37 protein-coding genes and 3 pseudogenes are annotated in these 43,764 nt (G+C 37.6%); 21 read left to right on the forward strand and 19 right to left on the reverse strand.

The genetic code is table 11. The features are described from left to right. Window positions 1-105: 105 nt before the first annotated feature. Window positions 106-459, reverse strand: a pseudogene (locus tag H6F47_RS13265) (transposase); the annotation flags it as partial. Between the two features lie 72 nt (window positions 460-531). On the opposite strand from H6F47_RS13265, the pseudogene H6F47_RS13270 reads away from it, so the two are divergent. Both H6F47_RS13270 and H6F47_RS28540 read left to right on the forward strand, forming a co-directional pair. Beyond that, window positions 532-768 (forward strand): annotated as a pseudogene (locus H6F47_RS13270) (IS701 family transposase); the annotation flags it as partial. A 33-nt stretch (window positions 769-801) separates the two neighbouring features. Next, window positions 802-936: a hypothetical protein gene (locus H6F47_RS28540; RefSeq protein ID WP_255427055.1), complete on the forward strand. Its 135-nt coding sequence runs from the start codon at window positions 802-804 to the stop codon at window positions 934-936. Between the two features lie 58 nt (window positions 937-994). Here the strand turns inward: H6F47_RS28540 and H6F47_RS13280 are convergent, their stop codons facing one another. From H6F47_RS13280 to H6F47_RS13325, 10 genes are all read right to left on the reverse strand, one after another. Further along, window positions 995-3,268, reverse strand: coding sequence for an FAD/NAD(P)-binding protein (locus tag H6F47_RS13280; protein ID WP_190649552.1), 2,274 nt, complete (start codon window positions 3,266-3,268; stop codon window positions 995-997). Window positions 3,269-3,362: 94 nt separating this feature from the next. Next, window positions 3,363-3,929, reverse strand: a complete 567-nt coding sequence (gene ssuE / locus H6F47_RS13285) for an NADPH-dependent FMN reductase (protein ID WP_096572493.1) — start codon at window positions 3,927-3,929, stop codon at window positions 3,363-3,365. A gap of 34 nt (window positions 3,930-3,963) precedes the next feature. Continuing rightward, window positions 3,964-5,133 (reverse strand): FMNH2-dependent alkanesulfonate monooxygenase, encoded by a 1,170-nt coding sequence (ssuD, locus tag H6F47_RS13290; protein WP_190649542.1) that lies wholly within the window; start codon window positions 5,131-5,133, stop codon window positions 3,964-3,966. Window positions 5,134-5,298: 165 nt separating this feature from the next. Further along, window positions 5,299-6,138, reverse strand: a complete 840-nt coding sequence (gene ssuC / locus H6F47_RS13295; protein ID WP_096572905.1) for an aliphatic sulfonate ABC transporter permease SsuC — start codon at window positions 6,136-6,138, stop codon at window positions 5,299-5,301. A gap of 149 nt (window positions 6,139-6,287) precedes the next feature. Continuing rightward, window positions 6,288-7,331 carry a sulfonate ABC transporter substrate-binding protein gene (locus tag H6F47_RS13300; protein WP_190347357.1) on the reverse strand — a complete coding sequence of 348 codons (1,044 nt, stop codon included), beginning with the start codon at window positions 7,329-7,331 and terminating at the stop codon, window positions 6,288-6,290. A 61-nt stretch (window positions 7,332-7,392) separates the two neighbouring features. Beyond that, window positions 7,393-8,256: a TauD/TfdA family dioxygenase gene (locus tag H6F47_RS13305; RefSeq protein ID WP_137666496.1), complete on the reverse strand. Its 864-nt coding sequence runs from the start codon at window positions 8,254-8,256 to the stop codon at window positions 7,393-7,395. 34 nt (window positions 8,257-8,290) lie between these two features. Then, window positions 8,291-9,412: an aliphatic sulfonate ABC transporter substrate-binding protein gene (locus H6F47_RS13310; RefSeq protein ID WP_096572489.1), complete on the reverse strand. Its 1,122-nt coding sequence runs from the start codon at window positions 9,410-9,412 to the stop codon at window positions 8,291-8,293. Window positions 9,413-9,625: 213 nt separating this feature from the next. Continuing rightward, window positions 9,626-10,423: an ATP-binding cassette domain-containing protein gene (locus H6F47_RS13315; protein ID WP_096572488.1), complete on the reverse strand. Its 798-nt coding sequence runs from the start codon at window positions 10,421-10,423 to the stop codon at window positions 9,626-9,628. A 516-nt stretch (window positions 10,424-10,939) separates the two neighbouring features. Next, the gene (locus H6F47_RS13320; RefSeq protein ID WP_137666497.1) at window positions 10,940-11,761 is read right to left on the reverse strand and encodes an NADPH-dependent oxidoreductase; all 822 of its coding nucleotides are present in this window, start codon (window positions 11,759-11,761) and stop codon (window positions 10,940-10,942) included. A gap of 178 nt (window positions 11,762-11,939) precedes the next feature. Beyond that, complete coding sequence (locus tag H6F47_RS13325) at window positions 11,940-13,685, reverse strand: iron uptake porin (RefSeq protein ID WP_137666498.1); 1,746 nt, start codon at window positions 13,683-13,685, stop codon at window positions 11,940-11,942. A gap of 457 nt (window positions 13,686-14,142) precedes the next feature. Between H6F47_RS13325 and H6F47_RS13330 the strand changes: the two genes are divergently transcribed. The 10 genes from H6F47_RS13330 to H6F47_RS13375 all read left to right on the forward strand — a co-directional run bounded on the left by H6F47_RS13330 (window position 14,143) and on the right by H6F47_RS13375 (window position 24,404). Beyond that, window positions 14,143-15,183 carry an NADP(H)-dependent aldo-keto reductase gene (locus H6F47_RS13330; protein WP_137666499.1) on the forward strand — a complete coding sequence of 347 codons (1,041 nt, stop codon included), beginning with the start codon at window positions 14,143-14,145 and terminating at the stop codon, window positions 15,181-15,183. Window positions 15,184-15,364: 181 nt separating this feature from the next. Beyond that, window positions 15,365-16,336 carry a threo-3-hydroxy-L-aspartate ammonia-lyase gene (locus H6F47_RS13335; RefSeq protein WP_137666500.1) on the forward strand — a complete coding sequence of 324 codons (972 nt, stop codon included), beginning with the start codon at window positions 15,365-15,367 and terminating at the stop codon, window positions 16,334-16,336. Window positions 16,337-16,519: 183 nt separating this feature from the next. After that, window positions 16,520-17,176 (forward strand): class I SAM-dependent methyltransferase family protein, encoded by a 657-nt coding sequence (locus tag H6F47_RS13340; RefSeq protein WP_096572483.1) that lies wholly within the window; start codon window positions 16,520-16,522, stop codon window positions 17,174-17,176. 3 nt (window positions 17,177-17,179) lie between these two features. After that, a complete protein-coding gene (locus H6F47_RS13345) occupies window positions 17,180-18,391 on the forward strand; it encodes a glutathione S-transferase family protein (RefSeq protein ID WP_137666501.1) in 1,212 nt (403 codons plus the stop codon). Between the two features lie 22 nt (window positions 18,392-18,413). Further along, on the forward strand, window positions 18,414-18,854 hold the full coding sequence (locus tag H6F47_RS13350) for a sulfur transferase domain-containing protein (protein ID WP_096572481.1): 441 nt from the start codon (window positions 18,414-18,416) through the stop codon (window positions 18,852-18,854). 134 nt (window positions 18,855-18,988) lie between these two features. Beyond that, the gene (locus H6F47_RS13355) at window positions 18,989-19,789 is read left to right on the forward strand and encodes an SDR family oxidoreductase (RefSeq protein WP_190347356.1); all 801 of its coding nucleotides are present in this window, start codon (window positions 18,989-18,991) and stop codon (window positions 19,787-19,789) included. Window positions 19,790-19,959: 170 nt separating this feature from the next. Then, window positions 19,960-21,585: an FAD-binding protein gene (locus H6F47_RS13360; RefSeq protein WP_190347355.1), complete on the forward strand. Its 1,626-nt coding sequence runs from the start codon at window positions 19,960-19,962 to the stop codon at window positions 21,583-21,585. Window positions 21,586-21,806: 221 nt separating this feature from the next. Next, window positions 21,807-22,136: a 4Fe-4S binding protein gene (locus tag H6F47_RS13365; RefSeq protein ID WP_096572479.1), complete on the forward strand. Its 330-nt coding sequence runs from the start codon at window positions 21,807-21,809 to the stop codon at window positions 22,134-22,136. A 198-nt stretch (window positions 22,137-22,334) separates the two neighbouring features. Continuing rightward, complete coding sequence (locus H6F47_RS13370; RefSeq protein WP_137666505.1) at window positions 22,335-23,282, forward strand: D-2-hydroxyacid dehydrogenase; 948 nt, start codon at window positions 22,335-22,337, stop codon at window positions 23,280-23,282. A 345-nt stretch (window positions 23,283-23,627) separates the two neighbouring features. Beyond that, window positions 23,628-24,404 carry a PhnD/SsuA/transferrin family substrate-binding protein gene (locus H6F47_RS13375; protein ID WP_096572476.1) on the forward strand — a complete coding sequence of 259 codons (777 nt, stop codon included), beginning with the start codon at window positions 23,628-23,630 and terminating at the stop codon, window positions 24,402-24,404. Window positions 24,405-24,509: 105 nt separating this feature from the next. Here H6F47_RS13375 and H6F47_RS13380 read toward each other — a convergent pair whose 3' ends face one another. Beyond that, the gene (locus H6F47_RS13380) at window positions 24,510-25,760 is read right to left on the reverse strand and encodes a tetratricopeptide repeat protein (protein ID WP_190649554.1); all 1,251 of its coding nucleotides are present in this window, start codon (window positions 25,758-25,760) and stop codon (window positions 24,510-24,512) included. 356 nt (window positions 25,761-26,116) lie between these two features. Between H6F47_RS13380 and H6F47_RS13385 the strand changes: the two are divergent. Both H6F47_RS13385 and chrA read left to right on the forward strand, forming a co-directional pair. Then, a pseudogene (locus tag H6F47_RS13385) lies at window positions 26,117-26,431 on the forward strand (NAD(P)-dependent oxidoreductase); the annotation flags it as partial. A 74-nt stretch (window positions 26,432-26,505) separates the two neighbouring features. Further along, complete coding sequence (gene chrA, locus H6F47_RS13390) at window positions 26,506-27,711, forward strand: chromate efflux transporter (protein WP_096572474.1); 1,206 nt, start codon at window positions 26,506-26,508, stop codon at window positions 27,709-27,711. A 191-nt stretch (window positions 27,712-27,902) separates the two neighbouring features. Here the strand turns inward: chrA and H6F47_RS13395 are convergent, their stop codons facing one another. The 5 genes from H6F47_RS13395 to H6F47_RS13415 all read right to left on the reverse strand — a co-directional run bounded on the left by H6F47_RS13395 (window position 27,903) and on the right by H6F47_RS13415 (window position 33,577). Further along, the gene (locus tag H6F47_RS13395; protein WP_096572473.1) at window positions 27,903-28,433 is read right to left on the reverse strand and encodes an MgtC/SapB family protein; all 531 of its coding nucleotides are present in this window, start codon (window positions 28,431-28,433) and stop codon (window positions 27,903-27,905) included. Window positions 28,434-28,849: 416 nt separating this feature from the next. Continuing rightward, a complete protein-coding gene (locus H6F47_RS13400; protein ID WP_096572472.1) occupies window positions 28,850-29,881 on the reverse strand; it encodes an aliphatic sulfonate ABC transporter substrate-binding protein in 1,032 nt (343 codons plus the stop codon). Window positions 29,882-30,216: 335 nt separating this feature from the next. Then, the gene (locus tag H6F47_RS13405) at window positions 30,217-31,479 is read right to left on the reverse strand and encodes an MFS transporter (protein WP_190649544.1); all 1,263 of its coding nucleotides are present in this window, start codon (window positions 31,477-31,479) and stop codon (window positions 30,217-30,219) included. 223 nt (window positions 31,480-31,702) lie between these two features. Next, the gene (locus tag H6F47_RS13410) at window positions 31,703-32,452 is read right to left on the reverse strand and encodes an SDR family NAD(P)-dependent oxidoreductase (protein WP_190347352.1); all 750 of its coding nucleotides are present in this window, start codon (window positions 32,450-32,452) and stop codon (window positions 31,703-31,705) included. 72 nt (window positions 32,453-32,524) lie between these two features. Further along, a complete protein-coding gene (locus H6F47_RS13415; RefSeq protein ID WP_236103992.1) occupies window positions 32,525-33,577 on the reverse strand; it encodes an Mrp/NBP35 family ATP-binding protein in 1,053 nt (350 codons plus the stop codon). A 214-nt stretch (window positions 33,578-33,791) separates the two neighbouring features. Here H6F47_RS13415 and H6F47_RS13420 point away from each other — a divergent pair, with 214 nt between their 5' ends. The 7 genes from H6F47_RS13420 to H6F47_RS13450 all read left to right on the forward strand — a co-directional run bounded on the left by H6F47_RS13420 (window position 33,792) and on the right by H6F47_RS13450 (window position 41,124). Then, complete coding sequence (locus H6F47_RS13420) at window positions 33,792-34,865, forward strand: sulfonate ABC transporter substrate-binding protein (protein ID WP_096572468.1); 1,074 nt, start codon at window positions 33,792-33,794, stop codon at window positions 34,863-34,865. A gap of 120 nt (window positions 34,866-34,985) precedes the next feature. Beyond that, complete coding sequence (locus H6F47_RS13425; RefSeq protein ID WP_096572903.1) at window positions 34,986-36,701, forward strand: fumarate reductase/succinate dehydrogenase flavoprotein subunit; 1,716 nt, start codon at window positions 34,986-34,988, stop codon at window positions 36,699-36,701. Window positions 36,702-36,783: 82 nt separating this feature from the next. Next, window positions 36,784-38,094 carry an O-acetylhomoserine aminocarboxypropyltransferase/cysteine synthase gene (locus H6F47_RS13430; protein WP_190649546.1) on the forward strand — a complete coding sequence of 437 codons (1,311 nt, stop codon included), beginning with the start codon at window positions 36,784-36,786 and terminating at the stop codon, window positions 38,092-38,094. Between the two features lie 127 nt (window positions 38,095-38,221). Next, window positions 38,222-39,283 (forward strand): homoserine O-acetyltransferase, encoded by a 1,062-nt coding sequence (metX, locus tag H6F47_RS13435; protein ID WP_190649548.1) that lies wholly within the window; start codon window positions 38,222-38,224, stop codon window positions 39,281-39,283. Between the two features lie 39 nt (window positions 39,284-39,322). Then, window positions 39,323-39,550: a ferredoxin family protein gene (locus H6F47_RS13440; protein ID WP_027401230.1), complete on the forward strand. Its 228-nt coding sequence runs from the start codon at window positions 39,323-39,325 to the stop codon at window positions 39,548-39,550. Between the two features lie 10 nt (window positions 39,551-39,560). After that, a complete protein-coding gene (locus H6F47_RS13445) occupies window positions 39,561-40,535 on the forward strand; it encodes a HEAT repeat domain-containing protein (protein WP_096572465.1) in 975 nt (324 codons plus the stop codon). Window positions 40,536-40,593: 58 nt separating this feature from the next. Further along, entirely contained in the window at window positions 40,594-41,124 is a 531-nt protein-coding gene (locus H6F47_RS13450; RefSeq protein WP_137666515.1) for a dual specificity protein phosphatase family protein, read from the forward strand. A gap of 46 nt (window positions 41,125-41,170) precedes the next feature. Here the strand turns inward: H6F47_RS13450 and H6F47_RS13455 are convergent, their stop codons facing one another. Continuing rightward, complete coding sequence (locus H6F47_RS13455; RefSeq protein ID WP_190347349.1) at window positions 41,171-41,725, reverse strand: DUF2808 domain-containing protein; 555 nt, start codon at window positions 41,723-41,725, stop codon at window positions 41,171-41,173. Window positions 41,726-42,128: 403 nt separating this feature from the next. Beyond that, the coding region (locus H6F47_RS13460) for a tetratricopeptide repeat protein (RefSeq protein ID WP_190649550.1) at window positions 42,129-43,764 on the reverse strand (1,636 nt) is incomplete at its 5' end.

Consider the following 43,764-nt stretch of genomic DNA (forward strand, 5'->3'; position numbering starts at 1 on the left):
ATATAGTTACAAATTACATTATCAAAAATTGTTTGATGGTTAATTTGCCAATTGTTTATGCAGATACCTGTTAAAATAGCATTATTAAATTGAGCATCTATAGGACTAATATTTGATTTTTGAAAAAGCTCCGTACATCTGAAGGGTGGGAAAATCAAAAGTAGTGTGTCGGATAAACCATTCAAACATCCATTTTAGATGAGAAAATGTTGGTATCAACGCACAAAAACGTCGCACCCATGTTTTAGCTTGTAACCAAATATCCTCAATGGGATTTTGTATCGGACAATTAGGAGCAAAACGAACGCATTGTATTTTCCATTGATCGCTTGAAAGTCCCTGATTAATTTCGTCCAAAAAATCTCTAATTTCTTGAGAACGATGGTAACTAGCACCATCCCAAAGGATTAGTAATCGTTGTTCAGGAGACTGTTTGAGTAAATAAAGTAAATAATCTAGGACTTACGCATTGACAGAATAACAAAATAGTGCATTGATAAATAAGGGTCGTCTAGTAATGGGTATGAGAGAATGAGAGAAATTACTAAACCCTCGACAGCACAATGCAATCTAGACATCTACACCTTATTTTTACTGTCAGAGCCAAAGTATGGAGGGTGTAGTAGGTTAGCCGAGATATTGGGAGATGTTTCACATGATAGTGTCAATCGCTTTTGATTGAGAGAGAGATACGAACCAAAAGATTTATTCAGCATAATAGAGAAAATTATCAACCTGGTAGGGGGGATATTAAGTGTAGATGATACGGGTGTGTTAGCGACAGCATAACGCACCAAATCCTTGATAGAAGAATCTGTACCGGGTGTACAAGCAGGATGTGCAGCAGGAATGACCGTTTTTGGTTATGCTCAACTTGGCGATCGCACTGCTTTTACTGCTGCTGGATCGAAGATAGTTTTTAATGATATGCGGTAGCTTTTTCAACTACTTTAGCTATTGGAAAGCATTTCACCAATTCCATTTTCACCTGCCACTATATATACATAGCAAAGTAATCATTGTATATTTCTGTATTTGCCATAACGGTTAGTTCTATTTGTTCTTGTTCTTCTTTTGCTAAAGTTGTGGACTGATTTAAGCTATCTTGGAGAATGAAATCACCACAGTATTCATTTGCCGGTACTGCTGCATTCATCTTTTGGGGATAACTCAATTTGAGATTATTCATAATGGTGATGAATTGACTACGGGTACGGCCACTAAATCTGGGGTTGAGACGTTTTTCTTCCCCAATGGTGGAAACTGTACGCCCTTTGTAGTCATGGGCAGGATATACTAAGGTATCATCTGGTAAGGTAAATAGGCGTTGTGTCACCACATCATAGAGAGTTCCCGCATCACCACCCTGAAAATCTGTACGTCCACAACCACGAATAAATAAAGCATCACCGGTTAACAAGTGAGTTTTATTCACCAAATAGGTTATGTGACTGGCAGTATGTCCAGGTGTAGAAATTGCTTCAATAGTTACTGAACCCAGTTCTATAATTTCCCCACCTACAAAAGAGCGATCTGCTTTTGTTACCGCAGGATTTTCAGGAACGATGATCTGACAGCCTGTTTGTTGTCTGAGTTTTCCTGCTCCTGTAATATGGTCAGCGTGGAGATGGGTTTCCAAGCAATAGCGTAGTTTTAATCCTAGTTCTTCTAATGATTGCAAATCCCGGTCAACTTGTTCTAATACAGGATCAACTAAAATCCCATCTCCTAACTGTTGATCCGCAATAAGGTAGGTATAGCTACTGGTTTCAGGGTCGAAAAATTGGCGAAATAGAAAGGTTGGCTGTGGTATTCCTGTACTGGTATTGCTCAAAGCTATGGCAGGAAGAGGACGCACACGCAATGGTAGAGACTGCAACAACTCCTGGGATAATGCCTGTGCTTGTCCTCGTAGCTCTGGAACAGCTATAGTTTCCCACAGATCGCCTTTGCGGGGTGTTCCCAAGGTATAAAGTAGGGAAGAAATTGTACCATCTGCTTGATATAAAGCACCCTGGGAGTTAGTATCTAGTCCTAAACCCAGGACATTCGGACGAATTAATCCTTGGCTTCGCAAATTAGTAACCAGAGGATGATTTGAATGCCGATAATCTGCTGCTACTCCGGTACAATTCACTATTCGACGCACTGGCAAAATCTGATTAGTCTGGGTTTTGCGTTCAGATATGGTGACAGCTACACCACCAGGAACAGCTTGATATTCTCTAATTCTGCCAGCAGAAATAGTTAGTTGACCAGAATTGAGCATTTCTGTGATTACATCTCCCACTTGTGGGGCAATGCGGTGACGATGGATGTCCCAATAAGGTGTTAAATGACGTAGAAATCGCCGTTGTTCCTCTTTTGGTAGTTTTTGCCAAATTTTCTGAGTGTGGGGACGTAGAGAGTCAATGAGCGATCGCCAACCATAACCTTGAGATGTGGCAACTTCTACCTCAGTCCGCAACCAATGTAACCAACCCCGTACTGTTGTGGGGAAAGTATCTGGAGTTAAAGAATTAGCATAAGGTTGAGCCGGTTGATGTTTTTGGGGAGACAGTCCCCGACGAGACACAGCATAAATTTTACCCCGGTGTTGGCGACTGTGCAGAGATAACACCATATCTACCATTGTTAATCCCGTACCAATCAGTAGTATAGGGGCATCAGGATCAAGATCATCTAGGGCATCGGCTGACCAAGCATTGCGGAGATAATTACTATCTGTATTCTCAATTTCTGAAGGTGTAGAAAGGGAATTTCCCAAAGCCAAGACAACTTTATCGGCATTAAAATAGCGGCCACTACGGAGAGCAATAGCTGCCCTTTTTGCTTCCGGTTGTATCCCCACCACCTCATCAGTCACCCTTTCCAGACGCACATCACTGGGTGCTGTGGCTTCTGCTTCTGCTAAAACTGACTGAATGTACAAACCATAAACTTTGCGGGGAATGAAGGTACTAGCATTGACTTCTTCGGAAAAAAATGATTCTAACTCGCTGCGGTTGTACTGAAGCCAACGTAACAGATGTCCCGGGTCATGAGGAAACGCGCTCATGTTACCTGCTGAGACATTGAGTAAATGACAGTTAGTCTCCGTACTATAAGCAATTCCCTTGCCAATTTGACGACTGCGCTCAATCAACTTAATGATCAGGGGTTGACTAGCAGTTTTTAATAGATGGGTAGCCACTAGAGTACCACTAAAGCCTCCGCCAACTATAGTGATCGTAGTTGGAGTGTGAGTAGTCAAAAAACTAGAAGTCATGGCATTGTCAGTTAAAATCACTAGTAACGCTGATTTAATCAACAGAACTTACCCATAGGCTAGGAAAATTCAGAGTTTTGATTCATAGATGCCTTTAGTTGCTATATGCTAATTCTTTAACATCAGGGTGAAATTTATTAACAGCTTGCACAAATTCTATTAAAACTTCTTGCAGACGTTGATCAATTTCTTCATCCAACTGCAAACTTCCATCAGCTTGAATTTGAATTTGCTTATCTACTGCGTAAACTGTACTTAAAATATGCCTTGCACCTAATTCACCTAAAACTGGTTTTAAGGCATATTCTATTGATAATAAATGGGCAATTGTACCACCGGTGGCTAAAGGTAATATAACCTTATCTTTTAAGGCTTTTTGTGGTAATAAATCTAAGAAAGATTTGAGTACCCCAGTATAAGCGGCTTTGTAAATTGGAGTGGCAATAATTACGCCACTTGCTTTTTCTAACAATGCTTTTGGTTTTTCTAAAGCAGGGCTATTATAACGTCCAAAAACTAAATCTTCCGCAGGTAAATCTCGCACAGAAATAATATCTGTTTCTAAGCCTTGTTGGGAAACAATTTGAGTCGCATATTCTAAAATTCCGTAGGTTCTGGAAGGATGAGAAGGACTACCAGCGATCGCTAAAATATTAGTCATGTGATCTAAACCTCTTGATTTAATTAATTTTTAACTAATCTACAGTTGCTACTGTTGTTTCTCTAAGTTGTTCTTGAAGCTGCTGGGGAAATTCCCGGTTAGCAACAATCTCACCAAAAGGACTCAATAACTGCGGTTCTACTGTTGGTAAATTATTCAAAGGTAAACGAGGAAAAAGTAATTCTGCTACCCGATAAGCTTCTTCTAAATGGGGATAACCAGAGAAGATAAAAGTATCAATTCCTAAATCTGCATACTCTTGCATTCTTCGAGCAACAGTATCAGGATCGCCTACTAATGCAGTTCCAGCACCACCACGCACTAAACCAATTCCTGCCCATAAATTGGGGCTAATTTCTAATGCTTCCCGACTACCATTATGTAATTCCTTCATCAACTGTTGTCCAACTGAATCCATGCGAGAGTAGGCTTGTTGGGCTTTGTTAATAGCCTCATCATCTACATAACGAATCAAATCATTAGCCGCATCCCAAGCCTGACTTTCAGTTTCTCTAACAATGACATGAAGACGAATCCCAAACCGTAAGGTTCTACCTTGTGCTTCTGCTAAACGTTTTACAGAAGCGATTTTTTCTGCTACTTTTTCAGGTGGTTCACCCCAAGTTAAATATACATCAACGTGCTTGGCAGCAATTTCTTGGGCAATCGTAGAAGAACCACCAAACCACAAAGGTGGATAAGGTTTCTGCACATTAGGAAATAGTATTTTCCCTTCTTTAATATTGAGATAATCACCTTCAAAGTTAGAAGTTTCACCACCTGCTATTTGTCGCCAAACTGTTAAAAATTCATCTGTCAGTTTATAGCGATCATCATGACTAAGATGCAAACCATCACCAGCTAATTCAACAGGATCACCACCAGTAACGACATTAATTAATAGTCGTCCGCCAGAAATTCTATCAAAAGTTGCTGCCATTCTTGCCGCTACCCCTGGTGACATCAATCCTGGACGGATTGCTACTAAAAATCGCATTTTTTTAGTGTGACTTACCAAAGTTGAAGCTAAAATCCAGGCATCTTCACAGGAACGACCTGTAGGTAATAAAGCTCCTGTAAATCCTAATTGATCAACCGCTTGGGCAATTTGTCGCCAATAATCAAAGTTGACTGAACGACCACCTATAGCAGTTCCTAGATAGCGTCCATCGCCATGTGTGGGAATAAACCAAAGAACTTGCATGATGTTTAAGTGTAAAACTTTGTAATCAAAAACTCAATCAATAACTACGGTAATTCTATCGATTAACCGTACTATTGAGGTAATGTTTAAGAGTATTGCACAAATGAATCAAGAAAAGCAATACTTTTACAAAAAAACACTGTAACTTTATCGAGTATTAGTAGATTAACCCTTTAAATAACTGGGATTCCACTGCAACCAGTAGTTTTCCAAAGCTTTAGCAACTATATCAGCCAGCTTGCCGAACAAGGCATAGATTAGAATGCTTAACACAACAACATCCGTTTGCATAAATTCTCTAGCATTTGTTGCCATATATCCAATTCCAGAATCAGCAGCAATTGTTTCTGCCACAATAAGTGTTAACCACATAATCCCCAAAGAAAACCGCACACCAACTAAAATTGAAGACATTGCTCCTGGGAGAATAATTCGCCAAAATAAACCCCAAGTATTTAAACCATAAATTTTACCCATTTCAATCAATCCATGATCAACACTACGAATCCCATGAAAAGTGTTTAAATAAATGGGAAACATTACACCCAAAGATACTAGAAATAATCTCGCTTCATCACCAATGCCAAACCATAAAATTACTAGAGGAATTAATGCTAAATTAGGAATATTCCGCAACATTTGCAGTGATGTATCTAGTAATTTTTCCGCAATCCGAGAAACACCATTAAGTAAACCTAAACTAAATCCAATACTTCCCCCAATTAAAAACCCGGATATCGCTCGTAAGGCACTAATACCAATATTTCTGAAAAGTTCACCTGTCTGAGCTAATTTAATAGCAGCAATAAGAACTGCCAAAGGTGCGGGTAATATTCTTGTAGGAATAACACCAATAGAGGATAACAACTGCCACACTACAATTATTGTAATTGGTACAACCCAGGGTATAAATGATTGAAAATAGCGGTTTTTCAGAAATTTAAAATAGAACTTATTTTTTCTTGTTGAATACTTTGATGAAAAATCAGTAGAAGAAAGTTTCATGACCATTTATTTATTAAGTGATGATGAGAATGATTACAAGCAGAGTTTATTTGTTCCTAGACACAAATATTCACACAAATATTCTGACTCCTGAATTCTTACCAACCAATTATGATTTGTTCTCAGAAATCAGGAATCTCAATTAGTAGTTATTTTCTACTAATTCTTCGCGGTGTAATAGCTGCATACTGCTGAGAAGTGAGAACTGAATCTTTGATAGCAATTCGCCTAGGAATCACTTTTTCGTTGTAGAATAGATCCGCAATGCGTTGTTGCTCGGCAATCAGAGATGAGTTAATTGGACGTAAACGAAATGTACGTCTACGAACTACCACAGATAAAAGCGCTGGATCAAGTTTCAATTCAGGAGCAAGAATTTTCACAACTTCATTAGGATTAGATTCTGCCCATTCCCCTAACTTATCCACTTCTTCTAAAACTATACGCACAACTTCTGGATTTTCAACGGCAAAACTACGTCTAGCCATATAAAAACCACCTTGGTTAGCAATTCCTGAAGCATTTCTCAAAACACGAGCATTAGCATTTTTCTGGACAAAAGCAATAAAAGGATCCCAAGCTACCCAAGCATCAATCTTCTTTTGAATAAAGGCATCACGGGCTTCAGCAGGAGTTAAACTCACTGCTTGAATATCACTAATTTTTAACCCGACTTCACCTAATGCTCTAAGCAGTAAATAATGTGCAGCAGATCCTCTTTGAAAAACAACTTTTTTACCTTTAAGATCCTTAACTGTTTTAATAGGAGAATCTTGTTGAACAACAATAGCACTACCTTCACCCTTACTGGGTTTACGTCCAGCAATATAGGCAAGTTGAGCGCCAGCAGCTTGAGCAAATATAGGTGGTGTTTCTCCCACAGAACCAATATCAACTCTGTTAGCATTCATCGCTTCCATAAGTTGGGGTCCAGCAGGAAATGGAGACCATTCTACTTTGATACCCAAAGGTTCAAGACGTTTATCTACTACTCCTTTGATCTTTACAATATCGCCAGAAGTTTGATAAGCCAGTCGGACTACTTTGGTGTTAATGCCTGTTTTATTAGTTGTATTTTGGGCTTCGACTATTTTACTGGAAATTGGTACAGAAAGAGTAACTAAAGCTAATGCTGATATTGAGTATTGAAGGAATTTCTGTAAAAATATGCGTCGTGGTAAGTTAAGCTTCATGCTTCTGTCTCCTCAATAAATTTCAATTCAAATTGTTTTATGACTGTTTTTATTACAAAACCTAAAATGGGCGACTACCCGCTAAACTAATCCGTTTCAAAACTCGACGTTCATTAGGATCAAAAGCTTGACGGTAATGTAATGTAGATTGATTATCCCAATAAACAATATCGCCCACAGACCATTTATGTTGATAATAAAATTGACGTTGATGCAGATGATATCGCAACTGTGCAATTAATTCTTGACCCTCTTGGGGATCTAAACCTACAATTTCCACTTCTGTGGCGTAATCTAAATATAAAATCTTCTTGCCACTTTCTGGATGTGTTCTGACTAATGGATGGGGAAATACAGGACTAATGAGAGGAATATTTTTATCCTCACGATATTTTCTTCTGGGTTCTCCTGGTTTATTTAAAAACGGATTATAAGTAATCAACTGTAAATTAGCAATTCGTTTTTTTGTTGATTCATCCAAAGTTGCATAAGCTAAATTTAGATTTAACCAGGAAGTATCTCCCCCTTGGGATGGAATTTCTAAAGCATAAAGTAAAGAACCACTGGAAGGAAAAGGAGTCCATTTATGATCAGAATGAAAAGGTATTTCACCTGTTCCTGTATAACCGTTATCAACATTGGAAACAGGAATTATCACTGGTGTGATTCCGGGCTGAGAAGCTAAAACTGGAACGTTATCTGGAGGAACAAAAAGAGAACCAAAGTAAAAACTAAAGTTTAAAAATTGCTCATCAGTCAAATTTTGATTTTTGAAGATGAGAATATGATAATCCCGCAATGCTTGTTTTAATTGTAAAATGACTTCAGGTGCAATGGTTTGACTAGCATCTAGTCCAGTAACTACTGCTCCCAAGGGTGCATCAAGAGGAGTAATTTGAAATTTGGTTAAAGTTAGAGTCGTCATAGTTGAGATTTCCAGATTAATAAATTACAAATTTTTATTTACTTGCTAACACTTCTTTGGGAGTAATTTCCGCATATTGTTCCGGTGTTAAAAACCCGTCTTTAACATTAACTTTCTTGGGTATTAGTCCCAGGCTGTACCATTTATCTGCAACTTCTTGTTGCTTGTTGATCACTGCATCGGTAATAGGCACTAATGCAAAATCATATTTACTGTGCATTTTTTCTAATGTTGGTGCATCAAGTTGAGTTACAGGAGCCAACAATTGAGCAATTTCTTTGGGATTGTTCTTAGACCAAACCTGTGCTTTTTGTAATTCTTCCAAAAATATTTTAATCACTTGAGGATTTTCTTGATAGAATTTACGGTTTGTAGAAATAAAATTATTAGTATCTCTTAAACCATTACCACCATCTATCAACACACGACCAACTTTGTTCTGCACATTTCTGGTAACGAATGGCTCCCAAATAAACCAAGCATCAACTTTACCTTGACTAAAGGCTGCATTAGCATCTGGAGGTGCTAGGAAAACAGACTCAACATCAGTTAGTTTTAAACCCTCTTTTTCTACGGCTCTAACTGTTAGATAATGCCCTATCGAGGCTTTTTGGAAAGCAATTTTTTTACTTTTTAAATCCTGGACACTTTTAACAGGTGAATTAGCTGGAACTAAAAGAGAAACTGCTTGACCATCTGAAGAATTAGCTGCTAAATAAACCAGGGGAGCGCCAGCCGCTTGGGAAAAAATAGGAGGTGATTCAGCAGTGGAAGCAATATCCAGTCCACCTGCATTTAAAGCTTCTAACTGTTGTGGACCTGCGGCAAATTCAGGCCATTCCACTTTATAACCTAGAGGTTCTAAGCGTTTTTCCAGAGTGCCTTGTTTCTCCAGAACTGCTAAGGCTGTAAGTTGTTTAGAACGGACTATCCTCACTACTTTTTGAGTAGAGGTAGAACTGTTCCCAGAGGTAGATGTATTAGTTGTATTAGATGCTGTATTGTTTATCTCTGAATTACTTTGTTTTTGTTGCGGACTGTTGCAACTAAATAGTGTAGTTGACAAAACTACACTATAACCAAAAGCAAATAAGGCATGACGACGAGTAATACGTAGGCCTTTCCATGATTCAATTTTATTTTTCCAATTTGGCATTATTAAATTACCTTTTATGATTGAGTAAGTAAAAAATTTTTCAGCTATTTAATTTAAGTTAATTTAAGAAAGTGAGGTGGGAAAGGAACACCCACCCCATTAAGGTGTGAGAAAAACTAACTGCCACTGACTGAGAAGAAAACTGAGTAATACTAGATGACAAGTCCTAAATTTATGGCTGTACAGAGTTGTGTAGAGTAAAGTTGTGGAAATTTAGGCGATCGCAGAACTAGAACTAAAAACGTATTCCACTTCTGACTTTTGATATTCTGGTTGACCCATGACTCGGTTTAAAATCTTCTCCACAGTCTTAGCAAACTTTGCATCTCCTCTAGCTCTTGGACGTGGGAGATCAATTTTCACATCCATACTAATTTGACCATCTTCAATCAAAACTATTCGGTCTGCTAAAACTACGGCTTCTTCTACATCATGAGTAATTAACAATGCTGTAAATCCTTGTTCTGTCCACAAACGTTCTAATAATTGTTGCATTTCAATTCTAGTTAGGGCATCCAACGCTCCCAAAGGCTCATCTAGCAACAGTAAAGACGGTTTACTTACCAATGCCCTGGCTAAAGCCACCCGTTGTCTTTGTCCACCGGAAAGAACGGAAGGCCATTCGTGGGCGCGGTCTTCTAACCCCACATCACGAAGCACTTGTAAAGCTGTTTGTCGAGCATAAACTTTAGAATTAGCACCTATTAAACCTAATTCTACGTTTGCCAATACTCGCTGCCAAGGTAACAGACGAGAATCCTGAAACATCATCCGAACGGCTGGATTAATAGGTTTATCAGAATATTTACCGTTTAACAAAACATTGCCATCACTGGGCGCATCTAGCCCAGCCACTAGACGCAACATTGTACTTTTACCACAGCCACTCCGACCAACAATAGCTACAAATTCTCCCGGCTGAATCTCTAAATCAATTCCTTGTAAAACAGTTTTGTTGCCAAAAGACTTTCTCAGTCCTTCAAGATTTAATTGCATTCCTTTATTAGTCATGTTCAAAACCTCTTACTTTTGGATTGTTTACTTGTCATGGGAGTAAAGCTGTCAAATAAAAATAGGCAATGCTTATGTAACAGTTTTCTGAGCCGAAATCCTTAGAAAATCAACATATTTATGCTCAGGCTTTAAGAGATATGTAAGATTGACAGCAATTCATCTCTTTTATTAGGTTGAGTATCACATTTCTGGACAACAAGCTTTAGTAAAGAAGCATCTGGTATTAATACCAGTATGCTTGTTTCCGTGCCATTGAGTAGAATCTCCGATAACTTTGTAGGAATACCGTAGTTTTATCTTAGTATTTCACAATTATCTAAAAATTGCAAGCATCTTTGAGAAAAAAATATTAAAAATAGACATAAAAAAATCCCCACTTACTTATGAGGATTTATTCCATACAAAAATTTTGCAATTAATCTATTAATTGCCTACATCAAACAATAACAAAAATTTATTTTTGAGTATTTTTTAACAAATTATTGTGATTTATACCCTGATTACAAAACTTAATTATCCTAATTCAAACCCCAAATTATTCAGAATTTCTTTTAACCTATGCCGACCAGATAAAGATTCAGCCGATGCTACCCTTTTACTAGAATGTTCCGACCAATCACCAGGAATATTCATATGTTGTGAATTGTAGAAATTTTCCATGATTTGGTTATATTCTAATATTCCTTGCTCTTGTTCTGCAAGGTTATATATTTCTCGATGTAAAACTACAGATTGCGGTAAACGTGGTTTAATTGCTATTTTAACAACGGGATCTGCATAGCCCACACACAAACCAAAAACAGCAACTACATGAGGAGGTAAATTCAAAATTTGGGCTACCTCTTGTGGTTTATTTCGCAATGCACCGATATACACAGTTCCTAATCCCAGAGATTCAGCTGCTACTACAGCATTTTGCGCTGCTAAAGCTGCATCTATAGCCGCCATCAAAAACATTTCTAAATAATCTAAACCTTCGTGAGGTAGTCCACGACTTTCAGCAATATTTGTTAGTCTAGCTAAATCTGCTAACCATACTAAAAAGAGAGGACTTTGGCGAATGTGCGCTTGATTATTAGCTAGTTTTGATAATTCTTCTTTACGATTTCCATCTTCAACTGCTACCACACTCCAAGTTTGAAGATTAGAGGAAGTAGAGGCAGATTGGGCAGCAGCGATTAAAACTTCTAAAGTTCCTGGGGGTAAAGCATCAGGTAAATAAGCACGAATTGAACGATGAGATAGCAAAGTTGCTAATGTGTCACTCCAGGGAATATCTGGATTAAATTTGTCATTACCATACCTATAATTTAGTAATTCAGTTAGGTTAGTCATAACTTTTAACTTTCGGAAAAATAATGATAGCAAAGAATGAAAATGTCTGAATCAGGATGTCCAGGATTAAAGGATTAACAGGATTAAAGAATTTTAATAAATACGAAACCCTGCAAATCCTCGAATCATGTAAATCTTGATATGGCTTGCGCTATATTATCAGAGGTACTTTACTAGGTTAAAACCTGAAAGTTGTACGCAGCCAACCGACTACACTAGCAGGATTACTAGCATCTGAGTCTGGTGCTGTTACCCAAATAAATCCAGGTGTAATCTCAATATTATCAGTGAGTTTATATTTATACCATCCCTCAATGTGCAGTGAAGTATCTTTGTCTGCTTGACCCCTACCTGCTCCTAAATCTACATTTGAACTTAAACGAGTCAGTGTTGGTGCTTGACCCACAAAGAGAGCGCCTAAGCTACCTTTTTTACCTAAATCGGGAAATGTTATTCCTGCTCCCCAATTCCAGACTTGACCATCTCCATGCCCTAAATAACGATGGGCTGAATACCCCACAAAACCATTGACTGTTAATTTTGGATTTAGTCTATATAATGCCCCAATTCCATAAAGGTTTCCCACGGTTCCCGCACCAGGTACGGTACTATTTGCTAAGTTACTACCAGCAGCAGGTCCAAAGTTTGTTCCTCCTTGACCAATTGCACCTGGTGGACTGTAGGTATTAGCGTAACTTAAACCAAGGCGAAAATTCTTTTTGGGGCTAAAGTAAGTTAATTGTCCAAAAGCCACATATCTGCCTGTAAACAAACCATTATTAGGCGAGGGGTCATTGCCATTAGGGGCGCTATAGGATGCTCCTAATTGCCACTGCTCACTTAGATTATGAAGAATAGCAATTCCCGGTCCGGTATCTCCATAGTTGTACACCATATTCCGTCGGGAAAATCGTGTTATCCCATTAGTGAAAGAACCTTCAAAGGGGTTAGTTGGTCCACTTAAACCTATTTCATTAGCTCCATCTGACTGAGCAAAAATATTAAATTGGGTCTTTTTACCAATAGGAAAACGATAACGAATACCACTAACAAAAACCTGATTGGGTTGAGCAGGATTAGGTCTACGATTATCGGCCGTTCTGCCATCAAATGTTCCCAAAAGTCCAGTCCTAGTTTGTCCCAAAGATTCAATATTTCCACCTGAAAGGACTAATCGCAGTTGATCTTTACCAGTAAAACTTGTGTTTAGTGCTAATTGAACTGCATTTTGAAATGTGATGATATTAGGTGCTGGTTTTTTGGTGATCACGTTATTGCCCGCTAAAACACCTCCCAGTACGAACTGAGCCTGACCGCTCAGTATAGTTGTTGTCGAAAACTGATTAGCCTCTATTTCTGCTGTTCTTGCTTCTAACTTATCTAGTCTCCCGCGTAATTGAGCAAGTTCGGTACTAAATTCTTCAGTTAGACGTTGTATGCCTTCCAAATCTTCTTTTACAGCTAAATCTGATGTGGATGATGCAATAAGTTTATTTACTTGATCTAAGCAAGCGTTTAATCCTGCGGCAAATTCATAGCGACTCAAGGCACGATTACCTTTAAATGTACTATCTGGATAACCAGCAATACAACCATAACGTTCTACTAAAGATTGCAAAGCTTGAAAAGCCCAATCTGTTGGTTGGACATCTGAAAGTTGGGATACAGATGTAAGTTGTGACTCACTATCTTGAAACTCATTAGATGAAAAGAAAAGTTCTGAGTTAGTTTCTTTTTGGGTAATTATTTGATTAACGTTGTCAGAGTCAGGGATATTTATACTGACGGTTGATAAGGTCTCTTTACCTGTCGTTTCCTTTTCTTGCCCTCTTTCACTAGCAGAAGATTTTGTACTAGCTGCTAAGACCAAGAGGAATATAGACATTGGTAAAGTAAGCAATAAATTCCAAGCAGTTTTTTTCATTTTGGTTGATAACCCCACACACACACAGAATTAGAGCCGACACGAAATTACATAGAATTTCACACTGAATCACAGGAGAAAATCGAACTTCTCAGATAGAACTTTCTTGTAGGTCTATCTGGGTTAGTTTTGTATTATTAATGACATAAAAGCCTAGAGTAATGACACAATTACCTTATGTATAAAAACAATATACGGTAATTCTATCAAGATACTGTAGTTAATGATTGATAAGTAGCACTATTTCATAAAAAAACTAAAATGTGAGTATTCATGGATACATTTTTTAGAATTTTAAATTAATTTTTACAAAGGCTTGTCCATCTAGTTTGGGTATGATAGTATAGTTGTCAAGCTATTAACTCCGATAAATCGGTAGACTTAGTGTATGTTTAAAAGATAGCGATATTATTAGTTTTTGTAACAAAATGGAATTAAGGAGCATTATTCAAACATTATGAAATACAACCAACTTCCTGGAAGCGACCTCAAGGTTTCAGAAATTTGCTTGGGAACGATGACCTATGGACATCAAAATACTATTGAGGAGGCGCATCAACAACTTGACTATGCTGTTGCCCAAGGGATAAATTTCTTGGATACTGCGGAAATGTATCCAGTTCCCCCTCGTGGTGAAACCCAAGGAAAAACTGAGGCTTATATTGGGGAATGGTTAAAGAAACAGCAACGAGATCAACTAATAGTTGCGACTAAAATTGCAGGTCCTGGTCGTCCTTTTTCCTGGTTGAGAGGTGGAAATAATAAAGTTGACCGTGAGAATATTACACAGGCTGTAAATGATAGTTTGCAGAGATTACAAACTGATTATATAGACTTGTATCAAATTCATTGGCCTGATCGTTATGTTCCTACATTTGGACAGACAAGTTATAATCCAGAATTAGAAAGGGAAACTGTGCCTATTGCGGAACAGTTACAGGCGTTTGCTGATGTGATTAAAGCTGGAAAGATTCGTTATTTGGGTTTAAGTAATGAAACACCTTGGGGAGTAAGTGAGTTTGTTCGCATTGCTAATGATTTGGGATTACCTAAAGTTCTGACAACTCAAAATGCTTACAATTTACTCAATCGTAATTTTGAATCAGGTTTAGCTGAAGTTTATCGTTATACAGATGTGGGTTTATTGGCTTATAGTCCTCTTGGGTTTGGGTTTTTAACTGGTAAATACATAGAAAATCAACAGTTAGAAAATACAAGAATATCTCTGTTTCCTGGTTTTGGGCAACGTTATTTGAAACCCAATGTACAAGAAGCGGTTAAGGCTTATGTGGAGATTGCTAAAAAGTATAATCTTTCAGCGACTCAGTTAGCGATCGCATTTGTCAAAAGTCGCTGGTTTGTGAAAAGTACAATTATTGGGGCAACAACTTTGGCACAATTGCAGGAAAATATAGATAGTGTCAATGTGGTTTTGGATAAAGAGATTTTCGCAGAAATAGATGCAATTCATACTCGTTATCCTAATCCAGCACCTTAACCGAGTTTTGTAAAAAAATACAAAGCGAAATTCTCACCTCACTTAATTAGGACTTACGCAAGATGTGACTGAAAACCTTATTCTTGCGTAGGGGTAATTCATGAATTACCCCTACTTTCGTTCCCTTTTGCGTAAGTCCTGTTAATATTAGTGGTGGTGAGAGTTACTTTATGAAAAAATAATGTTATTATCTGATTTTGTTACTATTACTGATGTAGAAGCCGCACAAAAACGGCTTGTGGGTATTGCTCATCAAACACCAGTAATTACCTCTGGTACTGTCAATGAACTGACTCAAAGCCAAGTATTTTTTAAATGCGAAAATTTCCAACGGACGGGAGCATTTAAGTTTCGTGGTGCTTATAATGCCCTAGTCCAATTATCAGTAGAACAGAAAATAAAAGGCGTTATTACCTATTCTTCAGGAAATCATGCCCAAGCGATCACTTTAGCCGGGAAATTACTCAATATTCCCACCATTGTAGTTATGCCTGATGATGCACCAATAGTCAAACAAACTGCAACTCGCAGCTATGGTGCAGAAGTCATTTTGTACAACCGTGACACAACTAACCGGGAAGAATTAACCAAAAATCTCGCAGCAGAACGCCAATTAACTTTAATTCCACCTTATGATTATCCTCATGTCATTGCTGGACAAGGTACAACTGCATTAGAACTAATTCAAGAAGTGGGACAACTAGACTACTTATTGGTATGTTGCGGTGGTGGTGGATTAATTTCTGGTTGTGCGATCGCAACAAAAGCACTTTTACCTAATTGTAAAATAATTGGTGTAGAACCAGAATTAGCTGATGATGCTACTCGCTCTTTTTACAGCAAAACCCTGCAAACTGTCCATAATCCCCAGACCATTGCTGATGGTGTCAGGACTCCCAGTTTAGGTAAAATCACCTTTCCCCTAGTCTTAGAATACGTAGATGATATGGTGACTGTATCGGAAGCAGCCATCATTCGCACCATGTTCTTTATTTGGGAACGCTTAAAAATCGTTGTTGAACCCACTGGAGTCATAGCCGCAGCCGCATTATTAGAAGGTAGCGTTAAAGCACCAGCAGCGAGAATTGGCGTAATTATCAGTGGTGGAAATGTAGACTTAGCGCAAGTTAGTCAATTATTACAAACCACTTAATCATTTTTCGTATTACTAGCTAGATATCTAATTATTTAACTACTTGATTTTCTGTAAATTGATATGTTAATCTGTATTTATCCTTAAACTACTAATTCTCGATAGGTTTACCGTATATTAAAATTGGAGTGATAAAAAACACACTCCAAAATCTAAGTTTTTAGCAATCGGGGAATCTTTTTTATGCCAAAAGATTGGTTAGAATGGCACGATCTTTACAACACTGAACCCAAATTACAGCAGCGTTTAGAAATCGTGCAGGAATATATTTCCTATAGTTTAGATCACTCCCCAATAGGAGCTATTCGGGTAGTTAGTGTTTGCGCTGGTGATGGACGAGATTTATTAGGAACATTAGCAAATCATCCCCGTACTAAAGATGTATATGCAAGATTAGTAGAAATCAATCCTGGGTTAGTTGAACGGGGACGTGCGACTATAGAATCATTGGGTCTAACAAAACAAATTGAGTTTATCAATGGTGATGCAACTGCTGCTGATAACTATGTAGGAGCAGTACCAGCAGATATTGTCATTGTCTGTGGTATTTTTGGCAATTTAGCTGATGAAAATGAACTCAATCGTTTATTAGGAAATCTCAGTTTTCTGAGTAAAAAAGGCACATTTGTGCTTTGGACTCGTGGACATTCTAACGGTATTGCTTATTCAGAAACCGTGCGTAAATACTTCCGTGATTTTGGATTTGAGGAAGTTAACTTTAAACTCACAGCAACAGGAGATATGGGAGTAGGAATTCATCGTTATTTAGGTGAACATCTACCTACACCAAAAGAAGAAGAATTATTTGTATTTTCCGGCGTTCCAAATAAAGCGAGATAAGAAATGGCCATTGCAAGCACTACCATATCCAGTTGGGAACAATTATTAGAAAAAGCTCGACAAAATACCCCCGCCCGTCGAGTTAAAAGACCAGGACAAGCACCTTCTACTACTCCTATTCCTAGTAGTCTGTATAAACTTCCCCCTGAGAGAAAACCACCAGTATTGTTATATAGAGATAGTAACTCTTGGTGTCCTTTCTGCGAAAGAGTTTGGTTTGCGTTAGAAGAAAAACAAATTCCCTTTGAAACAGAATTTATTGATCTGAGTAATAAACCGAAATGGTACACAGATTTAGTGCCAACAACTCTTGTACCTGCTGCTAAAATTGAGGGTAAGTTAGTTTATGAATCTAAAGATATTCTTTTAGAATTGGAAGAGCATTTTGGGGAAACGTTATTACCAGAAGATCCAGAAGAAAATGCGATCGCCAGACAATGGGTTGAAGATGCAGAAACCAATGGTTTTCGGGATATTGCCTATAAATTCTTGAGACAACCTCCAGAAGATGCCAAAGAATTAGCAAATTTACAAGCAGAATTTGAAGCTAAATTAGATGAAATTGAAAAGACTTTAGGGAGATATCCAAAACCCTATTTTTTATCAACATTTAGCCTGGTAGATATTATGTATAGTCCCCATTTAGATAGATTGGCGGCTAATTTACCAGTATATAGAGGATATCACATCAAAGGAAATTCTCGTTTTCCTCTCATCAATGTTTGGTTTGCAGCACTTAAAAAACGTCCTGCTTACAACAGAGTTAAATCAGACAACATTACTAATAATTTACTTTTAAGGCGGAGATTTGGCATAGAACCTATTGGTAATCCCTTACCTTTAGATTTAGCTGAGGCTGAATTTATTGAATATCGTGCAGAAGCGGCTGAAAGATTAAGTGATAATCGAGAAGTTGCTATTAGCGATATTCTCAAAAATTCTGGAGTTCAATCTTTAGGTGATATCTCAATCATTAAAGACGCTGTGGATTTTCACCTACGATTATTAGCTGATTATCTCCTGAATGGTAATAACGAATTATTACCAGGCGGTAGAACTGGAGGTAAAGAAAGTATAGATCCAATTATCGCTGCTACAGGGACTATTACGCTGGCTTATATCAGAAATAGAATTTGTGCGCCACGAGATATGAGTGCTGGCGCTGCTACTGCATTACGAGCAGCAGCAGATAAAGTTTTTGCATCTATTTATTGATTTGATAACAAGAGGAATTAAAATGACTGATTTTAAAAAGGTGAGCAATGATTTGAGTATTGCCGGACAAATTTCATCCGATGAATTAAAACAATTGTCAATAGAAGGTTTCAAATCAGTTTTAAATTTACGTTCTCCTGATGAAAATGGTTTTGTTCACGATGAAAAGCAGGAAGCACAAATTGTAGGACTGGAATATACAAACATTCCCTTAAATTCTCAAGCGGCAAATCAAAAATTAACAGCAGAAGCAATTCAAGCTATTGAGAAATTGCCGAAACCAATTTTAATTCACTGTGCTGGTGGTGCAAGAGCCGGAGGAATAGCCTTAATAGCAGAAGCAATTCAAGCAGATTTAACCTATGAACAAATTGCTCAAAAAGCTAATGAATTAGGAATTAATTTAGAACAGCCACATCTCAAGCAATTTTTATTAGAAAAATTTGCAGCCAGACAAAATTAAATTTTCATCTCAGGAGCAAATAAAAATTCAAAATCTAAAACTTAAAATCTAAAACTTTGTGTCTTTGCTCCTTTACCTCTTGGCGCGAAATACATTAACGAATCCACTGGGTAAATTTATCGGGTACAACTGTTATGAGTTTAGAACTAAATCTATCAGGTAGAACAGCAATTGTTACAGGTGGTAGTGCCGGAATTGGATTAGCTACCGCCAAAGGTTTATATAGTGAAGGTGTGAATGTCGTTATTGCTGCTCGCAACCAAAAAAGACTTGATCAAGCAGTAATTGATATTCAATCCTTAGATGATACAAATGCTAAAGTTATTGGTGTGAGTGCCGATTTAACTAAAGCAGAAGATATTGAAAAAGTTGTTTCTAAAACATTAGAACAATTTGGAAAAATTGATATCTTGATTAATAATGCTGGTTCAGCCCGTGCAGGGTCATTTTTAGAATTAAGTGATGAAGCATTTTTAGATGCTTGGAATTTAAAACTTTTGGGTTATATTCGCTTTGTGAGAGCCGTTGTACCTCATCTAAAAAAACAGGGTGATGGACGTATTGTTAACATTATCGGTGGTGCTGGACGTACACCCCGTCCTAATTTCCTACCAGGAGGAACGACAAATGCAGCATTGCTCAACTTTACACGAGGCATTTCTAAAGAATTAGCCCTAGATAATATTAAAATTAATGCCATTTCTCCTGGTTTAACAGACACAGAAAGAGCGAAAACTTTAGCAGTGCAAAATGCCGAAAGTTTGGGTATTACTGTGGATGAATATAAAGCGCAATCAGTGAAATCAATACCTTTAGGAAAAGTAGTTCAACCTGAAGAAATTGCTGCACTAGCTTTATTTTTAGTTTCTGATTTAGCTGGTTCTATTACTGGTGCAGAAATTCAAGTTGATGGTGGAACTACACCGGGAGTCTAAGTTATTCCGTAGGTTGGGTTAAGCGACAGCGCAACCCAACATTTTCAGAATTTTGTTGGGTTTCCTTACGTCAAACGCCACTCGTTTCAAGCCGGGAAACCCGTCCACAACGGTGGCTTCCCAACCTACGGTTTTTCAATCAATTAATGTTACAAAAAAGAGGAAGTTCCATGACTCAAAAACAACTATTTTCGCAAGATAGCGATTTTGATCAAACCTTATTAGCTGATGTGTTAGTAATTGGTGGTGGTCCTGCTGGTACTTGGTCGGCTTGGAGTGCTGCTAATACTGGTGCAAAAGTGGTTTTAGTAGATAAAGGCTATTGTGGTACAAGTGGCTGTGCAGCCGCATCAGGTAACGGTGTATGGTATGTGCCACCAGAACCCGACAGTCGAGAAGCAGCAATGGGTTCTAGAGAGGCTTTAGGAGGGTTTTTATCTAGCCGTGATTGGATGCAACGGGTACTAGATCAAACTTATGCGAACGTCAACCAACTAGCTGAATGGGGTTATCCTTTTCCTACAGATGAAGATGGTAGACTCTATCGGCGCAGTCTCCAAGGTCCAGAATATATGCGTTTGATGCGGCAACAAATAAAACGGGCAGGGGTGAAAATTTTAGATCACAGTCCGGCTTTGCAGTTGTTGGTAGATGCAGAAGGGGCTGTAGCTGGGGCGACAGGGGTTAACCGTCAGACTGGTGAAAAGTGGGTTGTGCGATCGCATTCAGTGATCATTGCTACCGGAGGCTGTGCTTTCTTGAGTAAAGCCTTGGGTTGCAATGTGCTAACAGGGGATGGATACCTGATGGCAGCCGAAGCGGGTGCAGATATGTCAGGAATGGAATTTTCCAACGCCTATGGCATCGCACCTGCTTTTTCTTCTGTAACTAAAACCCTATTCTATAATTGGGCAACTTTCACCTACGAGGATGGTACACCTATCCCCGGCGCTGGTTCGCAAAAAGGGCGTTCTGTCATTGCCGAAACTTTGCTAACTCAGCCTGTTTACGCCATCATTGACAAAGCATCAGAAGAGATGCGGGTGACAATGCGTTTATCTCAACCCAATTTCTTCCTACCTTTTGATCGTGCAGGTATTGATCCCTTTACTCAACGTTTCCCTGTCACCTTGCGTTTAGAGGGGACTGTTCGAGGCACAGGTGGCATTAGAATTACTGATTATACTTGTGCTAGTTCTGTACGTGGACTCTATGCCGCCGGTGATGCCGCAACCAGAGAATTAATTTGTGGTGGCTTTACCGGTGGTGGTAGTCATAACGCAGCTTGGGCGCTATCTTCAGGATATTGGGCAGGACAGTCTGCGGCTACATACTCCCATAATTTAGGTATGCAAGCCAACCAAAGACCAGTTCAAGCTGTAGGTGGTGTAGGATTTATCTCTGGTAGTGAGAAGCAAATTCACAGTGAAGACATCATTAAAGCTACTCAAGCGGAAGTTTTCCCATACAATCACAATTATTTCCGTAATGAAAAAACTTTAACGGAATCATTGCAAAGATTACATTTCCTTTGGCATAAAATTCGTCATAGTGAAGTTGCAGATAATAGTAATATTGTCCGCACAAGGGAAGCTGCGGGAATGGTAGCCACAGCTAGATGGATGTATAGCAGTGCCTTGGAACGGAAAGAAACTCGCGGAATGCACAAACATTTAGATTATCCACAACAGGATGCTAACCAACATCATTATTTAATTAGTGGTGGTTTGGATCAAGTATGGGTAAAAGCTGCACCTATCCAGGAAACAAAAGCGAAAGAACTCGTAACTGTTTAATTGTAGGTTGGAGAGCCATCGCCTTGGACGGGTTTCCCGTCTTGTGGCGAATGGCGTTTGACGCAAGGAAACCCAACATGATTACAACTTAAATTGAACGCAGATGGACGCAGATGAACGCAGATAAAGATGGATTAATCAAGGGATTTCAGGATTATGTTCAGCCTCACATAAAATTGGCTTAACCCAACCTACATCAATATTAATTTTGGTTTTTTATTATGATTGAATTAGTTAGTGAATCCCGGTGCATTCAATGTAATCTCTGTGTGAAAGTTTGCCCAACAAATGTTTTTGATAAAGTACCAGATGCACCTCCAAAAATTGCCAGACAAAGCGATTGTCAAACCTGCTTTATGTGTGAATTATATTGTCCAGTTGATGCGCTGTATGTTGCCCCAGACGTAGAACCATTAACAGGGATCAACGAAGAATCATTAGCAGAATCTCAACTTTTAGGCAGTTATCGTAAAAATATCGGTTGGGGAAAATCTGTTACAACCACAGCTAAAGAAGACTCAACATATAAATTGTTGGAGAAGATGAAATAGAATATCAAAAATAATCGAAGTTATCAATTATGAAACGGGAGCATCCCAATTTTGAAAAAATAATTGCAGCAACACTAAAAAATCTCTTAAACTCTCTTAGCTTTGAGTCCTTTGTGTCCTTTGCGGTTCAATCATATCAAGTCTTTAGAACATTTTGACCTTAGATAAAAATAAATTTACACATTTGGGAGACTCCCTATGAAACTGATTTTACCAGTAGAAATTGCCCATGAGATTGAGCCGCATTTACCTAAAAATACTATTGTATTGCGTGTAGATAGTGAGGGTAATATAGATGGTGATGCCACAGATGCAGAAGTTTATTTTAGTTGGTTTTATCTCAAACCAACTACTTTACATCGAGTATTATATGCAGCGCCTTCATTACGTTGGCATCATGCCCCAAATGCGGGTGTCAATCATATTTTGACACCAAAATATTTAGAAAGAGATTTAATTTTAACTAATGGTGCAGGGGTTCATGGTATCCCTATTGCTGAATTTGTGATTACTTATCTACTGGCTTATTCTAAACGATTACCAAGTTTATATAAACTACAAAATGAGCATGATTGGCAAAGAGGTTTACCAATTCAAGAATTATTCGAGAAAACTTTATTAATTATCGGCGCAGGTGGAATTGGTCAAGAAATTGCGGTTCGTGCTAAAGCTTTTGGAATGCGTATTTTTGGCAGTTCTCGTCATCCAAAACCATTACCAAACTTTGATAAAGTAGTTGGTGCTAATGATTGGAAAGAACTACTTCCAGAAGCAGAATTTGTGGTGATTGCTACACCTTTAACGCCGGAAACAAAGGGAATGATTGATGTGGAAACCCTGCGTTTATTCCGCCCAGATTCCTATTTAATTAATATTGCACGAGGGGCAATTGTTGATGAATCAGCACTTATACAGGCTTTACAAGAAGGTTGGATTGCTGGGGCGGCTTTAGATACAGTATTTATAGAACCATTACCAGCAGAAAGTCCTTTGTGGACATTGCCAAATGTGTTTATTACACCCCATTGTTCTGGAAATTCTCCTAGAGTCAAAGAGAGAACACTTGCTTTATTTCTTGATAATTTCACTCGCTATCGTCAAGGTAAGCCTTTACGCAATGTGGTAGATAAAACTGCTGGTTATTAGGAATTTTTATTCGTCAAAATAGGAAAACCAGATTTTTTTTGATATAATCTACGGTAAACCTATCGAGTTGCTGTGCTTTAGTTTTTTATTGACAAGAGAATTTATCATGACATTAGGCCAAGACATTAATATTCAGATCCATCAAAAAGCATATCCTCATTTTTTAGGGAAGGTATCAGAACTAGGAGTATCCTTATTTAAGGGGACATGGTGGTATATTTATCCTTATATAATAGTTTTCAAAATCATGCTGCTTGCTTTTGCTAGTCTCAGTTTTTTATATATTCATTACTCTAGGCAAAAGCTAATTAAAATTTTCCAAAATAGCAGTGTTTAAAAAAAAGAATGACTAAGATTACAAAATTACAGGCTGTATCTTATTTAGCTCCTAATTATTTTGGATTATATCAGGAGATTACAGCTTATTTAGGTCGTGTTTTACAAGTAGAAATTGCACTACATCAAAGTAAATACGACCCCTTAAAAGACACTCTATTATTTAAAGACCAAATAGACTTGGCTTTTATTTGTGGATTACCACTAATTCGTTATAGTCAAATAGCACCAAATCAATTACAGACATTAGTTGCGCCTGTGATGCAATCATCTCGATATGGTGATTGTCCTATATACTATGCAGATGTGATTGTTAAGACTGATAGCAATATTCAGAAGTTTGCTGATTTATCAGGGAAAACTTTTTGCTATAACGACTCTGGTTCTAATAGTGGTTATCATTTACTTTGGCGGTGGTTGAGTCAAGAAAAATATTCACCCAATTTCTGGGGAAAATCTTTAGAATCAGGTTCTCATCAACGTTCTATTCGTTGGGTAGTTGAAGGACTGGCTGATTGTGCAGCCATTGATAGTGTTGTATTAGAACAAGAATTACGGGATTTTCCTGAATTATCACACCATTTACGTGTGGTGCAAATAATCGGACCCTCTCCTATGCCACCATTGGTAACAGCGCGGCGTTTAGGTATCTCTTTGATTCAGCAAATGCAATTGGCTCTACTCCAACCAGATGCTCAGTTGCAAGAAATTATGAAACAATTTAGTGTTAAGCGTTTTGATGCAGTGAAGTTAGAGAATTATCGGGTACTTAATCAGTGCCAATAATATAGGGACGGGCAAGACTTGTACTGAGCAGTTCGACAAGCTCACTGTAACACTTGCCGTTAGCGTGGCGTGGCGTTAGCCATAGTATGCCCATCCCATAAGATTTTAAGCACTAATAGGATAAATTCGATGCTGCTTTTGTTCGCGCAAGAGAGCATCTTGATAAATTTCTGCAAATAATACTCGCTGTGCATGACTTCCCCCAATCTCATGCAACCGCGATAATACAAATTTGAGTTCGTTAACAGTTGTCTGGAAATCACCTTGAGCATGAGCTACCATGCCCTTAGCTGCGGGAATTGCTATCTTTACCCAACTCCTGCGGAGAAAGGGATTAATACTCAAGGCGTGATGTTTCATACTTTGAAGCATTTCTTTTACCCAGTTATTGTGTCCAGCTTTGGTAAGGGCATAGACATAATGCAAATCCTGGAATGGTAATGCGTGTTCATCAATGCGACTGTAAAGATAAGGACTGATATCTTGCCAACGGTTGCCTACATCTACCCCACGTAATTCTAGCCGTAATAACATGGAAATTGCCCCTACTTGGTCTTTGGGAGATTGTTTGTTAGCACGTTGCCAAATATGCTCATCGTAGATTTTCAGAACCTTTTCGTAGTTTTCTAATTGCCAATAATACAGTGCTATATGCCACCAGTTGTGGGTATAAAGCATAGAGTTACAGTTGTCCCAGGTGTATGCAAAATTCTCCATCCAAATTATTCCCTCCTGGGTTCTTCCTTGGGTTTCCATTACATGAGCAATAGCATGATGCGCCCAAGGATCATATATATTTAACGCTATCGCCTCAAGTGCCATTTTTTCTGCTGCTGGTAATTGGTGACATTGTTCTAAGCCAAAAGCCACCATCCCATATAGATAATCTTGTTGGGGATTGTTAGGTAAAACTTTTTGGGCAATTTCTAGTAATTTTTCTTTATTACCTGTATAAAAATAGTGATATTGCCCCTGCTGCACGGAAATTAAATCAGTGGGAAATTGATTGGTAATCTCTTCATGAAGGGCTATTGCTACATCAATCTCTTGATTTGCCCAAGCTAAAATTGCTTCTACGTATAACTGTTCTCTGGCAGTAATTTTGCCTAAATTTCTTTGTGCGACTTGCAAATATGGTTGTGCCTGTTGCCAATCTTTTGTACTTTCTTGACTCAGATGATAAGCGGCTGCATAAGCATTAGCTAAAGCACAATTTGGATCAGCGTCAACTGCTTCTAAAATCGCTGTTTTTGCATCTTTACCATAAGCAAGGGATTGATCAATAAAACGGTTAATAGCAGCGATCGCTTCGGCTGAATCTGTTGTCACTAACAGCCCTTGTCCATCTTTAAGCATCATAAATTCCTTGCAGCAAGATTTATAAAGTAAATTTTTAACTACGGTAACTCGGTCGGAATACTGTACTTAACAGCTAGATTATGCCACAACCTCTCCCAAACCGCAAGCAAAAACTACGGTAAGTTGATAAAGTTACCGGAGAATATATCTTTGCAAAGCTTTATTTCCGAGAACTACCTCGATGAATGAATGCTGTCGATTGGGTTTAATCTAAATAAATACAAAATTACGGTATAATAGTTAAGTCACTTGAATTGGGTGTTATTAATGCAGCCACTACATTATTTAATATTCCATCCTGACTACGCAAGCTTAGTGGTGCAGAAAAGTCCTGAAAAATTGAAATATTGGTAGATACCCTGCGTTTATTTCGCCCTGACTCCTATTTAATTAATATTGCGCGAGGGGCAATTGTTGATGAATCAGCACTTACTCAAGCTTTACAAGCAGGGTGGATTTCTGGGGCAGCTTTAGACACTGTATTTACAGAACCATTACCAGCAGAAGGTCCTTTGTGGACATTGCCAAATGTGTTTATTACACCCCATTGTTCTGGAAATTCTCCTAGAGTCAAAGAGAGAACACTTGCCCTATTTCTTGACAATTTCAACCGCTATTGTCAAGGTAAGTCTTTACGCAATGTGGTAGATAAAACTGCTGGTTATTAAATAATAATAAATATAAAATAAGTAGGGATAAACGTAAGTTTGCTTTTACATTTTTAACGTAGATTACGCAGGCTATGCAGTATAACTTATTTAGTCGGTTGGGTGAAATAGCTACACTATTTTTTAAATTGGGTGTTATTGGCTTTGGTGGACCAGTTGCCCATATTGCCATGATTGAAGATGAAGTAGTGAAGCGTCGTCGGTGGTTGACACAAGACCATTTTCTGGATTTACTAGGTGCAACTAATTTGATTCCTGGTCCCAATTCCACTGAAATGGCAATTCATGTCGGATATATTTATGCAGGATGGCCAGGGTTAATTGTCTCAGGTGTTTGTTTTATATTACCTGCGGTTTTAATAACAGGGATATTTGCCTGGATTTATGTTAATTATGGTAGTTTACCTCAAATTTCACCTTTACTTTATGGTATCAAACCTGCTGTTTTAGCGGTTATTGTAAATTCCCTTTGGGGTTTAGCAAAAAAAGCGGTTAAAAACCGTCAATTACTGATTATTGCTATAGCTGTAGGATTATTGGTATTAATTCGGCAAGTGAATGAAGTAATTGCCTTATTGTTTGGAGGATTACTAGGTATGATTTGGTTACATCCTAGAAATCAAGACAAACCACCAGGAAATAAACCTAACTTATTGATTGCTGTCTTAACTACAGGGGCAACTTTACAGACAACATCTACAATTAGCACTGTGGCAGGTACATCTATTCCTTTATGGCAATTAGGTTGGTTTTTTCTGAAAGTTGGTAGTGTTTTGTTTGGTGGTGGCTATGTGCTAATTGCATTTTTGCAGGGGGGATTAGTTCAAGAATATGGCTGGTTAACACAACAGCAGCTACTAGATGCGATCGCTATTGGTCAATTTACCCCTGGTCCAGTGCTGTCTACTGCCACTTTTATCGGCTATGTCTTAGCTGGTATACCTGGTGCGATAGTAGCTACCATTGGTATTTTTCTACCATCTTTTCTCTTTGTTGCTGCCTTAAATCCGATTATTCCCCGTTTACGCAGTTCTGCTTGGATAAGATCATTTTTAGATGCTGTGAATGCCAGTGCTGTAGCACTGATGGTAGTAGCTACCTTGCAACTGGGAATAGCTACTTTAAAAATAGCAAAACCACCCTATGTAGATATTTTGGGGATAGCGATCGCACTCATCTCCACAGTTTTGATTACTCGTTACCGCATCAATGCTGCTTGGCTAGTTTTAGGTAGTAGTTTAATTGGTTATGGTGCTATGGCTTTAGGCTATATCAAATAAAAAATTGTTGAATATTTTAGCAGAGAAAATTCACGGAAAGGATTTTTCAGCAACCCCTAATTAGAGAAATATTTTTTTTACAGCAGATTGGAGATTATGAAGTACATTAGCCTATTGAACTTCAAGTTTTAAAACTATCTTCTAAAATTGACGTACCTCATTTACTCCAAAAGTGCTGTCATTATTTACTGTTAATCATCATCATCAGCAGGAGCATTTAGCTGTGAAGCAATTGGTTGATTATTTTGACCAATTAAAAATCTAAAAAAACGATTAAGTCGCTTCATACCACTCAAAGTAATTAAAGTCAAAAATCCTCCCAACAATCCCATTTGCCACAAACCACAACCAATAGCTGCTCCTAATCCTGCCGCTGTCCAAACACAGGCCGCTGTAGTCAAACCCCGTACTTTTGGCACTTCAGATTTTCTGGGAGATTCTTGCAAAATTAATCCTGCACCAAGAAAGCCTATACCAGTAGTTACACCTTGAATAGTACGACTCAGAGCATTAGTCGCAGCAAACGAACTTTCACCTTCAGCTTGCAAAGGAATCATCACAAATAATGCTGCTCCCATAGTCACCAGCATAAATGTCCTCATCCCTGCTGCTCTACCACCTTTCTGGCGATTCAATCCAATTATGCAACCGACTAAAAGTGCCAGTATTAGTCTAAAACCTATATGTATCCAATCATCGGCAGCCAAAAACATTACACTCATGGATTGATTCCTCTGAAAGATGGAACGGAGTTTTGCACCTATTACCCACAGGAGAAAAGATTACCTATTGATGATTGCAGCAAATATAACTCCAGTAAGTTGATAGGTTTAAAGTAGTTGGTTTTTACTTTAACAGAAAATTAACAATAAGTAAAATAACTTAGGTACTGCCCAATAGCTACAGCAGTTGAGAAAGCTGCCGCATATCATTAAAAACTATCTTTGTATAATTGGTGCGCTATCTACTAACACTCCATCCCAATCAAAAATTACAAGTTTGAACTGAGTTTTGTCCATATTGTTATCTATATCATTAGATATATCCAGCAGAAATTAAATATACGTTTCCCCTGACCTTTGTAAGGACAATTTATGAATTGTCCCTACGATAATTGTAACTACTAAGTCTAATGAGTCTACTTCAGTCGTTTAGGTGTAATAGCTTCAGCTAATTGAGCAGGTAAAGTTGCATCCTTAACATTTATCTTGCGGGGAATAACTTTTTCTTCAAAATAGAAATCTGCCACTCGCTGTTGTTCAGAAATAATAGCAGGTGTGAGTTTTCTTAACCGATATGTACGTCGCCGTGCTACAACTTCTAAAACTGATACATCTATTTTCAATTCCGGTGCAAAAGCTTTGGCGACTTCCTTAGGGTTTTTATCAGCCCATTCTCCTACCTTGTCTGCTTCTTCTAAAAATACTTTTGTTAATTCGGGATTTTTAGTAACAAATTCCCGTCTACCGATATAAAATCCGCCGAGAGTATTAATCCCTGATGCATTTCTCAAATTACGAATAGGAATAGTTTTCTCTACAAGAGCTAAAAAGGGATCACCACCTACCCAAACTTCAACTTTATTTTGAATGAAAGCATCACGGGCTTCAGATGGAGTTAATCCCACAACTTGAACATCACTAATCTTTAAACCCACTTCTTTTAAAGCTTTAGCTAATAAATAATGGGCGTTTGATCCACGTTGAAAGGCAACTTTCTTACCCTTAATATCCGCTAATTTCTTAATCGGAGAATCGGCTCTGACTATAATACCTTGTCCTAGTCCTCTACTGGGTACACGCCCAGCAATATAAATGACTTCTGTGACACCTGCCGCTTGGGAAAATATTGGGGGTGTTTCTCCCACAGTACCGATATCAACTTTACCTGCATTCATTGCTTCTATTAATTGTGGACCGGCTGGAAATGGTCCCACCCAATTCACCTTTACACCTAAGGCTTGAAAACGTGGTTCAACAACTTTTCTGATTTTGACAATATCACCAGAAGTTTGATAAGCTAAGTTGATTACTTTAGAAGTAAATCCAGGTTTTGTCTGAGCTTGGCTTGTTTCCAATAAACTACTTGTTATGGGTATAGATAGAAAAAACAATCCCAATAACAACCGTGTTAAAACTATAGGACGTTGTGCTAAAAATTGTGTTTTCATAGATGAAATATTCAGAGTGTATTTGAAGTTGAATAAAATTTTAGAAAAACTACTGTATGTCTACCGTAATTAAGTAGTTGCAGATATTAATATTGCATAAATAAATCCTAAAATCAAGTATTTTCTAATACATTTTTCTCTAAAAATTTGAATTTGGTTTAAGCATTCGACTAATCGCTGAGGTTTAATCGCTGAGGTTTAAATAATTGCAAGTATTTATTTATAACATTAATTTATACCCAGATCCTGAATCATTTGATTTATTGTGTTAACCAATCATCAATTGATGTCAGAAGTCGGGGATCTTATTTTATCTATATGTTTATAAATAATCTTTAAGAAAGTAATCCCATTTCCTCATATATTGGGTTTACCACTTTTCTGATAGTCGATATTTTTGTGGCAAAACAATAAGTTACAACAATACAACAAACACCGCTAAATAATAAAGCATTAGCAACACCAATATAATTTGCTAATCCTCCGAAAAATAAATTACCAAGAGGCAATATTCCCAAAAAAGTAGTCATAAATATACTAGTTACTCGTCCTCTTTTATCTTCTTCCACTAAAATTACTTGCATAAAATTACTAATTGAAGCTAAAGTTAGTGTGTTAGTTAATCCCACAATAAAGATCAATACTAAACAAACTTCTAGCTGTGTTGAGCGAGAAAATAATATTAAGGATACTCCCAGCACTAAAGTAGAAATTGCCATAACTTTTTCTAGTCCTATGACTTGCTTGCGCTGCATTAGATAAATACCAGAAAAAATAGAACCAAAAGCTGTAGAAGTCATCAAAAAACCCATTGTTCCTGCATTTCCTTTCAGCACTTCTTTAGCAAATATCGGTATAAGATTTACATGAGTCATTGCCATAAAGCAAACTATCATTTGCAATATTAAAATAGCTTTAATAGGCACAAAATTATAAACAAAAATAAATCCTTCTTTCAAGTTATACCAGATTTTTGGAGGTTTTGATATGGATGAAATATTGATATTTGTTTTTATCTGCATAGTGAAGATAACTAATATAAAAGGCAAATAACTAATAGCATCTACTAAAAAACATAAACCTGCTGCATTTCTAACAAGTATCAAACCCCCAATCATCGGACTAACAAATTTAGCTGTATTCATTAAAAATGAATGCACAGCCATCACAGTATAAGTATCACTTCTATTTTCTAGTAATCTAGGAAGAGTTACTTGACGTGCTGGTAAATCAAAAGCTTTTACTGTGCCTTGAAGAATACCAATAATAATAATATATGTAAAATTAATCTGATTACTAAAAGTTAAAAAGGTTAATAGTGAAGATAGGAAAATAGATACTATCTGGGTAGTTAATAGAACATACCTTAAATTCCATCTATCTAATAATACTCCTACCAATGGTGTAATCACTAAACCCATAGCTTGATTGCTAAATCCAGCTATACCAACTAACATGGCTGAATCTGTCAATTGATAAACCAGCCATACCAAGGTAATTTGTGTCATCCAAGAGCCGAAAAAAGACACGCTTTCCCCAATCAAAAAAGCAGATACTTTGTTATTTTTATTTAATGATTTTACATTTTCTTCTAACATTAATATTACCTATTTTTTCGGTATAATTGTGAATAGCTGTCAGTATCATCTGAGAGGATGTTTTAAAAGTGGTATACCGTAATTTTAATCACATTGCTACCCCCCTTCTTGTAAAAGGGGGAAACAATAAAAATACGGTTCCCTCCCCTTTATAAGGGGAGGGTTAGGGAGGGGTAAAAATATGTGATACACCATGACAGAATTTTCAAACAACCTCTGAGTATCATCGATCTTGCAAAGTTGGGCGAATTAAGATTTCATTCACATTTACGTGCTGTGGTTGGGTAATAGCATAAACTATTGCTGCTGCTATATCTTCACTTTGTAATGGTGTAATTGCTTTGCGTCTGGCTTCAATTTCCTGTTTAGCTACCATATCAGTAATATGCTGATCAATTTCTGTTTCAACTAAACCAGGCTCAATAATAGTAACACGGATATTATCTTGATAAACTTCCTGTCTTAATGCTTCCGAAAAGGCATTTACACCCCATTTAGTGACATTATAACCAGCCATTCCTGCACGAGCGATGCGGCCTGCTACGGATGAAATATTAACGATATGTCCTGATTTTTGCGTTTTGAATATAGGTAAGACTGTACGAGTTGCATACATTAACCCCAAGACATTAATATCAATCATTTTTCGCCAATTTGCGGGATCTGCATTTTCAATCCTGCCAGGAAATGATATACCTGCATTGTTTACTAAAATATCTACGCGACCAAATTTTGCATTAGCTTTTTGGATCAAATTTTGAACCTGTGCTTCATCGGTAATATCTGCAATAACAGATAATCCTTGTCCACCATTTTCAGTAATATACTTTATTATCGCTTCTAAACGGTCTCTCCTTCTAGCTGCAATTACTACTTTTGCTCCTTCTGCTGCTAATGAAATAGCCGTAGCTTTACCAATTCCCGAAGATGCTCCCGTAATAATAGCCACCTTACCATCTAATTTACCTGCCATAGTAAACACCCATTGATTAATTTTAAAGTACGGTATCTTGATAAAGTTACTGTAGATTTAAAATTAAAGATATCACAGATCATTAGAAAAAGCAAAAAAAGTAGCTTCTAATGCCGTAGCAATGTGTATAAATATTTGACTTGTAATTGTGCTAGAGTCAGCAAGAGTAAGAGGTTGTCCAGTATCACCACCATTACAAATACGCGGATCGAGGGGAATTTTACCTAAAAGCGGTGCTTGGAGTTCATTAGACAGTTTTTCACCGCCACCACTACCAAAAATCGGAGTTTCTTCGCCATTTACGCCCATAAAATAGCTCATATTTTCGATAATACCGAGAACAGGAACACCCACTTGACGAAACATATAGATACTGCGACGCACATCAGAAATCGCCACTTCTTGAGGTGTTGTTACTAATATGACTCCACAAATCGGGCTTTCTTGCACAATCGTGATTTGAGCATCACCAGTACCGGGAGGTAAATCTATTAACAAATAGTCCAATTCTCCCCATTCAACATCATGTATAAATTGAGTAATGATTTTATGTAATACTGGTCCACGCCATGCTAGAGGATGATCTGGTTCTGCCAACAATCCTACAGACATGACTTTGATACCATGAGCTTGTAACGGTAAAAATTTCTGACCATTAACAGTATCAATAACTGTAACTTCCGATTGTCCTAACCCTAACATCTGAGGAACATTAGGACCATAAACATCAGCATCTAATAACCCAACTTTTGCTCCTTTTAACCTCAAAGCTGCTGCTAAATTAACTGCGGTTGTGGATTTACCTACACCTCCTTTACCGCTAGATATGGCTAATGTCGTTTTCACTCCTGGAATTGTACAAATTTGAATATAGATTTTTTTACACCAAGATAATGATGATAATACCGCTTTAATCTCTGCCTCTAAATGCTGTTGACGAGAACCTATATACAAGCGCAAATAAATATATTGATCAACTATCCGTAGATTTCGCACCATTCCCAAACTAACGATATCGTTTTTCAGACTGGGTTCAATTACTTGTTTGAGGAGTTGGATAACTTCTTCTTGTGGGAGATGGGAAGAATCTCTTTGTAGTTCTTCTTGCAAAAGGCCATTGTTCAAATCTGATTTTTTCAACATTTTACGGTTATCTGGTATAGAAAATCACAAAATCAATAACTAGGTAACAGGATAATTACTTTTTTTAAAGAAAAGCTTGCATTTCAATTACCTTTATGTGATATTTTAAAAAATACGGTAACTTGATTGGTATACTGTACTTTATCATAAATTGACCTAAAGTCTGAATAATATATTGACCTTTAGCACTAGAGTTATGTTGAGTAAATTCTCTCTATTCCGATTATTTGAAGTTGGAATCACTTTTCTGAAAAAATCTAATATTCGCAATTTTTCCTTATTGTTTGCAGTTGGACTAAGCCTAACTTTAGCTATTTCTGCTTGTTCTCCCAACGCCAGCGAAAACACGGGAACAACTCAGACACCTAATTCAAGTCCAACTTCTCAAGCAACAAATAGCAGTGTCGTAGTTCGCATTGGCTACCAAAAAGCTGCAACCGTTCTTTACGCATTAAAGGCAAAACGGGAATTAGAAGAAGCGTTAAAAGGCTCTGGTAATTCTGTGACATGGACTGAATTTCCCGCAGGTCCTCCAATGTTAGAAGCTTTAAATGCTGGTAGTATTGATTTTGGTTATACAGGAGAAGCGCCACCAATTTTTGCCCAAGCGGCAGGTACACCTTTTGTTTATGTTGCCTATGATCCTTGGACTCCCAAAGCAGAAGCGATTATTGTTCATAAGGATTCACCTATTAAAAACGTAGCTGATCTTAAAGGTAAAAAAGTTGCTTTTGTAAAAGGATCAAATACCAATTATTTAGTAATCAAAGCCCTAGAAAAAGCCGGATTAAAATACACCGACATCAAGCCAATTTTCCTGAATCCTTCTGATGGACGTGCTGCTTTTGAAGGAAAAAATGTTGATGCTTGGGCAATTTGGGATCCATTTTTAGCTGCGGCAGAAAAAGCTACTGGCGCACGCACTCTCACAGATGCAACTGGACTAGCACCCAATTTAGGTTATTATTTAGCTGCTCAATCTTTTGTAGAGAAAAATCCAGAAGTGTTAAAAACTGTTTTAGATGGAGTGAATAAAGTCAGCGATTGGGCAAAAAATAATCCTACTGAAGTTGCTAAATTACTCTCACCTGTTTTGGGTATAGATGCGGCCGTTCTAGAAACAGCAGAAAAGCGGCGTGATTATGGTGTATTACCTCTGACAGAGGAAGTAATTACCAAACAGCAAGAAATTGCAGATGCTTTCTACAAAATTCAATTGATTCCTAAAGAGATCAAGGTTAAAGAAGTAGTTTGGCAAGGCAATAAATAGGTTAGTAATTGGTAATTGGTGATTGGTGATAAGAAAATTGCTAATCATCAATTATTTCTAAAAATCTTCCTTGACTTTCTCTGGGTGAGAAAAAATTTTAAATTATTGCAAGAGTTGTATATGGTAACAAACATTAATACACAGTGGCTAAAAACCGATGTTTTAGTAATTGGTGGTGGTACAGCAGGGACAATGGCAGGGATTAAAGCCAAACAGGCAAATCCTAATGCGGAGGTATTGATTTTAGAGAAAGCGAATATTCGCCGCAGTGGGGCGATCGCTATGGGTATGGATGGAGTAAATACAGCCGTTATTCCTGGCAATTCTACCCCAGAACAATACACCCGTGAAGTCACCATTGCTAACGATGGTATTCTACACCAAAAAGCCGTTTATCAAACAGGTAAATTAGGTTTTGAAACCATTCAAGAATTAGAAAATTGGGGTGTTAAATTCCAAAAAGATCCTCAAGGAAATTACGACGTTAAACAAGTGCATCGAGTAGGAAAATATGTCTTACCCATGCCAGAAGGCAAAGATTTAAAAACCATTCTTACTCGTCAAGTTAAACGCCATAAAGTGAAAGTTACAAATCGCGTTATGGCAACTAGAATACTAGTAAAAAATAGTAGAGCGATTGGTGCAGTTGGATTTGATGTGCGTGGTGGTGATTTTGTAGTTATTCAAGCTAAAGCCGTGATACTTTGTACAGGTGCTTGTGGCAGATTAGGACTACCTGCATCTGGTTATCTTTATGGAACTTATGAAAACCCCACAAATGCCGGAGATGGTTATTCAATGGCTTATCATGCAGGAGCAGAATTAAGCAATATTGAATGTTTCCAAATCAACCCATTAATTAAAGATTATAATGGTCCAGCCTGTGCGTATGTTGCTGGTCCCTATGGAGCATATACCGCCAACGCTGAAGGAAACCGCTTCATTAATTGTGATTATTGGAGTGGGCAAATGATGCTAGAGATTTGGAAAGAATTAAACTCTGGTAAAGGACCAATTCAAATGAAAATGACTCATTTGGATGAGGATACAATTTCGGAAATTGAGTCTGTTTTATGGGCAAATGAACGACCGAGTAGAGAACGTTTTCATGAAGGTAGAGGCGAAAACTACCGGACTCATGGGGTTGAGATGAATATCTCAGAAATAGGATTATGTAGTGGACATAGTGCGTCTGGTGTGTGGGTGAATGAAAAAGCAGAAACTACAGTACCAGGATTATATGCAGCCGGAGATATGGCCAGTGTTCCTCATAATTATATGATTGGTGCATTTGTATTTGGTCGGTTAGCAGGAGAAAATGCGATAAATTATATTCAAAATTTAGAATATTTAGAACCAGATGTTGATTTTTTAGAAGCTGAAAAAGCGAGAATTTACGCACCATTAAATCAACCTAATGCTATTCCCCATACTCAAGTTGAATATAAATTACGCCGACTGGTGAATGATTATTTACAACCACCAAAATCCGGGAATAAAATGGAAATTGGACTAAATAATTTTCTTCGCTATCATGAAGTATTAGACCAAATGGGAGCGCGTGATCCCCATGAATTGATGCGATGTATGGAAGTACATTTTATTCGTGATTGTGCAGAAATGGCAGCACGATCATCTTTATATCGTCGGGAAAGTCGTTGGGGTTTATATCATTATCGCTTGGATTTTCCAGATAAGAATAATGAAGAGTGGTTTTGTCATGTGAATTTGAAAAAAGACGAATCAGAAGAAATGATTTTGTTTAAACGTCCCGTTGAGCCTTATGTTGTAGAGGTGGATTTACAGCAAGAAGTTTATAATGTTGCAGTTAGATAACTAGATAATTAGTAAATCAAAAACTAATTAAAAACCTCCTTATTTTTTGATAGTCAGTCTACTTGAATAACTACAACTACCTATGTCAGAAAATTATCGTTTTGAAACCCTACAAGTCCATGCTGGACAAGAACCTGCACCTGGTACTAACGCCCGCGCTGTACCAATTTATCAAACTACTTCCTACGTTTTTGATGATGCTGAACATGGAGCGCGGTTATTTGCTCTCCAGGAATTTGGCAATATTTATACTCGCATCATGAATCCGACAACGGATGTATTTGAAAAAAGGATTGCCGCATTAGAAGGTGGTGTAGCAGCTTTAGCTACTGCAAGCGGTCAAGCAGCACAATTTTTAGCAATAAGTACGATCGCTCAAGCAGGAGATAATATTGTTTCCACCAGTTTCCTCTATGGAGGAACTTATAACCAATTCAAAGTTACTCTTCCACGATTAGGGATCAATGTCAAATTTGTGGAAGGAGATGATCCAGAAAACTTCCGTCAAGCAATTGATCAAAATACCAAAGCTTTGTATGTTGAAACAATTGGTAATCCCCAATTTAACATTCCTGATTTGGCAGCTTTAGCCCACATTGCCCATGAAAATGGTATTCCTTTAATTGTAGATAATACCTTCGGTGCAGGTGGATATTTAGCACGACCAATAGAACATGGTGCTGATATTGTTGTCGAGTCTGCAACTAAATGGATTGGAGGACATGGTACATCCATTGGCGGCGTAGTAGTTGATTCTGGTAAATTTGATTGGGGTAACGGCAAATTTCCCCTCTTTACCGAACCTTCCCCCGCTTATCATGGATTGAATTTTCAAGAAGTATTTGGCAAAGGTAGTCAATTTGGTAATATTGCTTTTATTATTCGCGCCAGAGTGGAAGGATTACGAGATTTAGGAGCAGCATTAAGTCCATTTAATGCTTTTCTATTACTACAAGGATTAGAAACTCTTTCCCTGCGTGTAGATCGTCATGTAAATAATGCTTTAGAATTGGCTAAATGGTTAGAACAACAAGAGCAGGTAGCATGGGTTAATTATCCAGGACTTCCCAATCATCCCTATCATGAACGCGCTAAAAAATATCTTCGACATGGTTTTGGTGGAGTTCTTAATTTTGGTATTAAAGGGGGATTAGAAGCTGGTAAAGCCTTTATTAGTAATGTTAAATTAGCCAGTCATTTAGCAAATGTTGGTGATGCAAAAACCCTTGTTATTCATCCCGCTTCTACAACCCATCAACAGCTAAGTGAGAGTGAACAAATTTCGGCTGGTGTAACACCAGATTTAGTACGGGTATCTGTGGGAATTGAACATATTGACGATATTAAGGAGGATTTTGAACAGGCATTTAGGAAGGTGACAGGTGACAGGTGACAGAAAGAAGAATACAGGAGTTGCAGGAGTTACAGGAGTTACAGAATAATCTATCTACACCTAATACTCCTCAATTACTAAACACCTGTGTTCTATTCCCTATTCCCTATTCCCTATTCCCTACTATATGAAATACCTAGACTTCATTTCACCAAAAACTCAGTTTTATCAACTTTCAAAACCATTTTCATTAGAATCTGGTGAAGTATTAATTGGTGTTCAGGTTGCTTATCGTACCTGGGGAAAATTAAACGCCAACGGTGATAATGGAGTCTTAATTTGTCATGCTTTAACTGGCTCTGCTGACGCTGACGACTGGTGGAAACCTTTATTTGGTGCTGGGAAATCCTTTGATCCTGATCAGGATTTTCTTGTATGCAGCAACATTTTAGGAAGTTGTTACGGTACAACTGGAGCAACTTCTATTAACCCAAATACAGCAAGAATTTATGGTGCATCTTTTCCTAGAATTACAATTAGGGATATGGTGAATTTGCAAGCCGCACTATTAGAATATCTGGATGTTAAATTTCTGCGATTGGTAATAGGTGGTTCACTGGGTGGGATGCAAGTTTTAGAATGGGCATTATTATATCCAGAAAAGGTGAGAGCGATCGCACCAATAGCCGCACCTGGAAGACATTCAGCATGGTCTATTGGTTTAAGTGAAGCACAAAGACAGGCAATTTATACAGATCCAAATTGGCAAGATGGGAACTATACAAGTGATGCACCTCCGAACCAAGGGTTAGCCGTAGCGCGGATGATGGCAATGATTACTTATCGTTATTGGGAGAGTTTTACAAATCGTTTTGGAAGGGAGAAGGATGAATTTAATCAATTTGCCATATCTAGTTATTTACAATATCAAGGTCAAAAACTCATAGAACGTTTTGATGCTAATACTTATATTACATTAACTCATGCAATGGATAGTCATGATGTTAGTTGGCATAGGAAAAATTATCAATCTGTTTTGCAAAGTATCAAACAACCAACTTTAGTTATAGAGATTGATTCTGATGTTCTTTATCCCCCAGTAGAACAACAAGAATTAGTAGATTTAATTCCTAATGCTCAATTAGGATTAATCAAATCACCTCATGGACATGATGCTTTTTTAATTGATATGGAGGAATTGAATGAAATGGTAGTTTCTTTTAGGAAAGGATTAAAATTTTGTGTTTAATTTGTTTAATTTTCAATCAAATTAGGGAGTTAAAAAATTATGGCTTTAATTAATCAAAGAGTAGATGTTCCTGTAATTGTGGATGAATCTAAATGTTTAGAAAAATGTGTTGCTTGTATTGAAGTTTGTCCTCTGGATGTATTAGCAAAAAATCCAGAGACGGGAAAAGCCTATATGAAATATGATGAATGTTGGTTCTGTTTACCCTGTGAAAAAGAATGTCCAACAAATGCGATTACAGTCCAAATTCCTTTTTTATTGCGGTAGAGGTGCAGAAATGTTTACAAATACAGATTCAGAATTAAATCAATGGTTGGAAATGTTGCGATCGCCTGATGTGAGCGATCGCCTAGTTGCGGTAAAATCTCTACAGCATCTCGGAGAAGATGCAGCACTTGATGCTTTAATTATCGCACTGGAAGACGAAAGCACCCCAGTCCAAAAAATAGCTGTATCCGCACTTTGGGAAATTGCCAATCCTCAAGCAGTTCCAGCTTTATTAAAAACCCTCGCTTCCCCAGATGAAGACGTTCGCACCGAAGCATTATCAGCTTTAGGTGAATTAATAAATGCAGATGATTTACTGTTATTGTTAGATGCACTAAATCAAGAAAATATCAACCTGCAAATTAATATTTTAATCTTATTGCGGAAGATACATGATGTTCAATCTTTACCTGCGGTGTTATCTTTCTTTGATTCCAAATATCCAGAACTACGAGAAGCTGCTATTACAACTTTGCGCTATTTAAACCAAGTCCAAATCTGTCCACCAGCTTTATCATTAATCAATGATCCTGATGATAATGTCCGTCGTGCAACAGCATTAACTTTAGGACATTTAGCAGATCAAGAAATTGTAGATTTATTAACTAAAGCACTAATTTCTGATTTTGATTGGCAAGTACGACGCAATGCAGCTAAATCTCTAGCAATTCATGCTAATTCAGCAGCAATTCCCGCTTTAAAAATTGCGCTAAAAGATGAACATTGGCAGGTGCGAAAATTCACGCTTCAAGTATTACAAAAAACGCCAGATCAAAATTTATTACCTGATTTGATTAAAGCATTAATAGACGAATATTCTGATGTGAGAAAAGAAGCAGCCATAGCACTTGGTAATTTAGAAAATGCTGATGCTTTAAATGCACTACAACAAGCACTAGATGATCCTGATCGAGATGTTTGTATTTACGCAGAAAGAGCAATTAAAACAATAATAGGGGCGAAGGATTCGGAAAATAAATTTTGACAAGAACCGATAATTAATAGACCGAATGCTTCGCCCTTACAACACAACTTCGCTAAATATGTACAAATTTGCTCCTGCTTGGGAACAAGAAACAATAGTATTTGGTGCTTCTCAACCTGGATATACTGATAATCAGGTATATGATTGGATTGAGTTTATGAAATCACAAAATATCAAGCGAGTTTGCTGTTTACTTAGTGAAAAACAACTAGCTAATTATGCTCATCTTTTAGATACATATCGGCAAGAATTTGGTAATCAACAAATTTGTTGGACACCAATTGAAGATTTTTATTTATCTGATTTAGAAACACTCATAGAGAAAATCCTACCTTTTTTGATCACAGCAAATCAACAAAATGAAAAAGTAGTTGTGCATTGTGCTGGTGGAATTGGCCGGACTGGGCATATATTAGCAGCTTGGTTAGTGAGTGTGCGGGGATTTTCTAACAAAGATGCAATTTCTGCTGTTATAAGAACAGGGAGAAATCCTCATGAAGCTGTAATGTTAAGTGAAAATCCGTTACAAGTTGCACAAGAATTGAATTTGTTACTTAATAATTGTCGCCTAGCATTCTTAACTAATTGAATACTATTGCTGATTTTTCAGACAAATTCAGCAATTTATAAACACTTTACCATTGATAAAATAGGTGATCATCAAAACTATTATAAAATTGGAATCTAGCAGTTCCTACAATTAAATTATTTGCCTTTTCATCGGAGGAAATAACATGAACTCGAAATAGATAAATACCTTCGCTGGTGGGATTATAAAAAGGTTTTAAAGCGATAATAATTGTTTGATTTGCAGAAACTGGTTTATCAAAAGTAGCAATGATAGTTTGTGGTTGAGTTGAACTTTTGGTTAGGGTAATACCTACCTTTTCTTTTTGTCCACTTGCTTCTACAAAAGCAAAACTGTTTTTCTGATCAAATTCAATATTTTCTACACCTTCTATTTGTGTTAAAACAACCTGTTGCAGTTGCCAATTAGCTAGAGATTCTGGTAATTTGATTGTAAAATAATAAGTTGCGTCCCAAGAACCTGTTTGATTATAGGTTGTTTTGGCAGTTAACAACGGTTTTGATGGTATCCCGTAGGTAGTATGTACAGATAATAAAAAGATTCCTGTACTAATAGCTAGGGTTTTACAAAGAGTTTTACCAAGAGTTTTAAAGTTGTTCATGTTTTGAGGATTTGATATTTTAAATAGGTTTTTCTATTGAATTACACCCTTTTAGTTTAGCAAGTGGAAGTCACTAATAATTACACATATTAGTTAATTTTAATCGTCCTAATTCCTATCTGATTAGGTGGATTAAATGAGAGGTTATATTGCAATACTGCTAAGTTAACTAAATTAGATCAGATTCTCTCATTGTTGTTTGGGTAATTTTATTAATAAATGTTAAGTAATTTTATGTTTTTTATCTCACGCAAAGACGCAGAGGCGCAAAGAAAGAGAGAAGAACAGAAGGAAATGAAAGCATCAAATTTAGATCCCTGACTTCTTTGAATGATCTTCATTATTTACAAAAAATTTAATTAAGAAGTCGGGGATCTTTCGTACCTGGCTTAACTTATATTCATTATTTGTTAATTTTTCTGATTAGCTCCATAGTATCTTGATAGTCTGTTTCTTTACCTTCTTTTTTATAGATATTTGCGGCTATTTGGATATCTTTAATTGCACCCTGCTTATTTCCTAAAGCATAACGGATCAATCCCCGGTCGATGTAGGCATCTACATAATTGGGATTAAACTTGATAGCTAGGTTGTAATCATCAATTGCACCCTGCTTATCTCCTAATTGATAACGGGTCAATCCCCGGTCGCAGTAGGCATTTGCATAGTTAGGATTAATCTTGAGGGCTTGGTTGAAATCTTCTATTGCTCCTTGTTCATCTCCTAAATTAGAACGAGCAACTCCTCGGCTGTAGTAAGCTAAGGCCAAGTTAGGATCAATCTTAATAGCCTGATTGTAATCCTCCATTGCACCCTGCTTATCTCCTAATTTAGAACGGATCAATCCCCGGTCGATGTAGGCATAGGCATTGCTAGGATTAATCTTGAGGGCTTGGTTGAAATCATCTATTGCTCCTTGCTTATTTCCTAAAGCATAACGGATCAATCCCCGGTTTTTGTAGGCTTCGGTAAAGTTAGGATTAAACTTGATAGCTAGGTTGTAATCTTCTATTGCTCCTTGCTTATCTCCTAAATCATCACGGACATATCCCCGGTTGTTGTAGGCTAGGGCTAAGTTAGGATTAAACTTGATAGCTAGGTTGTAATCATCTATTGCTCCTTGCTTATCTCCTAATTGATTACGGACACCTCCCCGGTTGTTGTAGGCTAGTGCATAGTTAGGATTAATCTTGATAGCTTGGTTGTAATCTTCTATTGCTCCTTGCTTATCTCCTAATTGATTACGGACACCTCCCCGGTTGTTGTAGGCTAGTGCATAGTTAGGATTAATCTTGATAGCTTGGTTGTAATCTTCTATTGCTCCTTGCTTATCTCCTAATTGATTACGGACACCTCCCCGGTTGTTGTAGGCTAGTGCATAGTTAGGATTAATCTTGATAGCTTGGTTGTAATCTTCTATTGCTCCTTGCTTATCTCCTAAATCATCACGGACAACTCCCCGGCCGTAGTAGGCTAGGGCAAAATTAGGATTAAACTTGATAGCTAGGTTGTAATCATCTATTGCTCCTTGCTTATCTCCTAATTCATTACGGACATTTCCCCGGTTGTAGTAGGCTTCGGCAAAATTAGGATTAAACTTGATAGCTAGGTTGTAATCATCTATTGCTCCTGGCTTATCTCCTAATTCAGAACGGACACCTCCCCGGTTGTTGTAGGCTTGGGCAAGGTTAGGATTAATCTTGATAGCTAGGTTGTAATCATCTATTGCTCCTTGCTTATCTCCTAATTCAGAACGGACACCTCCCCGGTTGTTGTAGGCTTGGGCAAGGTTAGGATTAATCTTGATAGCTAGGTTGTAATCATCTATAGCACCTTGCTTATCTCCTAAATCATCACGGACATTTCCCCGGTTGTAGTAGGCATCGGCATAGTTAGGATTAAACTTGATAGCTAGGTTGTAATCATCTATTGCTCCTGGCTTATCTCCTAATTCAGAACGGACACCTCCCCGGTTGTTGTAGGCTTGGGCAAGGTTAGGATTAATCTTGATAGCTAGGTTGTAATCATCTATTGCTCCT

Origin of the sequence: Sphaerospermopsis sp. FACHB-1094, assembly GCF_014696195.1 — a bacterium.
Lineage (GTDB): Bacteria > Cyanobacteriota > Cyanobacteriia > Cyanobacteriales > Nostocaceae > Sphaerospermopsis > Sphaerospermopsis kisseleviana.

Bases quoted from the DNA above. Each gene is read 5' to 3' on its own strand.
- H6F47_RS13380 (WP_190649554.1), bottom strand. From the start codon at position 25,760: ATGCTTAAAGATGGACAAGGGCTGTTAGTGACAACAGATTCAGCCGAA.
- H6F47_RS13325 (WP_137666498.1), bottom strand. From the start codon at position 13,685: ATGAAAAAAACTGCTTGGAATTTATTGCTTACTTTACCAATGTCTATA.
- H6F47_RS13355 (WP_190347356.1), top strand. From the start codon at position 18,989: ATGAGTTTAGAACTAAATCTATCAGGTAGAACAGCAATTGTTACAGGT.
- H6F47_RS13370 (WP_137666505.1), top strand. From the start codon at position 22,335: ATGAAACTGATTTTACCAGTAGAAATTGCCCATGAGATTGAGCCGCAT.
- H6F47_RS13395 (WP_096572473.1), bottom strand. From the start codon at position 28,433: ATGAGTGTAATGTTTTTGGCTGCCGATGATTGGATACATATAGGTTTT.
- H6F47_RS13335 (WP_137666500.1), top strand. From the start codon at position 15,365: ATGTTATTATCTGATTTTGTTACTATTACTGATGTAGAAGCCGCACAA.
- H6F47_RS13300 (WP_190347357.1), bottom strand. From the start codon at position 7,331: ATGAAGCTTAACTTACCACGACGCATATTTTTACAGAAATTCCTTCAA.
- H6F47_RS13345 (WP_137666501.1), top strand. From the start codon at position 17,180: ATGGCCATTGCAAGCACTACCATATCCAGTTGGGAACAATTATTAGAA.
- H6F47_RS13445 (WP_096572465.1), top strand. From the start codon at position 39,561: ATGTTTACAAATACAGATTCAGAATTAAATCAATGGTTGGAAATGTTG.
- chrA (WP_096572474.1), top strand. From the start codon at position 26,506: ATGCAGTATAACTTATTTAGTCGGTTGGGTGAAATAGCTACACTATTT.
- H6F47_RS13350 (WP_096572481.1), top strand. From the start codon at position 18,414: ATGACTGATTTTAAAAAGGTGAGCAATGATTTGAGTATTGCCGGACAA.
- ssuE (WP_096572493.1), bottom strand. From the start codon at position 3,929: ATGACTAATATTTTAGCGATCGCTGGTAGTCCTTCTCATCCTTCCAGA.
- H6F47_RS13320 (WP_137666497.1), bottom strand. From the start codon at position 11,761: ATGACTAACCTAACTGAATTACTAAATTATAGGTATGGTAATGACAAA.
- H6F47_RS13420 (WP_096572468.1), top strand. From the start codon at position 33,792: ATGTTGAGTAAATTCTCTCTATTCCGATTATTTGAAGTTGGAATCACT.
- H6F47_RS13315 (WP_096572488.1), bottom strand. From the start codon at position 10,423: ATGACTAATAAAGGAATGCAATTAAATCTTGAAGGACTGAGAAAGTCT.
- ssuD (WP_190649542.1), bottom strand. From the start codon at position 5,133: ATGCAAGTTCTTTGGTTTATTCCCACACATGGCGATGGACGCTATCTA.
- H6F47_RS13410 (WP_190347352.1), bottom strand. From the start codon at position 32,452: ATGGCAGGTAAATTAGATGGTAAGGTGGCTATTATTACGGGAGCATCT.
- H6F47_RS13400 (WP_096572472.1), bottom strand. From the start codon at position 29,881: ATGAAAACACAATTTTTAGCACAACGTCCTATAGTTTTAACACGGTTG.
- H6F47_RS13375 (WP_096572476.1), top strand. From the start codon at position 23,628: ATGACTAAGATTACAAAATTACAGGCTGTATCTTATTTAGCTCCTAAT.
- H6F47_RS13365 (WP_096572479.1), top strand. From the start codon at position 21,807: ATGATTGAATTAGTTAGTGAATCCCGGTGCATTCAATGTAATCTCTGT.
- H6F47_RS13340 (WP_096572483.1), top strand. From the start codon at position 16,520: ATGCCAAAAGATTGGTTAGAATGGCACGATCTTTACAACACTGAACCC.
- H6F47_RS13280 (WP_190649552.1), bottom strand. From the start codon at position 3,268: ATGACTTCTAGTTTTTTGACTACTCACACTCCAACTACGATCACTATA.
- H6F47_RS13330 (WP_137666499.1), top strand. From the start codon at position 14,143: ATGAAATACAACCAACTTCCTGGAAGCGACCTCAAGGTTTCAGAAATT.
- H6F47_RS13440 (WP_027401230.1), top strand. From the start codon at position 39,323: ATGGCTTTAATTAATCAAAGAGTAGATGTTCCTGTAATTGTGGATGAA.
- H6F47_RS13310 (WP_096572489.1), bottom strand. From the start codon at position 9,412: ATGCCAAATTGGAAAAATAAAATTGAATCATGGAAAGGCCTACGTATT.
- H6F47_RS13405 (WP_190649544.1), bottom strand. From the start codon at position 31,479: ATGTTAGAAGAAAATGTAAAATCATTAAATAAAAATAACAAAGTATCT.
- H6F47_RS13430 (WP_190649546.1), top strand. From the start codon at position 36,784: ATGTCAGAAAATTATCGTTTTGAAACCCTACAAGTCCATGCTGGACAA.
- H6F47_RS13425 (WP_096572903.1), top strand. From the start codon at position 34,986: ATGGTAACAAACATTAATACACAGTGGCTAAAAACCGATGTTTTAGTA.
- ssuC (WP_096572905.1), bottom strand. From the start codon at position 6,138: ATGAAACTTTCTTCTACTGATTTTTCATCAAAGTATTCAACAAGAAAA.
- H6F47_RS13455 (WP_190347349.1), bottom strand. From the start codon at position 41,725: ATGAACAACTTTAAAACTCTTGGTAAAACTCTTTGTAAAACCCTAGCT.
- metX (WP_190649548.1), top strand. From the start codon at position 38,222: ATGAAATACCTAGACTTCATTTCACCAAAAACTCAGTTTTATCAACTT.
- H6F47_RS13305 (WP_137666496.1), bottom strand. From the start codon at position 8,256: ATGACGACTCTAACTTTAACCAAATTTCAAATTACTCCTCTTGATGCA.
- H6F47_RS13360 (WP_190347355.1), top strand. From the start codon at position 19,960: ATGACTCAAAAACAACTATTTTCGCAAGATAGCGATTTTGATCAAACC.
- H6F47_RS13450 (WP_137666515.1), top strand. From the start codon at position 40,594: ATGTACAAATTTGCTCCTGCTTGGGAACAAGAAACAATAGTATTTGGT.